We start from the raw sequence: 55873 nt of genomic DNA, 5'->3' as shown, positions 1-55873 counted from the left end.
GACGGTCTTGAGCCGCAGGAACATCAGGGCCCGTACGACTTCCCGCTCGACGCGCGGTCCCATGCCTGCGGCGTGCGAGCGGACGATGTTGCGCTGCAGCTGGGCGCGCAGTTCCTGGCTGATGTGCCGGGTCGCCAGGGCGCCGAAGCCGGTGCTGACGCCGTAGACCGGTTCCGGCTTGGCCGCCAGCGCGTCCACGATCTCGCGGGCGGCCGCGAGGGCGGCCACCGCCTCGGCCGAGAGCTCGACGCGGGCGCCGCCGCGCGCCACGGCGAGAACGTCGGACGCGGTGACACCCGTCGTCCCCACCACCACAGTGTGCATATCCATATTCAGGAGCGTACGCATTGAATGCGACGGTGTCACTAGTGGGGATCGGGGTTGACCCTTACCGAATCAGGGTGACCGGTTCATGGTCGGCGCCCGCGGAAGCGGCGACGTTCCGCCGGGGCCTCGGGCGACGGTTCGTCCGCAAGCCGTATCACCGGATCGTCCGGGCCCCCGCGCCCGGCGACGACCGGCCGGTCCGCGCGCATCGCCTTGGCCCGGTACTGTGCCGCGTCGGCCAGCCGGAACAGCCGGCGCGCCGAGCCCACCGGGCCGATGGGGTCCTCGGTGGAGGCGACTCCGCAGGCGACCCCGTCGCCCAGCTCCAACTCCGCGGCGCGGCGGCACAGTTCGTCCGCCGCCTTGACCACGTCGTCGGCCGGGACACCTACCGTGAGCAGACAGAACTCGTCGCCGCCGAGCCGCGCCGCGAGCGCCCCCGGCAGCATCGCCCCGCACAGCGACAGGACGGAACCGAAGCGTTCGAGGAGCCGGTCGCCGACGGCGTGCCCCTGGGTGTCGTTGACGCGCTTGAGTCCGTTGAGGTCGCACACGACGAGGCTGACCACGACGCCCTCCCTGCGATGCCGGTCGATGGCCTCGTCGAGGCGCGCGTCGACGGCGCGGCGGTTGGCGAGCCCGGTCAGGGCGTCGGTGTACGCCAGCCGCTGGGCCTCCTCCAGACGCTCGGTCTGCGCGATCCCGGCGGCGACCACGGCAGCCAGGACGGTGGCGAAGTCGGCGTCGGCCCGGCCGAAGACGGGGGCGCCGGCCGGGCGCGCGACATACAGCTCGCCCCAGGCCCGCCCGTGCAGCACGACCGGGGCGACGACGCAGCAGCCCCGGCCGCGGCGGCGCAGGGCGGCGACGCGCTGATGGAAGTAGCCGGGTCGGCCCTCGGTGGGACCCTCGGCGTTCTCGACCCAGGCGTTGGCACCACCGCCGCCCGCCCAGCGCTCGTGCAGGAACTCGGTGATCTCCGGGAACTGGTGCACCGGATAGGCCTCGTCGTCCGGGAACTCCGCCTCGTCCGGCGCCCGCTCCCCCACGTTCACGAGGACCCTGAGCCGCCCCAGCTCCCGCTCCCACACCGACAGCGCGGCGAAGCTGCCGTCCAGCGCCCGGCACGCACCGAACGCTGCGGCCCGCCAGGACTCGGGAGGAGTGTGCGCCGCCGCCATCCCCTGCGCCAGCGCCACGACGTCCGCGAGCCGGTTGTCCTCACCCATCACTCCAGGTTAGGGACGTTCCGACCGAAACGGGGCATTGGTACGGCGAACAGGTGGACCAGCCGCAGCACCGAGCACTTCACTCGCCCGGCCACTCGGGCTTCCGCTTCTCGTTGAACGCCGCCACGCCCTCCGCCCGGTCCCCCGAGAACGCCACCGAGCGCCACGCCGCGTCCTCGACCTCCAGCCCGGCCCGCAGATCGAGCCCGTGCCCCAGCCGCAGCGCCCGCTTGGCCGCGCGCAGCCCGACCGGCGAGTTGGCGGCGATCCGGGCGGCCAGCGCAAGGGCCTCCGTACGGTCGCCGCCCTCCTCCACGACATGGTCCACCAGCCCCAGCTCTCGCGCCTCGGCCGCCTCCACCCGCCGCGCCGAGAAGATCAGCTCGGCCGCCCGCGCCGCGCCGACCCGCCGCGGCAGCAGCTGCGTGCCGCCGCCGCCCGGAATCACGCCGACGGACACCTCGGGCAGCCCGACGACGGCCGTACGGTCGGCCACGATCAGATCGCAGGACAGCGCCAGCTCGAACCCGCCGCCGAGCGCGTAGCCGTGCACGGCGGCGATCGTCGGCATCGGCAGCTCCAGCACGCCGGTGTAGGCACCCCGGGCAACCGGGCGCTGGCGCACCAGCTCCGCGTCACTGAACGAGTTCCGCTCCTTGAGGTCGGCGCCCACGCAGAACGCCCGTTCGTGCGAAGAGGTCAGCACCACCACGCGCGCGTCCCGGTCGGCGGCGAGTGCGGCGCAGGCGCTGCCGATGGACCGGGCCATCTCGCTGGAGACGGCGTTCATGGCCTTGGGCCGGTCCAGCACGAGCTCCGCGACGTGACCGTGCCGGCGCACCAGCACGAACTCCCCGAACCGCTCCTCGCTCATGACACCCTCCGGTTAACGCAGGTTAACTCTGTCTCCCCGATCATCGCAGCCGAGCCCTGCCGGGGAAAGTGCCACCCTGAATTCCCCGTTCGAGTGACATTTCGCCCGACTCCCATCCGATCGCACACGAGAACGCATAACGTGCGCTCCGCCATGACGCATTCGGGGGGCGCGGCGAAGCGGGATCCGGGGAGGGATCGCGATGACGAACAGGCGTACGGGGTCGGGTGGCGCTGCAGGCGGGAGCGCGGGCGCGTCACGCAAGGATGCGCCGGGGAAGCAGGATGCGCCGGTGAAGCCATCGTCCACCGGTGCCCCCTCGGGCGCCTCACGCGCGGAGACGCGCGCGGGTGCGGCGACCGCGTCCGGCACAACGGGCACGAACCCACGCCCCGGCGCACCGCGCACGACGCCGAACAACAACCCCGCAAGCAAGAACGCAGCCGGCCTGAACGCGCTCGCAGGCACAAACCCACGCCCCGGCGCACCGCGCACGACGTCCGACAAGAACCCGGCGGCCGAGAACCCCGTGGCCAAGAGCGCGGCCGGCAAGGGCGCGCCTGCGCCAGAATCCACCGCCCGAACCCGCACGGCACGTGCGGCAGCGAAGCCCCCGAAGGAACCCACCACCGGCACCGGCGCGCGTACGACCGCGTCCCGTCCCGGTGCTCGCCCCGTCGCGCCCCCCAAGACAGCCGAGCCTCCGGAGGCACCCGGGGCCGGAGCGCCGGCGCGGCGCGGGCGGCACCGTAAGCCCCGGCGCAGGACGGTTCTGCTCGCCGCTGGAGGCCTCGCGCTGGCCGCCGGGGTGCTCAGCCTCGTCCGTGTGGCGCCCGAGTCCGGGGTCGGCGCTCCGGGCACCGCCGAGGCGGAGCCCCGGCTGGATGCGGGCGGCGCGAGCGACCGGTCGACCCACACGAACGCCACCGCGGGCACCGTACCGACGGCCCCGCCCACGACGACTTCCGTGATGGGCAGCGCGAGCGCCACCCCGACGACCCCCGGCGCGACGAGCACCCGGCCGCTCGCGTCACCGACGCCAACGCCCACCGGGTCGCACTCAGCGGCCGTACCGCAGACATCCACCGTCCCGACGGCGACCGGCGCCGCCGGGCCGCCGCCGGCCACCGCGTCCTCCGCGCCGCAGCCGACCCCGACGCCGAGCCAGAGTTCCGGCGCCCCGGCACCGAACGACCCCGACGGCTTGTGCGTGCCGCTCATCGGGCTGTGCGTGGACCTGGACCTCTAGGCCGAGAACCAGCAGGCCGAGAACCCGTGACGGCCGGCGTCAGGCGTCAGGGCTCGCTGTCGCGTCGGGTGAGCAGCCACGGTTCGACGACACCGAGGCCACGGACCGGGCGCTGCCACATCGGCTGGAGCGCGAAGCGGTACGTCGGCGGTTCCTCGCCCTCCTTCTCCGCGGCGGCCTCCGCCTCGGCCGCCTCCGCCTCCGAGGCGGGCGCCTCACCGGAGCGGATGAGTTCCTCGGCGAAGGCGCTGTCGACCAGCACCGAGTCACGCGGCGCTATCGACGTCAACCGGGAGGCGAGGTTCACCGTCGTACCGAACACGTCGCCCATCCGGGTCGTCACCGTGCCGAAGGCCATGCCGACACGCAGCTCGGGCATCGTCTCGTCGTGCGCCATCGTCTCGATGAGGCGCAGGGCGATCTCGGCGGCCGTACCGGCGTCGTCGGCGGCGTAGAGCACCTCGTCGCCCAGGGTCTTGATGAGCCGGCCGCCGCGGGCGGCCACCAGGTCGGCGGCGGTCGTCTCGAAGGCCTCGACGAGTTCGCCGAGTTCCTCCTCCTCCATACGGCGGGTCAGCCGGGTGAAGCCGACGAGGTCGGCGAACGCGACCGCGAGCCGCCGGTCCACCATCTCCTCGTCGTCACCGGTCTGGACGACCCGGCCGGTCGCGGCAGCGAGCTGGCGCCGCCAGACGTAGACGAGGAACTCCTCCAGCTCGGGCAGCAGCAGCTCGACGAGGGGGTACGTCACCTCGGTGCGCGTCATACCCGGCTCGGGGGGCTCGGTCAGCCCCTCCAGGAAGGAATCGATCTGCCATTCAGCCAACCGGGCGGTCGTCTGTCCCGTGGACCGGGCCACCTGCACCGCCATGGCCTCGCTCAACAGCCCCGCCTCGACCAGACCGGCCAGGCGCCGCAGTGCCAGTACGTCGGCCTCCGTGAGGGCCTTGGCCTGGCCTATGTCGGCGAAACCCATCGCCCGCCAGAAGCGGGACGCCAGTTCCATGGATACGCCGGCGCTGCGGGCGGCCTGAAACGGGGTGTAGCGCCGCTCCGCGCCCAGGATGAGGGTTTCCAGGCGCAGCGTGAGCGGGTCTTCGCCTGAGTCGGCGGCGTGTGGATCCTCTCGCTCGAGCGCGTCCGAGGGAGGAGGGTCCACCCGGCCGTCCGCGCCCGCGCCGGAGCCCGTGTCGTCGACGGTCACGCCTGCTGCCCTTCCGATCTGCCGCGGTCACGTATCGACCGGCCTCAACTCTACGGCAGGTGTGCGCCAGCTCACTCCGTCAGGTTCGGCCGGGGGTTTCGCCTCCGGCACCGGTCCAGACCACGCGGTGCTGGTATGACCGCTCACTGGGGGCTGCCGCCCCCCAGACCCCTGCATCGGCCTGAACGGCCTCGTCCTCAAGCTCCCCCAGAGGGGGTGCCCCCAGATGGGCTGAGTCTGCTCACGCCAGTCGCAGGTGGACGATGTCTCCTGCGCCTACCGGCTCCTGCACCCCCGCCTCCGTGGCGATCACCAGCCTCCCGTCGCCGTCGACAGCAACCGCCTCGCCGGTGATCGACCGATCGCCCGGCAGTTCCGCCCGCACGACACGCCCCAACGTCGCGCAGCCAGCCGCGTACGTCTCCTGGAGGCCGCTCACGGCCGGGTCGCCGTCGGCCGAGCGCCAGCGGCCGTACCACTCCTCCAGGGAGCGCAGCACCGCCCTCAGCAGGGTGTCCCGGTCCGTGCTCACCGCTCCGGCCAGGGCCAGCGAACCCGCCTGCGGGACCGGCAGTTCGTCGGCGCGGAGCGTGACGTTGATGCCGACGCCGACCACGACCCCGTCGTCCCCGGCCCGCTCCGCGAGGATCCCGCCGGCCTTGCGCTCCTCGTCACCCACGGTCACCAGGAGGTCGTTGGGCCACTTGAGTGCCGTATCGACGCCTGCCGCACGGGACAGCCCCGTCGCCACGGCCACGCCGGTGAGCAGCGGCAGCCAGCCCCAGCGGGCCACCGGGACATCCGCGGGCCGCAGCAGCACCGAGAAGAACAGGCCGGAGCGCGGGGGCGCCGTCCACTGACGGTCCAGGCGCCCTCGCCCCGCCGTCTGCCCCTCGGCCACCAGCACCGCGCCCTCGGCCGCCTTGCCCTGCGCGACCCGGGCCACCAGGTCGCTGTTCGTGGAGCCCGTGCGCGGCACCACCTCCACCTCGGACCAGAGTCCACCCTCCCGGACCAGCCCCCGCCGCAGCGCGGCGGCGTTGAGAGGCGGACGGTCCAGGTCGGACCACCGGTTGCTGTTCGCGTCTGAGGCATCTCGCGGCGTCATGCAAGCCACCCTAGGTGTGTGAAACGCCGCACTGCCGATTGATGGGCACCCCACTACTCTACGGATGAGTAACAGTCCCCCCTTTTGAGCAGGCAGGGAGCCGCATCCCGATGTCCGAGCCGGAAGAGCGTCACGAGATCGACATTCATACGACCGCTGGGAAGCTCGCGGATCTCCAGCGCCGTATCCAGGAGGCGACGCACGCCGGCTCCGCACGCGCCGTCGAAAAGCAGCACGCCAAGGGCAAACTGACGGCCCGTGAGCGGATCGAACTCCTGCTGGACGAGGGCTCCTTCGTCGAGCTCGACGAGTTCGCCCGGCACCGCTCCACCAACTTCGGCCTGGAAAAGAACCGGCCGTACGGGGACGGCGTCGTCACCGGCTACGGCACCGTCGACGGCCGCCCCGTCGCCGTGTTCTCCCAGGACTTCACCGTCTTCGGCGGCGCCCTCGGCGAGGTCTACGGCCAGAAGATCGTCAAGGTCATGGACTTCGCCCTGAAGACCGGCTGCCCGGTCATCGGCATCAACGACTCCGGCGGCGCCCGCATCCAGGAGGGCGTGGCCTCGCTGGGCGCGTACGGCGAGATCTTCCGCCGCAACACCCACGCCTCCGGCGTCATCCCCCAGATCAGCCTGGTCGTCGGCCCCTGCGCGGGCGGCGCGGTCTACTCCCCCGCCATCACCGACTTCACCGTGATGGTCGACCAGACCTCGCACATGTTCATCACCGGACCCGACGTCATCAAGACCGTCACCGGCGAGGACGTCGGCTTCGAGGAACTCGGCGGCGCCCGCACCCACAACTCCGTCTCCGGCGTCGCCCACCACATGGCCGGCGACGAGAAGGACGCCATCGAGTTCGTCAAGCAGTTGCTGTCGTACCTGCCGTCCAACAACCTCTCCGAGCCCCCGGTCTTCGCCGAGGAGGCGGACCTGGCCGTCACCGCCGAGGACCTGGAGCTGGACACCCTCGTCCCGGACAGCGCCAACCAGCCGTACGACATCCGCACGGTGATCGAACACGTCCTGGACGACGCCGAGTTCTTCGAGACCCAGGCCCTGTTCGCGCCGAACATCGTCACCGGCTACGGCCGGGTCGAGGGCCACCCCGTCGGGATTGTCGCCAACCAGCCCATGCAGTTCGCCGGCTGCCTCGACATCAAGGCGTCCGAGAAGGCCTCGCGCTTCGTGCGCACCTGCGACGCCTTCAACATCCCCGTCATCACCTTCGTCGACGTCCCCGGCTTCCTGCCCGGCGTCGACCAGGAACACGACGGCATCATCCGCCGCGGCGCCAAGCTGATCTACGCCTACGCCGAGGCCACCGTTCCGCTCATCACCGTCATCACCCGAAAGGCCTTCGGTGGGGCGTACGACGTCATGGGTTCCAAGCACCTCGGCGCCGACCTCAACCTCGCCTGGCCGACCGCCCAGATCGCCGTCATGGGCGCCCAGGGCGCGGTCAACATCCTGCACCGCCGCACCATCGCCGAGGCGGACAGCGTCGAGGCCACCCGCGCACAGCTGATCCAGGAGTACGAGGACACCCTCCTCAACCCCTACATCGCGGCGGAGCGCGGCTACATCGACTCGGTGATCATGCCGTCCGACACCCGCCACCACATCGTCCGCGGCCTGCGTCAGCTGCGCACCAAGCGGGAATCCCTGCCTCCGAAGAAGCACGGCAACATCCCCCTCTAGGCCCCAGGAGCCTTCCCATGAAGATCAAGGTCGTACGGGGCAACCCGACCAAGGAGGAGCTGGCCGCCGCCCTGGCGGTGGTCCGCGCCCGCGCCGCGGCGGCAGCGACACTGCCCCCCGGCGCGCCCGGCGCACGCGACGCCTGGTCCGACCCGTCCCGAATCGCCTCGGCCCACCTGCCCAAGCCGGGCCCGGCGTCCTGGACCCGCACGTATTGGCCCAGCTGAGCAGCACCGGCACCAATTTGAGTACGCCTACTCAGGCGCCCTGTCCGGCCAAGCCTCACGCTGGTGGGATGTTGTGGTCCGACCCCGAGAACGAGCCGCCGAAGGAACTGCGCGACATGCAGGACATGTTGCGGCGGCTCGGTCTCCTCATGGCCCTGGCCATGGTCCTGGCCATGATCGTGATCGGCCTGAGGTGAGGACCGCACGCCGGCATGGCTAACCTGACCGCATGACTGCAAAGCCGCGCAGACGCCTCGTCCTAGCCTCCCAGTCCCCCGCCCGGCTGGCGCTGCTCCGGCAGGCCGGCCTGGATCCCGAGGTGATCGTCAGCGGTTTCGACGAGGACGCCGTCACCGCCCCCACCCCCGCCGAGCTGGCACTCGCGCTGGCCGAGGCGAAGGCCTCCGTCGTGGCGGCGCGGCCGGAGGTGCAGGGCGCGCTGGTGATCGGCTGCGACTCGGTGCTCGAGCTGGACGGCGAGGCGCTGGGCAAGCCCGCTGACGCGGAGGAGGCCACCGCCCGCTGGAAGTCGATGCGCGGGCGGGCGGGGACCCTCCAGACGGGGCACTGCATCTGGGACACGGCGAACAAGCGGTACGTGTCCGCAACGGCGTCCACGGTCGTACGGTTCGGTGAGCCGACGGACGAGGAGATCGCCGCGTACGTCGCCTCCGGGGAACCTCTCTATGTCGCCGGGGCGTTCACCCTCGACGGCCGCTCGGCCCCGTTCATCGAGGGCATCGACGGCGACCACGGCAACGTGATCGGCATCAGCCTGCCCCTCGTGCGCAAACTGCTGGCCGAACTGGGCGTCGGCATCACGGAGTTGTGGACACCGGCTGGCGGGTGACGAGGGCAGGGACGCCGTCCTCCGGCTCCTCGGGCCCGCCCTCGGCGCGTCCCGCCCCGGCCGCCACCCGCGACTCCTCGCCCGCCTCCTCGGGAGTGCCCTTGGCCTCCGGCGCGCCACCGCCCTCGGCGCCGCCGGGTGCGGCCTGTGCGGTGCCGTCCTGGCCGTCGTACGTCATGAGGAGCAGCATGACCAGCGCCAGTACGACGACCATGAACACGAACTGGGGCCAGCCGAGCAGCCCCCAGGCGAACGCGCCGAGGAGGCCGTGCACCACGGCGGCGCTGATCAGCAGGATGCGGCCGAAGCCCGCGGGGGCCCGGTCCCGGATCGCGACGAACAGCGCGACGAGCCCGCACAGGGCGAAGTAGAGCCCGAAGACCACTCCGCCGATCTTCGAGGACGTGGACATCATGTCCGGGTCGAGGCCGGCCAGCGACATGTCCTGCCGGTCGACCACCACCCCCAGGAACCAGTTGATCGCCGCTATCCCCAATGCTTCGGCGAACAGGACGACCGCCACGATCCACGCCACCGGTCTGCGCACCACCGGTCCCACCCACTTTCGACCTCAGCCCGAGCAAGGCTGCTGTTACCTGAAGTACGTTCGAGACCTCACGAACGCTACTAACGGGTAAACCGGGGGACAAGGGTTCTGCCGCCACCAGTAAATCGTTGGGCCATTCGTAGGGACTCAACAAAGAAACGAAGTGGGGCGCAGCACCCTCTCACAGAGACCTTGACCACACGGCCGGGCTAGGGTTTTCCGGAGGAGTCCTGCGTACCGAGGTGCGACAAGGGCTTTCGCGGGTCGAGCGAGCCTCGAATCACGCTCCGTGTGGGCAAGCTCACCATTGGGGACGGGTCGAAGTGCCGTGTCGGCAGTCCCTAAACTCGGCTTGTTTCAAGGAGGGAGCCTCAATCGTGCGCAAGGTGCTCATCGCCAACCGTGGCGAAATCGCTGTCCGCGTGGCCCGGGCATGCCGGGATGCCGGGATCGCGAGCGTTGCCGTGTATGCGGAACCGGACCGGGACGCTCTGCACGTCCGGGCGGCGGATGAGGCGTTCGCCCTGGGCGGTGACACCCCGGCCACCAGCTACCTGGACATCGACAAGGTCCTGAACGCCGCGCGGGAGTCCGGCGCGGACGCCATCCATCCCGGCTACGGATTCCTGTCCGAGAACGCCGACTTCGCGCAGGCGGTCCTGGACGCGGGCCTGATCTGGATCGGCCCGCCCCCGCAGGCCATCCGCGACCTGGGTGACAAGGTGGCCGCGCGGCACATCGCGCAGCGCGCGGGCGCCCCGCTCGTGGCCGGTACGCCGGACCCGGTGTCCGGCGCCGACGAGGTCGTGGCGTTCGCCGAGCAGCACGGGCTGCCGATCGCCATCAAGGCCGCCTTCGGCGGCGGCGGGCGTGGCCTGAAGGTCGCCCGCACCCTCGACGAGGTCCCCGAGCTGTACGAGTCGGCGGTCCGCGAGGCCGTGGCCGCCTTCGGCCGCGGCGAGTGCTTCGTCGAGCGCTACCTCGACAAGCCCCGGCACGTGGAGACCCAGTGCCTGGCCGACAGCCACGGCAACGTGGTCGTCGTGTCGACGCGTGACTGCTCGCTCCAGCGCCGTCACCAGAAGCTGGTGGAGGAGGCCCCCGCGCCGTTCCTCTCCACCGAGCAGCTCGACCAGCTGTACAGCTCTTCGAAGGCCATCCTCAAGGAGGCCGGCTACGTCGGCGCCGGCACCGTCGAGTTCCTGGTCGGGGCGGACGGCACGATCTCCTTCCTGGAGGTCAACACCCGCCTGCAGGTCGAGCACCCGGTCACCGAGGAGATCGCCGGCATCGACCTGGTCCGCGAGATGTTCCGCATCGCCGACGGCGAGGAACTCGGCTACGGCGACCCGGTGCTGCGCGGCCACTCCTTCGAGTTCCGCATCAACGGCGAGGACCCCGGCCGCGGCTTCCTGCCCGCACCCGGTACGGTCACCCGCTTCGACGGACCCTCCGGCCCCGGTGTCCGCCTCGACGCCGGTGTGGAGTCCGGCAGCGTGATCGGCCCGGCGTGGGACTCGCTGCTCGCCAAGCTGATCGTCACCGGCCGCACCCGTAAGGAGGCCCTCCAGCGGGCCGCGCGTGCGCTGGGCGAGTTCCAGGTCGAGGGCATGGCCACGGCCATCCCGTTCCACCGCGCGGTGGTCAAGGACCCGGCGTTCGCGCCCGAACTGACCGGCTCCACCGAGCCGTTCACGATCCACACCCGCTGGATCGAGACCGAGTTCGTCAACGACATCAAGCCGTTCACCGCCCCCGCCGACGCCGAGATGGACGAGGACGCGGGCCGTGAGACGGTCGTCGTCGAGGTCGGCGGCAAGCGCCTGGAGGTCTCCCTCCCCGCCTCCCTCGGCATGACCCTGGCCCGCACCGGCCTCGCGGCCGGCGCCAAGCCCAAGCGCCGCGCGGCCAAGAAGTCGGGCCCCGTCGCCTCCGGCGACACCCTCGCCTCCCCGATGCAGGGCACGATCGTCAAGGTCGCAGTCGAGGAGGGCCAGGAGGTCAAGGAGGGCGACTTGGTCGTCGTCCTGGAGGCCATGAAGATGGAACAGCCCCTCAACGCCCACAAGGCCGGCACCATCAAGGGCCTGAGCGCAGAGGTCGGCGCGTCGCTCACGTCGGGCGCGGTGATCTGCGAGATCAAGGACTGACCCGCACACCAGTCTTCGGGGCGCTCAGGCGCCCCGAAGGGGGGTTTGGGGGCGCAGCCCCCAAAGGGGGGCGGGGCTGTGTCGATATGCGGCTCCGCCGCGTGGGCGCGAGCAACCACAACGCAGCCGCAGCCAAAACGCACCCCTACGGCGAATAGGCACCGCCAACTCGCAAGAGCATTACCGTCGACGCATATCAGCAACGCGCCGCTCGCCTGAACCCTGCTCACCAACAACCGCGGCTGCCCGCAGAGCGCCTGGCACCTCCCGGCGCGGAGCGCGCGGTCCCGGCAACGGAGCGCGCCGCGCCGGGACATGATCACCCCCCGGGTTTCCCGACGCCCCGGCGACGGCGATCTGCACCCCCTGATCCGCCAGCGCCTGCAACTCCGTGCCCGCACGGTCGTCGTGCGCCGGCGGCTCATCGGTGACGAGCCGGGTGATCACGTCCGTGGGCACCGTCTGGAACATCGTGTCCGTGCCCAGCTTGGAGTGGTCGGCGAGGACGACGACCTCCGCGGCGGCCTGCACCAGCGCCCGGTCGACGGACGCCGAGAGCATGTTGGACGTGGACAGCCCACGCTCCGCGGTCAGACCGCTGCCCGACAGGAACGCCTTGGAGACGCGCAGGCCCTGCAGGGACTGCTCCGCTCCCGAGCCGACCAGGGCGTAGTTGGAGCCGCGCAGGGTGCCGCCGGTCATCACGACCTCGACGCGGTTGGCGTGGGCCAGCGCCTGGGCCACCAGCAGGGAGTTGGTGACGACGGTCAGACCGGGCACCCGGGCGAGCCGGCGGGCCAGCTCCTGGGTGGTGGTCCCCGCCCCGACCACAATGGCCTCGCCCTCTTCGACGAGCCCGGCGGCGAGATCGGCGATGGCCGTCTTCTCGGCGGTCGCGAGATGTGACTTCTGCGGAAAGCCGGATTCCCGCGTGAACCCGCCCGGCAATACCGCACCGCCGTGCCGGCGGTCGAGGAGTCCTTCTGCCTCCAGTGCGCGCACGTCCCGCCGCACGGTCACTTCGGAGGTCTGGACGACGCGGGCGAGCTCACGGAGCGACACGGCCCCATTCGCTCGCACCATTTCGAGGATCAATTGACGACGTTCTGCAGCGAACACGAAACTGACAGTAACCCCAACGACCGTCTGCTTTCAGCAGTTTGCGCCGAATAACAGAAGTTGTTCGCATGGCAGGACGCGAGGTGGTATAGGGCCTATCCGTCCCGCCTATGCCGCACGCATGCTCGACAACTCCCCGTGACCAGCGGGGAGTCGGAGCCGGACGTCAGAACTCGCCGGTCGCCTTGCGGGTGTGCAGCTGTCGGGCCACCTCGGCGATCGACCCCGAAAGGGAGGGGTACACGGTGAAGGCGTTCGCGATCTGTTCGACAGTCAGATTGTTGTCGACGGCGATCGAGATGGGGTGGATCAGTTCCGAGGCGCGGGGCGCGACGACCACACCACCGACGACTATCCCGGTGCCCGGCCGGCAGAAGATCTTGACGAAGCCGTCGCGGATGCCCTGCATCTTGGCGCGCGGGTTGCGCAGGAGGGGGAGCTTCACGGCCCGGGCCTCGATCTTGCCCGCGTCGATGTCGGCCTGGGTGTAGCCGACGGTGGCGATCTCGGGGTCGGTGAAGACGTTGGAGGAGACCGTCTTGAGGTCGAGCGGGGTCACCGCGTCGCCGAGGAAGTGGTAGATGGCGATACGTCCCTGCATCGCGGCGACCGAGGCGAGGGCGAAGACGCCGGTCACGTCACCGGCGGCGTACACGCCCGGCGCGGTGGTCCTTGACACCTTGTCGGTCCAGATGTGCCCGGACTCGCGGACCCTGACGCCCGCCTCCTCCAGGCCGAGACCCGCGCTGTTGGGGATGGCGCCGACGGCCATGAGGCAGTGCGAGCCGGTGATCACACGGCCGTCGGCGAGGGTGACCTCGACCTTGTCGCCGACGCGCTTGACGGAGGCGGCGCGGGAGCGGGCCATGACGTTCATGCCGCGGCGGCGGAAGACGTCCTCCAGGACGGCGGCGGCGTCGGGGTCCTCGCCCGGCAGCACGCGGTCACGGGAGGAGACGAGGGTGACCTTGGAGCCGAGGGCCTGGTAGGCGCCGGCGAACTCGGCGCCCGTGACACCGGAACCGACCACGATGAGCTCCTCGGGGAGCTCGTCGAGGTCGTAGACCTGCGTCCAGTTGAGGATGCGCTCGCCGTCGGGCTGGGCGTCGGGCAGCTCGCGTGGGTGACCGCCGGTGGCGATCAGCACCGCGTCGGCGACCAGGGTCTCCTCGGTGCCGTCGGCGGCGGTGACGACGACCTTGCGGGAGCCGTCCAGTGCCTGCATGCCCTCGAGCCGGCCACGGCCGCGCAGGACGCGGGCGCCGGCCCGGGTGACGGAGGCGGTGATGTCGTGCGACTGGGCGAGCGCGAGGCGCTTCACACGGCGGTTGACCTTGCCGAGGTCCACGCCGACGACCCGCGCGGGCGTGTCGATGTGCGGAGTGTCGTCGGCCACGATGATGCCCAGCTCCTCGTAGGAGGAGTCGAAGGTGGTCATCACCTCGGCCGTGGCGATGAGGGTCTTCGACGGCACGCAGTCGGTCAGCACCGACGCGCCGCCGAGGCCGTCGCAGTCGACGACGGTCACCTCCGCGCCGAGCTGCGCGGCGACCAGCGCCGCTTCGTATCCGCCGGGTCCGCCACCGATGATCACGATCCGAGTCACGTACCCCATTGTCCCGCACGCTTCAAGGTGCTACTGCCCGGGGGCGTGACTGGTGTGCTTTCCGTTATCTGTGGAAGCGGTGGGGTGGATGGGGGATGCGGAAGTAGTTCCCGGGGCGCGGGGGGCCGGAGTTTCCGCTGACGTACTCTCGAGCCATGTCGCTCTACGCCGCGTACGCCGGCAATCTCGACGCGCAGCTGATGTCGCGCCGCGCCCCGTACTCGCCGTTGCGCGCAACGGGCTGGCTGAACGGGTGGCGGCTGACCTTCGGCGGCGAGCAATTGGGCTGGGAGGGCGCGCTGGCGACGATCGTCGAGGAGCCGGGGTGCCAGGTCTTCGTCGGGCTGTACGACGTCGCGCCCCCGGACGAGGAGTCCCTGGACCGGTGGGAGGGCGTCGGACTCGGCATCTACCGGCGCGTCCGGGTGCGGGTGCACACGCTGGACGGGGAGGAGTCGACGTGGGTGTACGTGCTGAACGGGTACGAGGGCGGTCTGCCCTCAGCACGCTATCTGGGGGAGATCGCGGACGCCGTCGAGTCGGCGGGGGCGCCACACGACTATGTGATGGAGCTGCGTAAGCGGCCCTGTTGAGGTGTTTGCCGCCTTGTGTGGTTTTTGCGGGAGCCTCGAGAGGCCGGCGCGCGGCCGTTTCGGGACACCCTTTGCTGGAAACGAGAGGACAACGATCGCCATCCCGTGACCTCCATCATCTACGCGCGTAGGCCAGGACCGGATAGTCTCATCGCCGTGAACGCATCTCTTCTTCCGGGCGACATCCAGGGCGATCCCTATGCCGCCGCCGACGCCGCCGCCGAGCGCCTGCGCGAGCTCACGGGCGCCGAGACCCATGACGTCGCCCTCGTGATGGGCTCCGGCTGGGCTCCGGCCGTCGATGCCCTGGGCGCTCCCGACGCCGAGTTCCAGGTCACGGCGCTGCCCGGCTTCCCGCCGCCGGCCGTCGAGGGACACGGCGGCAAGGTCCGCTCGTACGCCATCGGTGACAAGCGTGCGCTGGTCTTCCTGGGCCGTACGCACTATTACGAGGGCCGGGGCGTCTCCGCGGTGGCCCACGGCGTACGGACCGCGGTGGCCGCCGGCTGCAAGACCGTGGTGCTGACCAACGGGTGCGGGGGGCTGCGCGAGGGCATGCGGCCGGGGCAGCCGGTGCTGATCAGCGACCACATCAACCTCACGGCGACCTCGCCGATCGTCGGGGCGAACTTCGTCGACCTGACCGATCTGTACTCGCCTCGGCTGCGGGCGCTGTGCAAGGAGATCGACTCCTCGCTGGAGGAGGGTGTGTACGCCCAGTTCCCCGGGCCGCACTACGAGACGCCGGCCGAGATCCGGATGGCCCGGGTGATCGGGGCGGACCTGGTGGGCATGTCGACGGTGCTCGAAGCCATCGCTGCGCGGGAGGCTGGGGCGGAGGTGCTCGGGATCTCGCTGGTGACGAACCTTGCGGCGGGGATGACGGGGGAACCGCTGAACCATGAGGAGGTTCTGCAGGCGGGGCGGGATTCTGCTGCTCGGATGGGGGCGTTGTTGGAACGGTTGCTGCGCAGGCTGTAGCCGGGGCTTTGCCCACCCGCCCGCCCGACTCGGTGGGCTGGAAAGCTCCCGCACCCCCGGGGCTCCGCCCCGGGCCCCGGCGGGGACTGCGTCCCCTGCGCCCCTCGCGGGGCTCCGCCCCGGCACCCCCGCCCCGCACCCGACACCGCACCCCCGCCCGGTCTCCACCTCCCAGCCCACCGAGTCGGGTGGGTGGGCGGAGCAAGCAACCAATACCGAGAGGTTGACCCCACGTGCATGCCGATCTCATCGCACGGGCCAAGGCCTGGCTCGCCGAGGACCCCGACGCCGATACCCGGGACGAACTCGCGAAGTTGATCGACGCGGGGGACGTCACGGAGCTCGCCGACCGTTTCAGTGGCACGTTGCAGTTCGGTACCGCGGGGCTGCGGGGTGAGCTGGGTGCCGGGCCCATGCGGATGAACCGGGCCGTCGTCATCCGGGCCGCCGCCGGACTCGCCGCTTACCTCAAGAAGCAGGGACAGGGCGACGGGCTCGTCGTCGTCGGGTACGACGCCCGGTACAAGTCCGCCGACTTCGCCCGTGACACCGCCGCCGTGATGACCGGCGCCGGGCTGCGTGCGGCCGTTCTCCCCCGGCCGCTGCCCACCCCCGTCCTCGCCTACGCCATCCGGCACCTCGGCGCCGTCGCCGGTGTGGAGGTCACCGCCAGCCACAACCCGCCCCGCGACAACGGCTACAAGGTCTACCTCGGCGACGGTTCACAGATCGTGCCGCCCGCCGACGCCGAGATCGCCGCCGAGATCGATGCCGTCCGCTCCCTCAACGACGTTCCGCGACCCGATCGCGGGTGGGACGTCCTCGACGACTCCGCGCTCGACGCCTATCTCGGTCGTACCGACTCCGTACTCGCCACCGGCTCCCCCCGTACCGCCCGCACCGTCTACACGGCCATGCACGGCGTCGGGAAGGACGTTCTGCTCGCCGCCTTCGCGCGAGCCGGCTTCCCGGAGCCCGTGGTGGTCGCCGAACAGGCCGAGCCCGACCCGGACTTCCCGACCGTCGCCTTCCCCAACCCGGAAGAGCCCGGCGCCATGGACCTCGCGTTCGCCAGGGCCCGCGAGACCGACCCCGACCTCGTCATCGCCAACGACCCCGACGCCGACCGCTGCGCCGTCGCCGTCAAGGACGGGAACGACTGGCGCATGCTGCGCGGCGACGAAGTCGGTTCGCTCCTCGCCGCCCATCTCGTGCGGCGCGGTGTCACCGGGACCTTCGCCGAGTCCATCGTGTCCTCCTCCCTGCTCGGGCGGATCGCCGACGCGGCCGGGCTGCCGTACGAGGAGACCCTCACCGGCTTCAAGTGGATCGCCCGCGTGGACGGACTGCGGTACGGGTACGAAGAGGCCCTCGGCTACTGCGTCGACCCGGACGGAGTGCGGGACAAGGACGGCATCACCGCCGCCCTGCTCATCACCGAACTCGCCTCCGAGCTCAAGGAGCAGGGCCGCAGCCTCCTCGACCTGCTCGACGACCTCGCCGTCGAGCACGGGCTGCATGCCACCGACCAGCTCGCCGTGCGGGTGGAGGACCTGTCGGTCATCTCCGACGCCATGCGGCGCCTGCGCGATCAGCCGCCGAGCGCACTGGGCGGTCTGGCCGTCGTCCGGGCCGACGACCTGAGCAAGGGCAGCGAGAAGCTGCCGCCCACCGACGGACTGCGCTACACACTCGACGGCGCCCGCGTCGTCGTCCGGCCCAGCGGCACCGAGCCCAAGCTGAAGTGCTACCTGGAGGTGGTCGTGCCGGTCGCCGACCACGCCGAGCTGCCGGGTGCCCGGACCCGGGCCGCCGAACTGCTCGACGCCGTCAAGCGGGATCTGGCCTCGGCCGCCGGTATCTGAGGCACGAGTTCGCTCCCTTTGGAGTGCACCGAAAACCAAGGGCACTCCAAAGGGTGATTTCGCGGCTACGGCTGACGCACCCGCCGCGCCGCGCCGCCCGTGTCCGGGACACGGTGATCCAGTACCGCCCGCCGAGTACTGGAGCCGCCGCCGTGCACTCGACCGCCCCCGACACCGCCCCCCGCGGGCACATCCCGGGCACCCGGCGACCTCTCACCCCCACCACCGCCATACCGCCATGCGTGCTGGGCAGCCTGCGGCGCGCGGCTCCCGCTCTGGGCGCCTTTCTCGCCGTACACCTGTGCACCCTGCTGTTCCTGGCCGTGTGGGCGCACCGGCGCCACCACGGTGTCTGGCCGATGCTGGCGACGCAGTGGGACGCCGACTGGTATCTCGGGATCGCCGACCACGGGTACACGCGGCGGCTCGGCAGTGCGTACGACTCGAACAACCTCGCCTTCTTCCCGCTCTACCCGGTGCTGGTGAAGGCGGTCGCCGTCGTCACGCCGGGCAGCCGGGCCAGTACCGGGCTGGGGCTCGCCGTACTCGCCTCCTTCTTCGCCGCCTGGGGTGTGTTCGCGGTGGGCGACCGGCTGCACGGGCGGCGGGTCGGGCTGCTGCTCACCGTGCTGTGGGGCGCGTTGCCGGTCGGGCTCGTGCAGTGGATGGGGTACACCGAGTCGCTGTTCACGGCCTTCGCCGCCTGGACGCTGTACGCGGTGCTCGACGGGCGGTGGGGCTGGGCCGGTGCCGGTGCGTGTCTCGCCGGGCTGACCCGGCCGACGGGGGTCGCGGTGGCGGCGGCGGTCTCCGTCGCCGCGCTGCTCTCGCTGCGCCGCAGTTTCTCCTGGCAGGCCCTCGCCGGCGCCGCGCTCGCTCCGCTCGGCTGGTGCGGGTACGTCGGCTGGGTGGGCCTGCGTCTGGGCCGCTGGGACGGCTACTTCGCCGTACAGCGGCTGTGGCGCAACGACTTGGATGGCGGCTGGGAGACCCTGCGCCGGTTGCGGGAGCTGCTGGGGCATGATCACAAGCCCGAGCTGTTCCTGATCATGGTGACGCTGACGCTGCTCGTGTCCGCCGTGCTGTTCGCCGTGTCCGTGTGGGACCGGCAGCCCGTACCGCTGCTCGTGTTCACCGGTGTCCTGCTGGCGATCGTCGTGCTCAGCGGCGGCGTCTACTTCCCCCGCGCCCGCTTCCTGCTGCCCGGCTTCCCGCTCCTGCTGCCCGTGGCCCGGCATCTGTCCCATGGCTCCCGCCGACACAGCGCGCTGGTCCTGGCGGCGGCGGTGGCGGGCTCGGCATACTGCGGCGCGTACATGCTGCTGGTCTGGCCGAGCGCCCCCTGATTCACGGGGAGTTGGGGCGTCGCATGCTTCCCGGCTGCCTGCTGCGGCCTCCGCCGTCCCATGTTGGTGGGGAGTGCGGTCGGAGTCCTCTCCCCCCTTGGACTCTTCCGCCCCCACCAGGTGTCCCGAGCCCCCTTCGCCCGAAGACGGGATGCCGAGCAAGGGCCGGACACGGGGTTCGGCCCGCCCCCCAGGCATCTGAACCCCGTGTCCGGCCCCCTCGCAGGCGCCGCAGCTCAGCCCGTGGGCGTGGCGGCGGCCTCGGTCGTGCTCGTGCCTTCGGCGGCCGGGGTGGTGGTGTCGGTCGGGGTGGGCTCGGGCTCCGGCGTCAGTGCGGGGGTCGGGGTCGCCGTGTCCGTGGGTTGTTCCGGGGCCGCTGTGGTGGGCGGGGTGGTCGTCGGCTCCGGGGCCGGGGCGGTGTCCGACGGGGGCGTGAGAACGGGCTCGGGCGTGGTCTCGGTGGGGCTGGGGGTCGGGTCGGCTGCCGGGGCCGAGGAAGGGCTCGCCCCGTTGGACGCCACCAGCCGCCAGCCGAACCGGCCCGCCCCGTCGAGGTCGATCAGACATCTCATACCCGTCACGGCCACGGCAGGTCTTGCCGTGCCACCGGACTGCTCCATGTCCCCACCCCAGCCGCCCATGGAAGAGTAAAATGCGCAGGTCAGACACTGGGGCGGCAATAACAATCTACTGAGCCAGGCGTGACGGCCGACAGGGGAAAGTACCTGCCATGGGCACGCTTCACGGCAAAGTGTTCCCTAGGAAACCCCCAGGAAAGGCAAAGGGAAGCGCTCGCTACGCGGGAGTCGAGAACGTCGCCCGGTCGGCCGGAAGCGCTCCCACGGGCACGCGACCGTCCAGGGGCCGTCCCCCGGACGACGACGCCAGGCCAGTCGCAGACCACCCCGTCGGAATCAGCCGATCGCCAGCAGAATGGCCACGAGAACCGCCCCGGCCACCACCGGCGCCACGACCTCGTAGGCCCAGCGGACCGTGACCTCGCCCTGCGCCGACTTCTCGTGCTCCCGGCGGGCCAGGGTCTCGCGCAGGTCGTCCATCACCTTGTCGGTCTCGGCCCGGACCGGCCCGGTGTCACCGGCGTCGCGCGCCCCGCCGAACCCGCCGAAGCCCCCGAACCCACCGCCGCCGAACCCACCCGACCGGCGTCCACCGCGACCCGCGGCGGCGGCCCGCGCCGCAGCCGCCGCCCGGGCCTCCCGTTGCGCCGCCCTCTTACGGGCCCGCAGCGACACGGGCACCGCCCACATCTGGTACTTGGCGCCGGACTTGGTGACGACCTCGTTGGAGTAGGCGGAGCGCAGCGACACGATCTCGCCCCAGGGCAGCGTGATCACCCGGAACGGGTTGCGGACGCGCAGCCGGTCGTCGCCGGAGAAGACGGCCGGGCGCAGCGTGAAGGCGATCACGAGCGGCACGACGAGGATCAGCCCCGCCAGCGCCAGCCACGGCGTGCGCCCATGCCCCTTGACCAGCGCGTCGATGCCCAGCCACAGGATGATGGCGAGCAACAGCACGCCACCCACGAGCCCGGCGGGCGATCGATAGATCCGGTCCTTGGCGGCGGGCACCGGGGGCTGGGGCGCGGGTGACTGGTGGTCCGGGGTCGTCATGCTGCCGATTCTGCCCCATGCCCGCGACGCGCGGACGGGCCGCCCGGTGCCGCCGGGTCCGGTAAGGGTGGAGAGCCGTGCTCCCGGGATGGAGGGGAAGTCGCGGCTCTCGTTTCGGGTCAGGCGGTTCGGCCGAGGTGGGTGACCAGGATGTGGATCACCTCGTTGTCGATGACGTAGAGGACCCGGTAGTCGCCGACGTGCAGCCGGCGGAGGTCGGGTGAGCCGTACACGACCGACCCCACGGGGCGAGGATCATGCGCCAGCTCGTCGATGGCGTCCAGGACCACAGCTAAGCCACTCGGGTCTTCCTTCAGGAAGCGGGCGGCGACGTCGAGCGCGTGCGGCTCGAAGTAGATCTCGTAGGTCACTTCTGTTCGAGCCCCAGTCGCCTTCGTACTTCAGCCATAGGGATACCCGGGCCGAGCGTCCCCTCCGCCTTGCGCCGCTGATAGTCGGCCACCGCAAGGGCGTCTTCCAGATCTTCTATGACCTGCGGTGACACGAGGAGAGCGGCGACATGACCGTGGTCGGTGAGGGCGATGGTCTCGCGACTGTGGGCGGCCCGGCGGACAAGGTCGCCGAGCTGGGAACGGGCGGCACTGATAGCGATCCGAACCATGTGCAAATGATTCCACAAGTTCAATCTTGTGGTCAATTCACGGAGTCAGGGCGGAGCACTCCGCAACCCTCACCCGCATAACGATCCACCCTCCTCGGGGTGTACAGCCGCTACGCGCGTAGATATGCTCGCCTGGTGACCATGCCCACCACTGCACCCACAGCTCACGCTCTGACGGACGTCACCGCGTCCGACAGCACGCTGCGCCGCTTCCTCCACGGGCTGCCCGGCGTCGACACGGTCGGCCTGGAGGCGCGCGCCGCCTCGCTCGGCACCCGTTCCATCAAGACCACCGCGAAGGCGTACGCGATCGACCTCGCCATCTCGATGGTCGATCTGACGACGCTGGAAGGCGCGGACACCCCGGGCAAGGTCCGGGCCCTCGGCGCCAAGGCGGTCCACCCCGACCCCACGGACCGTACGACGCCCACCACCGCGGCCGTCTGCGTCTACCCGGACATGGTCGCCGTCGCCAAGGAGGCCGTCGCCGGCTCCGGCGTCAAGGTCGCCTCCGTCGCCACCGCCTTCCCGGCCGGCCGCGCCGCGCTCGACGTGAAGCTGGCCGACGTGCGCGAGGCCGTGGCCGCGGGCGCCGACGAGATCGACATGGTCATCGACCGCGGGGCGTTCCTCGCGGGCCACTACCTCAAGGTGTACGACGAGATCACCGCTGTGAAGGAGGCCTCCGGCGCCGCGCGTCTGAAGGTCATCTTCGAGACCGGCGAGCTGTCGACGTACGACAACATCCGACGGGCGAGCTGGCTCGGGATGCTGGCCGGGGCCGACTTCATCAAGACCTCCACCGGCAAGGTCGCCGTCAACGCGACCCCCGCCAACACGCTCCTCATGCTGGAGGCTGTGCGCGACTTCCGTGCGCAGACCGGCGTCCAGGTCGGCGTGAAGCCGGCCGGCGGCATCCGGACCAGCAAGGACGCGATCAAGTTCCTCGTCCTGGTCAACGAGACCGCGGGCGAGGACTGGCTGGACAACCACTGGTTCCGCTTCGGCGCCTCCTCGCTCCTGAACGACTTGCTGATGCAGCGTCAGAAGCTGGCCACCGGCCGCTACTCCGGCCCCGACTACGTGACGGTGGACTGATCATCATGGCTTCCGTATTCGAGTACGCACCGGCGCCCGAGTCCCGCTCGATCGCCGACATCGCCCCGTCCTACGGCCTGTTCATCGACGGCGAGTTCACCGAGGCGGCCGACGGCAAGGTCTTCAAGACGGTCTCCCCCAGCACGGAGGAAGTGCTGTCCGAGGTCGCCCAGGCCGGCGCCGAGGACGTCGACCGTGCCGTGAAGGCCGCCCGCAAGGCCTTCGAGAAGTGGTCGGCGCTGCCCGGCTCCGAGCGCGCCAAGTACCTGTTCCGCATCGCCCGCATCATCCAGGAGCGCAGCCGCGAGCTGGCCGTCCTGGAGACGCTGGACAACGGCAAGCCGATCAAGGAGACCCGCGACGCGGACCTCCCCCTGGTCGCCGCGCACTTCTTCTACTACGCGGGCTGGGCCGACAAGCTCGACCATGCCGGCTTCGGCGCGAACCCGCGTCCGCTGGGCGTCGCGGGCCAGGTCATCCCGTGGAACTTCCCGCTGCTGATGCTGGCGTGGAAGATCGCCCCGGCGCTGGCGACCGGCAACACGGTCGTCCTCAAGCCCGCCGAGACCACCCCCCTCTCCGCCCTGTTCTTCGCGGACATCTGCCGCCAGGCGGGCCTGCCCAAGGGTGTCGTCAACATCCTTCCCGGGTACGGCGACACGGGCGCCGCGCTCGTCGCGCACCCGGACGTGAACAAGGTCGCGTTCACGGGATCGACGGCGGTCGGCAAGGAGATCGCGCGCACGGTCGCGGGCACGCGAAAGAAGCTCACGCTCGAACTGGGCGGCAAGGGCGCCAACATCGTCTTCGACGACGCGCCGATCGACCAGGCCGTAGAGGGCATCGTCACCGGCATCTTCTTCAACCAGGGCCAGGTGTGCTGCGCGGGCAGCCGCCTGCTGGTGCAGGAGTCGATCCACGACGAGCTGCTCGACTCGCTCAAGCGCAGGCTCTCCACCCTCCGCCTGGGCGACCCGCTCGACAAGAACACGGACATCGGTGCGATCAACTCCGCCGAGCAGCTGGCCCGGATCACCGCGCTGACAGAGCAGGGCGAGGCGGAGGGCGCCGAGCGCTGGTCCCCGGCATGTGAACTCCCCTCCTCCGGCTACTGGTTCGCGCCGACCCTGTTCACGAACGTCACCCAGGCGCACACCATCGCCCGCGACGAGATCTTCGGCCCCGTGCTGTCGGTCCTGACCTTCCGCACGCCGGAGGAGGCGGTCGCGAAGGCCAACAACACGCAGTACGGCCTGTCCGCCGGCATCTGGACGGAGAAGGGCTCCCGCATCCTGGCGGTGGCGAGCAAGCTCCGCGCGGGCGTCGTCTGGTCCAACACGTTCAACAAGTTCGATCCGACCTCGCCGTTCGGCGGTTACAAGGAGTCGGGCTTCGGCCGCGAGGGCGGCCGCCACGGCCTGGAGGCGTACCTCGATGTCTGAGAAGTCCGAAAAGATCGAAGAGCGACTTTCCGTCTTCAAGACCTACAAGCTGTACGTGGGCGGCAAGTTCCCGCGTTCCGAGAGCGGCCGGGTGTACGAGGTGACGGACCCGAAGGACAAGTGGCTGGCGAACGCACCGCTCTCGTCCCGCAAGGACGCCCGTGACGCGGTCGTGGCCGCGCGCAAGGCGTTCGGCGCGTGGTCGGGTGCGACGGCGTACAACCGCGGTCAGATCCTGTACCGGATCGCGGAGATGCTGGAGGGCCGCAAGGACCAGTTCGTGCGCGAGGTCGCGGACGCCGAGTGCCTGTCGAAGTCGAAGGCGGCAGCCCAGGTCGACGCGGCGATCGACCGCTGGGTCTGGTACGCGGGCTGGACCGACAAGATCGCCCAGGTGGTCGGCGGCGGAAACCCGGTGGCCGGGCCATTCTTCAACCTCTCCTCCCCCGAACCGACGGGCGTGGTCGCGGTCCTGGCCCCCCAGGAGTCGTCGTTCCTGGGCCTGGTCTCGGTGCTGGCCCCGGTGATCGCGACGGGCAACACGGCGGTCGTCGTGGCCTCCGAGAAGTCCCCGCTCCCGGCTCTGTCCCTGGGCGAGGTACTGGCCACCTCCGACCTCCCCGGCGGTGTCGTCAACGTCCTCTCCGGCCGTACGGCGGAGATCGCGGCCCCCCTCGCCGCCCACCAGGACGTCAACGCGATCGACCTCGCGGGCGCCGACGAGGCACTGGCGAAGGAACTGGAGATCGCGGCGGCGGACAACCTGAAGCGAGTCCTCCGTCCACAGCCTGTGGACAACTGGTCGACAACTCCGGACACGACCCGCCTGACGGCATTCCTGGAAACAAAGACGGTCTGGCACCCGACGGGCTCCCTGGGCGCCTCCGGCTCGTCCTACTGACCCGACACAGCCCGAGAGCCGCGCTTCCCCTCCGTCCAGGGGAAGCGCGGCTCTCGTCGTACGTACGTCAGCCCAGCCCGCCCAGCGCCCCCGTCACCTGCCCCACCACCGGCACCGCCCCCAGCGACTGCGCCTGGGCCACCGGCCCCGTCAGGGCCTGGGAGGTCAGGGGCTGGAAGTCCGCCAGCTGGGTGCCCACGCCGTTGTCGAGGGGGTCGGCGCCCGCGCCTGCGAGGGGGTTGGGCTTGAGGGCCTGGATCGGGCCCGTGACGTAGTGCACCGAGCCCGTGAGGGCCTGCAGGCCCGCCTGTGGGTCGATGTCGCCGAGCGACGTGGGGCGCGAGGGCACGTCGACGACCGGGCTCGCGGACGCCGTCGTCGCGCCCGCGCCCAGGGCCGCCGCTGCGGTCGCGAGGGCGAACAGGGCGCGCTGCGCGGGGGAGTTGAGGGGGGACGCGTGTCGGGCCATGGCTGGTGCCACCTTCTGGTGCGCAGGGTAAGCGGATCGACACGAAGGGTAGTTGAGGTGTGATGCGCGCTCCAAAGCCGACCCGCGGGGTCGGCAACGGGCGCACGATGCGTCAAACTGGTGTTCCGTGAGCATTCATCCCCCGTCCCCCGCCCGTGTCGTGCTGCTGTGCGGCCCCTCGGGCTCGGGCAAGTCACTCGTCGCCGCCCGCTGCGGGCTGCCCGTCCTGCGCCTCGACGACTTCTACAAGGAGGGCGACGACCCGACGCTGCCGCTGGTGGCGGGGAGTTCGGACATCGACTGGGACCACCCGGAGTCATGGGACGCGGACGTCGCGGTCGAGGCCATCATCCGGCTGTGCGCCACGGGGTCGACGGCCGTGCCGGTGTACGACATCGCGCTGAGCGCCCGCACCGGCGACGAGGCGCTGCACATCGGGCGCACCCCGCTGTTCATCGCGGAGGGCATCTTCGCGGCCGAGATCGTACGGCGCTGTCACGAACTCGGGGTGCTGGCCGACGCGCTGTGCCTGAGCCGCGGTCCGGTCACCACCTTCCGGCGCCGCTTCCTGCGCGACCTGAAGGAGGGCCGCAAGTCGGTGCCGTTCCTGCTCCGTCGCGGCTGGCGGCTGATGCGCGCGGAACGGGCGATCGTCGCCCGCCAGGTGTCGCTGGGCGCCCACCCCTGCGACCGGGACGAGGCACTGGGCAGGCTGGCGGCCGCGGCGGCGGGCCGGCAGACGCCCGCACGGACACAGACGTCGGCGTAGGGGCCGTACACACAAGCTCGTGCACACGAAAACGGGACTGGACGGACCCCCCGGCCCTCCAGTCCCGCTTCCTCGCTCCACCCCGTGTCCCCCGTGGCGGAGCTCCCCCGTGGGTCCCCCCGGACCCCCGTTTCCCCCTACCTTCAGGCGACGAGCTCGCCGAAGGCGTCCTCCTCGTCACGGCCGAAGCTGAGGACCTCGTCGTCGCGCAGCCGGCGCAGCGAGCGCCAGATGCTGGACTTGACCGTGCCGACACTGATGCCGAGGATCTCCGCGATCTCCGGGTCCGTACGGCCCTCGTAGTAACGCAGGACCAGCATGGTCCGCTGGAGTTCGGGCAGCCGGGCCAGCGCCTGCCACAGGACCGCGCGCAACTCGGTGCCACGCATCGCGTCCGTGTCGCCGGGCGTCTCCGGCAGTTCCTCGGTCGGGTACTCGTTGAGCTTGCGGCGCCGCCAGGCGCTGATGTGCAGGTTCGTCATGGTGCGGCGGAGGTATCCGCCGACCGCCGCCTTGTCGCTGATCCGGTCCCACGCCTTGTACGTCGAGAACAGCGCGCTCTGCAGCAGGTCCTCGGCCTCGAAGCGGTCGCCGGTCAGGTGGTAGGCGGTGGCGTACAGGGAGGCGCGACGCTCCTGGACGTAGGCAGTGAACTCCGCCTCCGTCAGCGAGCGGTGCTCCCCCGCGTCCTCCCCGTACGCGCTTCCCCCGTGGGCCCCCGTGACCCCCGTGTTGCTTCCCCCCGTACGAGCGTCAACCACCGACATCAACGTGGTGTGCTGACGCCCGGCGCCGCGAGCGCACCCCCGCCCGCTCACAGCACCGGACTTCTCCGAAGAACTCCGGGTGGCGTCGTGCAGGCGCGTGATCACTGCGCTGGTGCTCATGCCGTGCAGCGTGTTCATCTCGCGCCCCCCGTCGTGGACTTCCAGTGTTCGGTTTGCTTCCTTGCCTGTGCCGAAAAGCTTGCCCGGGGACCTTCATGGCCGTGTCCGTCGACTGTCACAGACCTGTCACAGGGGTCGCTCGTACGTACGGCACGGCCCGGTCACAGACAAGAGCGCTACGTGTACGTAGACGTACAGGTGTCGAATCCCGCCCAGCCATGGGCCAGAATGAGCCCGTGCCTTCCCTGTTGCTGATCGAGGACGACGACGCCATCCGTACGGCCCTGGAGCTCTCACTGACGCGCCAGGGACACCGGGTTGCCACCGCTGCCACCGGCGAGGACGGTCTGAAGCTGCTGCGCGAGCAGCGGCCCGACCTGATCGTGCTGGATGTGATGCTGCCCGGTATCGACGGGTTCGAGGTGTGCCGGCGCATCCGGCGCACGGACCAGTTGCCGATCATTCTGCTGACCGCGCGCAGCGACGACATCGACGTGGTGGTCGGGCTGGAGTCCGGCGCCGACGACTATGTCGTCAAGCCCGTGCAGGGGCGGGTCCTCGACGCCCGGATCCGGGCGGTGCTGCGCCGTGGGGAGCGAGAGTCCAGCGACTCGGCGGCGTTCGGCAGCCTCGTCATCGACCGTTCCGCGATGACCGTGACGAAGAACGGCGAGGATCTCCAGCTCACCCCGACCGAGCTCCGGCTGCTGCTCGAGCTGAGCCGGCGGCCCGGACAGGCGCTGTCCCGGCAGCAGTTGCTGCGGCTGGTGTGGGAGCACGACTACCTGGGCGACTCTCGGCTCGTGGACGCCTGTGTCCAGCGACTGCGCGCGAAGGTGGAGGACGTGCCGTCGTCCCCGACCCTGATCCGTACCGTCCGTGGAGTCGGCTACCGCCTGGACGCTCCTCAGTGACGGACGCGCAAGGGGGGTTCCGCGGCTGGGCCGCGGGTCGCAAGGGAGCACTGTCAGGGCTGCGTTTCACGAGCCTGCGGCTGCGGCTGGTCGTGGTCTTCGGGCTGGTGGCGCTGACCGCCGCCGTGTCGGCGTCGGGCATCGCGTACTGGCTGAATCGGGAGGCCGTGCTCACCCGCACCCAGGAGGCGGTGCTGCGCGACTTCCGGCAGGAGATGCAGAACCGCGCGGGTGCGCTGCCGGTGCACCCCACCCAGGACGAACTGCAGCGCACGGCGGGCCAGATGGCCAACAGCAGCCAGCGCTTCACCGTGCTGCTGGTCGCCCAGGACGCGGACGGCAGGACGGTGTACGGCAACTCGGGCGGCCTGAACGGGTTCGAACTGGAGGACGTGCCGAAGACGCTGCGCGCCGCGGTGAACAAGCAACAGGACGTGACCGACGGCAACAACTCGGCGTACCACCTGTACTGGCAGCGGATCGTGGACCACGGCACCCCGTATCTGGTGGCCGGCACGAAGCTGATCGGCGGCGGTCCGACCGGTTACATGGTCAAGTCCCTGGAGCCGGAGGCGAAGGACCTCAACTCGCTGGCCTGGTCGCTCGGTATCGCCACGGGGCTCGCGCTGATCGGCTCGGCTCTGCTCGCGCAGGCCGCCGCGACGACCGTACTGAAGCCGGTGCACCGCCTCGGCGTCGCCGCCCGGCGTCTGGGCGAGGGCAGGCTGGACACACGCCTGAGGGTCTCCGGCACCGACGAACTCGCCGATCTCTCCCGGACGTTCAACAAGGCGGCCGAGGCGCTGGAGAAGCGGGTCGACGACATGGCCGCGCGCGACGAGGCGTCCCGGCGCTTCGTCGCGGACATGAGCCATGAACTCCGTACGCCGCTCACCGCCATCACCGCCGTGACGGAGGTGCTGGAGGAGGAGCTGGAGTCGGAGGCGGGCGGCATGGACCCGATGATCGAACCGGCCGTACGGCTGGTCGTCAGCGAGACCCGCCGCCTCAACGACCTGGTCGAGAACCTGATGGAGGTCACCCGCTTCGACGCGGGCACCGCCCGGCTGGTCCTGGACAACGTCGACATCGCCGACCAGATCACCGCCTGCATCGACGCGCGGGCCTGGCTCGACGCGGTGGAACTGGACGCCGAGCGCGGCATCCACGCCCGTCTCGACCCGCGCCGCCTGGACGTGATCCTGGCGAACCTCATCGGCAACGCCCTCAAGCACGGCGGCTCCCCGGTGCGGGTGTCGGTGCGACCGACGGACGACGAGCTGGTGATCCAGGTGCGCGACCACGGTCCCGGCATCCCCGAGGACGTCCTCCCCCACGTCTTCGACCGCTTCTACAAGGCCAGCGCCTCCCGCCCGCGTTCCGAGGGCAGCGGCCTCGGCCTGTCCATCGCCATGGAGAACGCCCACATCCACGGCGGCGGGATCACCGCCGCCAACTCCCCCGAGGGCGGGGCGGTGTTCACCCTGCGCCTGCCCAGGGACACCTCGGACCCGGCGGAGCCTTCGGAGGAGACCGACAACAAGCGCGGCGGGCACGACAGTTCGGGCGGTCCGAGGAATGAGGCGTCATGAAGAGGATCGAGGCGTCATGAACGCGAGACGCCTGCTGGCGCTGCCCCTGCTCGCCGTACTCCTCACCGGATGCGGGATCCGGGCCACCGAGGTGCCCACCGACTTCGGCGGGGCGCCCTCCCGGGTGCCCTGTTCGCTCGCCGAGCCGGATCTGTCGGCGCAGTCCTCGCGGGGCGTGCCGGTGCAGGTGTTCCTGCTGTGCCGTTCCTCTCTGGTGACCGTCGACCGGTCGGTGCGTGTGCCGGACGGCACGGCGGACGCGCGGCGGCGGGTGATAGTGGCCCAGGGCCTGCTGGACCAGCTCGCCCAGACGCCTTCGGAGAGCGAGAAGAACGCGGGCTACACGACGTACGTGCAGGGCGGCATGAGCGTGACCGGGCCTCGCCGCACGGATCCCGAGGACACGCTGCGGCTGAGTACCGCGCCGGACCAGCTGACCGCGTACGCGCTCGCCCAGATCGTCTGCACGTTCTCCGACTCGGCCGCGGCCGAGGGCGACGGCTCGGTGGTCCTGGGCGGTCCGGGCGACGACCGGCCGCGCCGCTACGAGTGCACCGACGACGTCCGTTCCCGCCCCGGGGCCGTCCGGCCGCCGTCGACCGTGGTGGCGGCCGAGTGATGTGTCGCATGCCTCACTCACGGGTACGTGCCGGATCCGGAACCGATCGTGCACGGCGGCGCGTCTAGGGGGGCGTGCAGCGTCAAGGCTCCATCGGCGGCAGCGCCGCGATCCGTATCCGTGTGACAGGAGGTGTCCTCCTCGTCGCGCATCTCGCGCTCGTCGCCTGGCTCATGCTGCGGCCCCTGGACGTCCCCTGGGTGACGCCCGCCAACCTGCGCCCCTTCGCCGGTATCCGGGCCGACCTGGCGCTGGGCTGGCCCCAGGCGGCGCGGCGGATCGGTGAGGGCCTGGCGCTGCTGGCACCACTGGGCGTACTGCTGCCGATGACGCACGGCAGGCTCACCGCGTCCCCGCTGGCCTCCCTGCTCCGTACGACCGCGGCGGCCGCCCTGATCTCCCTGGGCATAGCCCTGCTGCAGACCGGGGTACCGGGCCGGGTCGTGGACGTGGACTCGCTGCTCCTGAACACCGCTGGCGTGGCCCTGGCGCATCTGGCCGTCGTACCCCTGGGCCGCCACCGCCTCCGCCGCAGGGGTGAGCGCCGCCGCCGCACGGCAGCCCTCCAGGAGGAAGCACCTCAGGGCCGGACCCCGACGATTGCCAGGGTCGGAATAGCACCGTAGAGCGACGCTTTGTCCGCCCGGGTTCCGTAGCGTGAAGGGCAGATGGGCAGCCGACCGGCGGCCCACACCAACCAACAGCCAGGGCCCACCAACCCCCACTGGTCCCACGCGCCGGCCGCGAGGGAGCCGTAGGGGCGCGCCGGTGTCGAGAGGCCGACCGCGCGGAGGCCCGAAGGGTCGAGCACGATCGGTCTCTCGACACCGGCTGAGAGCGCCCCGAAGGCGAAGGAGCAAACAGAGATGCGCGACATTGTCCGCCCCACCCACGGCCGCATGATCGGCGGAGTCTGTGCAGCGCTGGCGCGGCGCTTCGGTACCTCCGCAACGACGATGCGGGTGATCTTCCTGGTCTCGTGCCTGCTGCCGGGCCCGCAGTTCCTGCTCTACATCGCGCTGTGGATCCTGTTCCCGTCCGAAGACAAGGCCCGTACGGCCTGGTGAGAGGTACGGATACGCCGGTGGGGCGCACCCCGGGAGGATGGGGTGCGCCCCACCGGCGCGGCGTGGGCTGCGGCTCAGCCGAGCGGGATGCCGTTCAGCGGCAGGCCGTGCGTGGGCAGACCCTGCAGCGGCAGTCCGCCGAGCAGTCCGGCGACCGGGGCGGTCGGTCCGTCGGCGAGCACCTTCTGGACGGCCGGCTGGGCGGCGGCGAGCCCGGAGCCGACCGCGCCGGTCCCCTGGGTGAGCGCATCGCCGGCGCCGGGAAGTGCCTGGGCCACGTTCTGCGCCGGGAGCGTCCGGGCGACGCCGAGCGCCTGGGTGGCGTCCGGAAGGGCCGGGGCCGCGTCGGCGGCGCCCGCGCCGGCGGCGGCGAAGGCGGCACCGAGGGCGGCGACACCGAGGGTCTTGGCAGCAGACTGCTTCATGGTGAATGCGTCCTTGAATGCGATGACGGGGATCAAACCGAACCGAGCGGTCCATGACCGTAAACACGGCAGACCGCCCGCCGCAAACATGAAAATGCGGACGGATTGTGAAGCCCGTCCGCATTCCGTGCGCCCGCCCCGCGCGCGCTCAGTCCTCTCGCTCGACAGAACCGCTGGTGGACGCGGCCTGCCGGAACAGCCATTCGGATTTCAGTTCGGCGTATCCGGGCTTGACGACGTCATTGATCATGGCCAGTCGTTCATCGAAAGGAATGAACGCTGATTTCATCGCATTGACGGAGAACCACTGGAGGTCGTCGAGCGTGTAACCGAATGCTTCGACGAGATGCTCGAATTCCCGGCTCATGCTGGTGTGCGACATCAAACGGTTGTCCGTGTTCACGGTGGCCCGGAAGTGCAGTCGGCGCAGCAGCCCGATGGGGTGCTCGGTGTACGAGGCGGCGGCCCCGGTCTGGAGGTTGGAGCTGGGGCACAGCTCGAGCGGGATGCGCTTGTCCCGTACGTACGAGGCGAGGCGGCCGAGCTTGACCGAGCCGTCCTCGTGGACCTGGATGTCGTCGATGATGCGCACCCCGTGCCCGAGCCGGTCGGCGCCGCACCACTGCAGGGCCTGCCAGATGGAGGGCAGTCCGAAGGCCTCGCCGGCGTGGATGGTGAAGTGGTTGTTCTCGCGCTTGAGGTACTCGAACGCGTCCAGGTGCCGGGTGGGCGGGTAACCGGCCTCGGCGCCGGCGATGTCGAAGCCGACGACGCCCAGGTCTCGGTACCGGTTGGCGAGTTCGGCGATCTCCAGGGCGCGGGCGGCGTGCCGCATGGCGGTGAGCAGGGCGCCGACGCGGATGCGGTGGCCGTTCTCGCGGGCCAGCCGCTCCCCCTGCCGGAAGCCCTCGTTGACGGCCTCGACGACCTCTTCGAGGCTGAGCCCGGCTTCGAGGTGCTGTTCGGGGGCGTAGCGCACCTCGGCGTAGACGACACCGTCCTCGGCGAGGTCCTCGGCGCACTCGCGGGCGACCCTGATGAGCGCGTCGCGGGTCTGCATGACACCGACGGTGTGCGTGAAGGTCTCCAGGTACCGCTCCAGGGAGCCGGAGTCGGCGGCCTCGCGGAACCAGACGCCGAGCTTGTCGGGGTCGGTCTCGGGGAGGTCGGAGTAGCCGGTCTCCCGGGCGAGTTCGACGACGGTGCCGGGGCGCAGGCCGCCGTCGAGGTGATCGTGCAACAGAACCTTGGGGGCCCGGCGGATCTGGTCCGGCGTCGGGACGTGCCCGATCGGTGCAGTCTGGCTCGTCATTTCCGCACTCTACCTCCTACGCGCGTAGATTACGCCTCGCACGCAGGTGTCGATACGGAATGGTGACCGCACTGACGGGTCGAGTACACCGCTACTTCTGACACTGTTCTGTCATGGCACAGCAAGCGACGCCGATGCGAACGGCCCGATTGGGCAGGCCGGTCGGGCAGGAGCCGACGGCGGTGAGCGGAGTGGTGCTGCTCCTGCCCGCGGGTCAGGAGGTGTCCGCCCGCAGGCCGTCCCCCGTATGGGCGACGGCCTCCGTACGCGCGCTCGGCCGGAGCCTGGCCCGCGCGGGACGCGGCGAGGGGCTGGCCACGCACGCCGTCCACTACCGCTACCGCGGCTGGAACGGCAGTGAGGCACATCTCGCCGGGGACGCGGTCTGGGCGGTCGAGGATGTCCTGCGGCGCTACGGCGACGTGCCCGTGTGCCTGGTCGGGCACGACATGGGCGGCCGTGCGGCGCTGCGGGCCGGCGGTCACGACGCGGTCAACTCCGTGGTGGCGATCGCCCCTTGGCTGCCGGAGGACGACATGGCGGCCCCGCCCGAGCCGGTACGGCAGCTCGTCGGACGTCGGGTCCTGATCGTGCACGGCACGAACGACGAACGAACCGACCCCGAGCTGTCCTTCCGGCTGGCGGCGCGGGCGAAGAAGGCGAACCGGAACGTGTGCCGCTTCGAGGTCCACACGGACGGCCACGGGCTGCACCAGTACCGCGACGAAGTCCTCGCGCTCACCGCGGACTTCGTGATGGGAGCCCTGTTCGGCCACCACCTGTCCCGCCCGCTGGAGGATGCCCTCGCCGCACCGCCGCCGCTGGGCCTGCGCATGCCACTGGCGGCGGGGTTCGGGCGGTCGCTGCGGGGCGGAGTCGGCTAGCCGAGCGGGTAGCGGGGTGCCTCGTGAGCCAGCAGGTTTCCGCGCCTCGACAGCAGGAACTTCTTGAATTCGGCGACAGGGGCGGTGTCCGGGTGGCCGTCCAGCCAGGCCACGCCGATCTCTCGTACCGCCCTGGGGGCCGTGACCGTCAGTTCCACCACTCCCGGGCGGGGTACGGTCGGCGGGGGCAGGAGTGCCACGCCCAGGCCTGCCGCGACCAGGCCGCGCAGGGTCTCCGTCTCCTCCCCCTCGAAGGCCACCCGGGGCCGGAAGCCCGCCTCCTTGCAGAGGTCGTCGGTGATGCGGCGCATGCCGTAGCCGGGTTCCAGGGTGACGAACGTGTCGTCGGCCGCCTCGGCGAGGCGGATGCGGCGGCGGCCGGCGAGGCGGTGGTCGGCGGGGACGACCAGGCGGAGTTTCTGCTCGTCCAGGCGCCGGGCCACGAGGTCGGGCGCGTCCGGGATCGGTGAGATCAGGCACAGGTCCAGCTCCCCCGCCCGCAGCCCTTCGAGCATCGCCTCGCCGTAGTTCTGGACGAGGCTGAAGCGGACCCGCGGATGGTCGGCGCGGAAGGCGTGGAGGAGGCCGGGGACCGTCTCGGCGCCCATGGTGTGCAGGAAGCCGAAGGCCACCTTGCCGGTCGCGGGGTCCGCGTCGGCGCGTACTTCCTCGGCGGCGCGTTCGATCTCGGCGAGGGCGCGTTCCACGGAGGTGAGAAAGGTGCGGCCCGCGGGGGTCAGGGAGACGGTGCGGCCGCGGCGCGCGAAGAGGTCGACGCCCAGGTCCTGTTCGAGGCGGACCATGGCCCGGGACAGCGTCGACTGCGGCACCTGGAGCTCCTGGGCGGCCCTGGTGACGTGCTCGGTGCGGGCGACCCCGGCGAAGTGGGCGAGCCGGGGTGCGAGGAGCGCGACGATGTCGTCCCGCATGTCTTTTGTGTCACTGGACGGTGACAGTCGAGCCTGTGACCTCTGCTGATGCGCCATGGGAACGATTATGGCGATTCCATGCATTGGACGCATGAGTGCGGGCTGTTTAGGTTCGAAGCATGCCTGCCAGTACCGGGGCGTCCACCACCGTGGGCGCCGTGCCGTCCCCTTCTTCTTCCTCCGACACCCGGCTGACCCCGGGCGGCCCCGGCTATCGCCGGATGAGCTTCGCCCTCTTCCTCGCCGGTGTCGCCACCTTCGCGCTCCTCTACTCCACGCAGGCCCTGCTGCCGCTGATCTCCGGTGAGTTCGGGGTGGCCGCGAGCGCGGCGAGCTGGACGGTGGCGGCCGCGACAGGCGGTCTGGCGCTGTTCGTGCTGCCGATGAGCGCCCTGTCCGAGCGTTTCGGTCGCCGTACGGTGATGACGGCTTCGCTGGCGGTCGCGGTGACCGTCGGTCTGCTGGTCCCCTTCGCGCCGTCGATCGGCACCCTGGTGGCGCTGCGGGCCGTACAGGGCGCGGCCCTGGCCGGGCTTCCGGCGTCGGCGACGACGTATCTGGCCGAGGAGGTCAGACCGCGGGCGCTGGTCACGGCGATCGGTCTGTTCGTCGCGGGCAACAGCGTGGGCGGGATGAGCGGCCGGATCGTCACCGGCTGGGTGGCGCAGGAGTGGGGCTGGCGGGTCGCGGTGGGCGTGATCGGCGTGATCTCGGTGGCCTGCGCGGTGGCGTTCCGGATGCTGCTGCCTGCCCCGAAGCACTTCACACCCGGTTCCCTGCGTCCGCGCGTCCTGGCGCGCACGGTCCGCGACCATCTCGCGAACCCGCTGCTGCGGCGCCTGTACGCGATCGGCGCGCTGTTCATGACGGTGTTCGGCGGCGTGTACACGGTGATCGGCTACCGGCTGACCGAGGCGCCGTTCTCGCTCCCGCAGGGCATCATCGGCTCGATCTTCCTGGTGTACCTGGTCGGTACGGTGTCCGCGTCGACTGCGGGCCGGCTCGTCGGCCGGCTGGGCCGCCGGGGCGCGCTGTACCTGGCCGGGGGTACGACGGCGACAGGTCTGCTGCTCTCCCTGGCCACGTCGCTCCCTCTGGTCCTGCTGGGCCTGGTGCTGATCACCGCGGGCTTCTTCGCGGGGCACGCGGTGGCGTCCTCGGCCGTCAGCAAGACGGCGACCCAGGGGCGGGCGCAGGCGGCGGCGCTGTACCAATCGGCGTACTACATCGGCTCCAGCGCGGGCAGCACGGTCGGTGCGATGGCCTTCCACGCGGGTGGCTGGGCCGGCACGGTCGGGGTGGGCCTGCTCGCTGTCATCGGCGTCGTGACGATCACGGTGTTCGGCTCGCGCGCGGCCCGGCTCGCCGCGGGCGCGGATCCGGTGCCCGCCCACTGAGCTCGGCCCCTCGGCACCCCCTGCCCGGCATCGGCAGGGGGTTTCGTGTCGTACGGGCATCCGATCATGTCCGTACAGCAACCCGCCTGATCTGGGCTTTTGTTGACTCCGGGGGCCATTGTCAGTGGGCTGCGATAGCTTCCGAAGTGCTGGGCGCGACGGAGCGCGACAGGAACGGCCACAGGGGTGGACGATGGGCGACAGCACGGCTACGACGACGGACCTCGACAGCGCGCTGGAGAAGCACCGGGTCGAGCTGACCGGTTACTGCTACCGCATGCTCGGCTCCTCCTTCGAGGCCGAGGACGCGGTGCAGGACACCCTGGTCCGCGCCTGGCGGAGCTACGACAAGTTCGAGGGCCGCTCCAGCCTCCGCTCCTGGCTGTACCGGATCGCGACGAACGTCTGCCTGGACATGCTGTCGGCGGGCAACAAGCGGGCGCGCCCGGTGGACCTCACGGATTCGACCCCCCTGGCCCAAGCCGCCCTCTCCCCCCGCCCGGACAACACCTGGCTGGAGCCGATGCCGGACGCCCGGGTGCTGCCCACGGTCGACGACCCGGCGGAGGCCGCCGTCGCCAAGGAGTCGGTCCGGCTCGCCTTCATGGCCGCTTTGCAGCAACTGCCGCCCAAGCAGCGGGCGGTGCTGATCCTGCGGGAGGTGCTGGCCTGGCGGGCGAGCGAGGTCGCCGAGCTGCTCGGCACCACGGTCCCGTCGGTCAACAGCGCCCTGCAGAGGGCGCGGGCGACGCTCGCCGAGCGGGACGACAAGGGCGCGGCCGCGGCGGTGTCGGATCCCCTGGACGAGGAGCAGCAGAAGCTCCTGGAGCGCTATGTGAAGGCGTTCGAGGGATACGACATGACGGCGCTCACGGCGCTGCTGCACGAGGACGCCATCATGACGATGCCGCCGTTCGACCTGTGGCTCACCGGGCACGCCGACATCACGGGGTTCGTCACCACGCTGGGCGCGTCCTGCGAGGGCTCGCGTCTGCTGCCCGTGCGGGTCAACGGTCTGCCGGGCTTCGCGCAGTACAAGCCGGACCCGGAGGCGGGCGGGTTCACGCCGTGGGCGATCCAGGTCCTGGAGATCTCAGACGGACGGCTGACCGGGTTCCACTTCTTCCTCGACACGAAGCGCTGGTTCCCGCTCTTCGATCTGCCCCTCCATCTCGAACCGGAGGCCGACGAGGTCGAGGAGGGCGTGTAGCGCGGGATCCGGCTCCCGCAGCCGGATCCGCCCCCCGGCCCGCCGGGCGGCCAGCTCCAGCCGCGCGAGCAGATCGATGTGCCCGATCCCGGGGGGCCCGAGCCCACCCACATCGCAGACGACGACCCCGCCCCCGGTGCCACCGAGGAGCGCCCGCACCTCGTCGACCAGCCCTGCCACCTCGTCCCGGGTGACAGGGCCGGCGAGCACGAGCACGGCGGGTGTCTTGTCGTCCACGTGCTGTAGACCCCGAAGGCCGATGGAATTCATCGGCCTCCGCCGCTCACGAACTCAGGCGATCCGCTCCAGCACCACCGGCGTCGCCGAGAACTCGGTGCCGGCCGGTGCGATGTCGTACGAGCCCTCCACGGCCTCCAGTGCGTATGCGAAGCGTTCCGGGGTGTCCGTGTGGAGGGTCAGGAGGGGCTGGCCCTCGCGGACCTCGTCGCCCGGCTTGGCGTGGAGTTCGACGCCCGCCGCCGCCTGGACCGGGTCCTCCTTGCGGGCGCGGCCCGCGCCGAGGCGCCAGGCCGCGATGCCGATGTCGTAGGCGTCGAGGCGGGTGAGGACACCCGCCGACGGAGCCTTGATGACGTGCTGTTCCTTCGACGTGGGCAGCGCGGCGTCCGGGTCGCCGCCCTGTGCCGCGATCATCCGGCGCCATACGTCCATGGCGGAGCCGTCGGCCAGGGCCTTCGCGGGGTCGGCGTCCTTGATGCCCGCCGCGTCCAGCATCTCGTGGGCCAGGGCGAGGGTGAGCTCGACGACGTCCGCGGGGCCGCCGCCCGCCAGGACCTCCAGGGACTCGCGGACCTCGAGCGCGTTGCCCGCCGTCAGGCCCAGCGGGGTCGACATGTCGGTCAAGAGCGCGACCGTCTTCACGCCGTGGTCCGTGCCCAGGCCCACCATCGTGGACGCCAGTTCCCGCGCGTCCTCGATCGTCTTCATGAAGGCGCCCGTGCCGACCTTCACGTCCAGGACCAGCGAGCCGGTGCCCTCGGCGATCTTCTTCGACATGATCGACGAGGCGATCAACGGGATCGCCTCGACCGTGCCGGTCACGTCGCGCAGGGCGTACAGCTTCTTGTCGGCGGGGGCCAGGCCGTCGCCCGCGGCGCAGATCACCGCGCCGACACCGTCCAGTACGGACAGCATCTCCTCGTTGGACAGCAGCGCGCGCCAGCCGGGGATCGACTCCAGTTTGTCCAGCGTGCCGCCCGTGTGACCCAGGCCCCGGCCCGACAGCTGGGGCACGGCGGCCCCGCACGCCGCGACCAGCGGGGCCAGCGGCAGCGTGATCTTGTCGCCGACGCCGCCCGTGGAGTGCTTGTCCGCCGTCGGACGGGACAGCGACGAGAAGTCCATGCGCTCGCCCGACGCGATCATCGCCGCCGTCCAGCGGGCGATCTCACGGCGGTTCATGCCGTTGAGCAGGACGGCCATGGCGAGCGCGGACATCTGCTCGTCGGCGACCACACCGCGCGTGTAAGCGTCGATGACCCAGTCGATCTGCTCGTCGCTCAGCTCACCGCGGTCCCGCTTGGTGCGGATGACGGAGATGGCGTCCATGGCCATGGGGTGCGTTCCTTCCGGGGGGTGCGAAACCCGCGGCCCCTCCGGTGACCGTCGATGAGATCGACTCGGAGGGGCCGCAGGGGAGTTACTTGGAGAGGTGGTCGGGCCCGAAGGCCTGGGGCAGCATCTCCGCCAGTGGCAGGACGCCCGCCGGGGTGTCCAGGAGCAGGCCGGGCCCGCCGAACTCGTACAGCAGCTGCCGGCAGCGGCCGCACGGCACGAGCAGCTCACCCGTGCCGTCCACACACGTGAAGTGCGTGAGCCGGCCGCCCCCTGTGCGCCGCAGCTCGGACACCAGCCCGCACTCGGCGCACAGGCCGAGCCCGTACGAGGCGTTCTCGACGTTGCAGCCGGAGACGGTGCGCCCGTCGTCGACGAGGGCCGCCGCGCCGACCGGGAACCCCGAGTACGGCGCGTACGCGTGGGACATGGCGTCCCGGGCCTCGGCCCGCAGCGCCTCCCAGTCGACCTCGGCGGGCCCGGTCACTTGCCCTGTCCCTTCCGGTACGGCAGACCGTCCGCCTTGGGCATCCGCAGGGACTGCGCGGACAGCGACAGGACGAGCAGGGTGACGATGTACGGGGTGGCCGTCACGAGCTGGCGCGGAACCTCGTTCGTGGAGACGTACCAGACGAACATCAGGGCCGAGATCGCCAGCGTGACCAGGGCGGGGACGTACCTCTTGCGCCAGGCGAGGTATGCCGCGCCGAACACCAGCAGGATCGCGAGCAGCAGGATCAGCGCGTGGACGTTCACGGTGCCGCCGCGCAGGTTGAGACTGTCGGTGTAGCCGAACAGGCCCGCGCCGAGCGCGAGTCCGCCCGGCATCCAGTTGCCGAAGATCATCGCGGCGAGACCGATGTAGCCACGACCGGCGGTCTGGCCGTCGAGGTACACGTTCGAGGCGACGATCGACAGGAAGGCACCGCCGAGGCCGGCGAAGCCGCCCGAGATGATCACCGCGATGTACTTGTACTTGTAGACGTTGACGCCGAGGGACTCGGCCGCCACCGGGTTCTCACCGCAGGAGCGCAGCCTGAGGCCGAAGGCCGTGCGCCACAGCACCCACCAGGTGGCCGGGACGAGCGCGACCGCGATGACGGTCAGCGGCGACAGGTCGGTCACCAGACCGCCGAGCAGGCCGGCGATGTCCGAGACCAGGAACCAGTGCTTCTGGTTGAGGGTGTCCAGCCAGCCGGACAGGCCCGGAATGTCGAAGCTGCCCAGCGAGTCGATCGGCGGGGACTGCTTGGCCGAGCCCTGCGGGGCGTCGGCGAAGGTGAACTTCGACAGATAGCGCGTGGTGCCGAGCGCCAGGATGTTGAGGGCCACACCGGAGACGATGTGGTTGACGTTGAAGGTCACGGTGGCGATGGCGTGCAGGACGGCGCCCAGGGCACCGCCGATGATGCCGAACGCCACGCCGGCCCACGGGCCCCACTGGTAGCCCGCCCAGGCGCCGAACCAGGTGCCGAGGATCATCATGCCCTCGAGGCCGATGTTGACGACGCCGGAGCGCTCGGACCACAGGCCGCCGAGGCCCGCGAGGCCGATCGGCACGGCGAGGCGCAGTGCGGTGGACATCTGGCCGGTCGAGGTGATGCCGTCCGCGCCGGTGATGAGGCGGACGATCGAGGTGAGCACCAGCACGCCCGCGATGATCAGCAGGAGCACCGGGAGCGACATACGGCGGCTGCCCTTGCCGGGCTGCTGCGCCTTCGGCTTCGCGACGGTCGCGGTGGTCATCAGGCCGCCACCTCCTTCTTGGTGTTCTGGGCGGCGGCCGCGGCCAGTTCGGCGCCGACCTGGCGCTGCTGGCGGCGCAGACCCCACTGGCGTACGGCCTCGTACGAGATGACGACCGCGAAGACGATCAGGCCCTGCATGATCGTGGCGATCTCCTTCTCGTACGCCACCGGGGTCGCGTAGTCGAGGGCGGGCGAGGCCTTCTCCAGGAAGGCCCACAGCAGGGCGGCGAGTGCGATGCCGCCGGGGTTGTTGCGGCCGAGCAGGGCGATGCCGATGGCGGTGAAGCCGACGCCCGTGGGGAAGCTCAGGCTGTAGGTGTGGGTGTCGCCGAGCAGCAGCGGCAGACCGGCCAGGCCCGCGACTCCGCCGGAGATCAGCATGGAGATCAGCACCATGCGCTTGGCGCTGACGCCGGAGGCCGCGGCGGCGGACTCGGAGGCGCCGGTGGCGCGCAGGTCGAAGCCGAAGCGGGTGCGGTTGAGGACGACCCAGTAGGCGATGCCGAGCAGGATCGCGAGGAAGACCAGGCCGTAGATCTCACCGACGTCGGAGCCCAGGTTGATGCCGGGGAACCAGCCGGACTCCTTCATGATGCCGGTCGTCATGTTGTTGCCGACCTGCACGCCCCACACGTTGGAGAGGGTGACGTAGCCGATGAGGGCGGTCGCGATGGAGTTCAGCATGATCGTCGCGACGACCTCGCTGACACCCCGGGTGACCTTCAGGACACCCGCGATACCGGCCCAGAAGGCGCCGGTGAAGACGGCGACCAGCAGGAGCAGCGGGATCTGCAGGAAGCCCGGGAGCGCCACGTTGGCGCCGACCACGGCGGTCATCACCACGGCGAGCCGGTACTGGCCGTCGACGCCGATGTTGAACAGGTTCATCCGGAAGCCGAGGGCGACCGCGATGGCGGCGATGTAGTACATCGACGCCTGGTTGATGATCAGTACCTGGATGTCGGAGTAGGGCAGCTGCTCCAGCATCAGGCTGTACGGCTCGATCGGGTTCTTGCCCGACGCGATCAGTACGACCGAGGTCAGCACGATCGCCAGGACGAGCGCGATGACCGGGCCGGCCACCGCGAGGAGCACCCGCTCCTTGTCGAACTTCTTCATCGGGCCTCGTCCTCCGGACCGGCGGCTTCCTCAGGGGTTTCCACATGCTCAAGGTGACCGGACGCGGCACCGGTCATGGCCGAGCCGAGCTCCTCCGGGGTGACGGTGGCCGGGTCGGCGTCGGCGACCAGACGGCCGTCGTAGATCACCCGCAGGGTGTCCGACAGGCCGATCAGCTCGTCCAGGTCGGCGGAGATCAGCAGCACGGCCAGGCCCGCGCGGCGGGCCTCGCGGATGCGGTCCCAGATCTGCGCCTGGGCGCCGACGTCCACGCCGCGGGTGGGGTGGGCGGCGATCAGGAACTTCGGGTCATGGCTCATCTCGCGGCCGACGATCAGCTTCTGCTGGTTGCCGCCGGAGAGGGAGGCCGCGGTGACGTCGATGCCGGGCGTGCGGACGTCGTACTCCTCGACGATCCGGCGGGTGTCGGCCTGGGCGCCCTTGGGGTCGAGCCAGAAGCCCTTGGCGTTGGGCTTCTCGGTGACGTGACCGAGGATGCGGTTCTCCCAGAGGGGGGCCTCCAGGAGCAGGCCCTGGCGGTGGCGGTCCTCGGGGATGTAGCCGACGCCCTGCTCGCGGCGCTTGCGGGTGGGCCAGGGGGTGATGTCCTCGCCGAGGAACCGGATCGTGCCGGAGTCGGCGTTCTTGGTGCCGATCAGCGCGTCGATGAGCTCGGTCTGGCCGTTGCCCTCCACGCCGGCGATGCCCATGACCTCGCCGGCGTGGATGGTGAAGGTGACGTCGTCGAGGACGCGCTTGGCGTCGCCGGGGGTGGCGGCCTCGGTGAGGACGTCGCCGCCCGCAGCGGCGCCGGCCGCGCCGGGCGTCGCGGTCTCGGCGAGCGCGCCGACCTCTCCCAGAGATGCGCCGCCGCGGGCGAAGACGGTGAGGCCGCGGACCTCGATCACGGCCCGGTCGGTGACCGTGGACTCGGCGGTCTCGGGGGTGGGCAGCTCGCTGCCGACCATCATCTCGGCGAGCTGACGCGAGGTGGTCTCGGCGGGTATGGCCGTACCGACCGTCGTCCCCCGCCGTATGACGGTGATCTCGTCCGCCACGGACAGCACCTCACCCAGCTTGTGCGAGATGAAGATGACGGACAGGCCCTCGGACGTGAGCTCGCGCAGGTTGTCGAAGAGCGCGTCGACCTCCTGCGGGACCAGAACGGCGGTCGGCTCGTCGAGGATCAGGATCCTGGCGCCGCGGTAGAGGACCTTGAGGATCTCTACGCGCTGCCGGTCGGCGACGCCGAGGTTCTCGACGAGCGTGTCCGGGCGTACGCCGAGCCCGTACCGGTCGGAGATCTCCTTGATCTTCTTCCGGGCGCCGCCACCGATGCCGTGCAGCTTCTCGCTGCCCAGCACGACGTTCTCGAGGACGGTCAGGTTGTCGGCCAGCATGAAGTGCTGGTGGACCATGCCGATGCCGCGGGAGATGGCGTCGGCGGGGCTGCCGAAGCTCACCTGCGCGCCGTCGACCGCGATGGTGCCCTCGTCAGGCTTCTGCATGCCGTAGAGGATCTTCATCAGGGTCGACTTGCCCGCACCGTTCTCGCCGACGAGGGCGTGGACGGTTCCTTTCCGGACAGTCAGGTGGATGTCGTGGTTGGCCACGACACCCGGGAATCGTTTGGTGATCCCCGCCAGCTCGACCGCGACTGTCGACTCTGCGGTGAGCGGAGGGCTGCTGGACGCGTCGATGGCGCACACTCCTCGGAAAAGGGGCCGCTCTACACGCGTAGCACCCCTGCTTTAAATAGTGCCCGGACCTGATCGATCTCTTTCAGCTCTCGATCCGTTCCGAGCATTCTGCCGCGCGGACGGGGCGCAGGCGGCCCCGGCGCCGAATTCGCGTCGTCCGCCCGCAGGGCGGGCCGGTCGGGGTCTGGTGCGTGCGATCGCAAGGCGCCGGATGGTCCTCGTAGCGGAACTACTAGGGCCATCCGGCAACGCCGCGAGCGCGCGTGCCAGGCGTCGACCGGCGGGCGCGAGTTCGGCGCCGGGGCCGATCCTTCCTACGCCCCGTCACGTGGCCGTAACGGTGTCATTACGGCGCACTTTTGGCCATGCCTGGGGCAGGCCCATGACGCTCCGGTCAGGAGGTCTTGACCTGGATGGTGCCGTTCTTGATGCCTTCCTCGGCCTTCTTGAGCGCGGCCTGGAGGTCGGCGTTGTTCTTGAAGGTCGGGTTGGACTCGGAGATGCCCACACCGCCCGAGTTGAGGTCGCCGCGGATCTCGCCGGACAGCGGCTTCTTGTCCTTGAGGACGGACTTGGCGAGGTCGTACACCGCGCCCTCGACGTTCTTGAGGGCCGAGGTCAGGATGGAGTCCTTGTACTTCGCCAGCGCGGACTGCGCGTACTGGTCGGAGTCGACACCGATCGCCCACACCTTGTGCTCGGCGGCGGCCTGGATCACACCCTGGCCGGACAGGCCGGCCGCGTGGTAGACGACGTCCGCGCCGGCCTCGATCTGCCCGTTGGCCGCGTCCTTGCCCTTGTCGGGGCTGGAGAAGCCACCCTCCTGGGGGGTCTGGGTCAGGTACTGCTTCTCGATCTTGATCTTCGGGTTGACCGACTGCGCACCCTGGATGTAGCCCGCCTCGAACTTGTGGATCAGCGGGATGTCCACGCCACCGATGAACCCGATGTGGTTCTTCTTGGTGGTCTTGGCGGCCGCGACACCGGCCAGGTACGAGGACTGCTCCTCGTGGAACACCATGTCGGCGACGTTCTTCGCCTGGATGGTGTTGTCGTCGATGATGCCGAAGGTGATCTTCGGGTACTTGGCGGCGACCTCCTTGACCGCCGGCGCGTACACGAAGCCGACGCCGATGATCGGGTTGTGGCCCGTCTTGGCGAGCTGCTCGAGCCGCTGCACCTTGTCGGCGTCCGTCTCGCCGTCCTGCGGCTCGATGTCCTGGCCGCTGACGCCGAAGTCCTTCTCGGCCTTCTGGAAACCGGCGTAGGCGGCATCGTTGAAGGACTGGTCGCCCTTGCCGCCGATGTCGTACGCCAGGCCGATGCCCTTGGACTTGCCGCTGTCGGAGGAGGAAGAGGTGGACGAGCTGCCACAGGCGGAAACAGTGACGGCAAGGGCTGCGGTTGCAACGCCTGCAACCGCTATACGGGACACCCGGCGCATGGAACGAGACTCCTTCGTGCAAGCGCCCATACCAGGCGCTGGTTCCGCCGCAGCGTAACGCGCGTAGACCGGACGGAAAACCCCTTCTGTCCGGTCCGTTACCGAGCTGTGGCCACACTCACGCCCCAGGCTACGGACAGCTGAACGCCCCTTGCGCGAGGCAAGGGGCGTCCAGGCTGCGACGATGCGCGTGCGGCCGTACGACCGCGGTCAGACCGTGCGGATCACTCGGTGTTGACGGTGATCTTGCCGGAGATGATGTCCTCCTTGGCCTTGTCGACCGCGGAGACGACGTCGGTCATCGCCTTGTACTTCGGGTTGGTGTCGGCGAAGCCCACGCCGCCCGACTTGAGGTCGCCGCGCACCTCACCGTTGAGCGGCTTGCCCTCGACGACGGACTTCGTGAGGTCGTAGACCGCGCCGCCCACGTTCTTCAGGGCCGAGCCGAGGATGGAGTCCTTGTACTTGGCCAGCGCCGACTGCGCGTACTGGTCGGAGTCGACACCGATCGCCCACACCTTGTGCTCGGCGGCGGCCTGGATCACACCCTGGCCGGACAGACCGGCCGCCTGGTAGACGACGTCCGCGCCGGCCTCGATCTGCCCGTTGGCCGCGTCCTTGCCCTTGTCGGGGCTGGAGAAGCCACCCTCCGCGGGGGTCTGGGTCAGGTACTGCGACTCGATCTTGATCTTCGGGTTCACGGACTTGGCGCCCTGGTCGAACCCGGCCTCGAACTTGTGGATCAGCGGGATGTCCACGCCACCGATGAACCCGATGTGGTTCTTCTTGGTGGCCTTCGCCGCCGCGACACCGGCCAGGTACGAGGACTGCTCCTCGTGGAACACCATGTCGGCGACGTTCTTCGCCTGGATGGTGTTGTCGTCGATGATGCCGAAGGTGATCTTCGGGTACTTGGCGGCGACCTCCTTGACCGCCGGCGCGTACGCGAAGCCGACGCCGATGATCGGGTTGTAGCCGGACTTGGCGAGCTGCTCGAGCCGCTGCACCTTGTCGGCGTCGGACTCGCCGTCCTGCGGCTCGACGTCCCGCCCGCCGATCTTGAACTCGGTCTGGGCCTTCTGGAAGCCGGCGAAGGCGGCGTCGTTGAAGGACTGGTCGCCCTTGCCGCCGATGTCGTACGCCAGGCCGATGCCCTTGCCCGAGTACTTGCCGGATTCGTCGGTCGAACCCTTGGACTCCGAGCTGGACTTGCCGCACCCGGCGGCCGCGAGGGCGATGACCGCGACGGTCACCGCAGCTTGGGAGAACCTCGTCCTCCGAAAGTTCAGACGCACAGCAAGCACCCCTTCATCCCCACGGCACCGTCACCGGCCCGCTTCCCCATGTGCCGCCTCTGGTGGCGATTCGGCGCACAGTAACGCGCGTAGAAGGGGAGGGGAACGGGGTTTCTCCGTGCCGTTATCGATTCGTGCCGCCCGCGCGTTACAACCGGCCGCCCCGGGTTACACACGGGTGACACAAGCGGACGAAGGAGCGCCAACCGGCGCCCCTCCCCCAGCACCTCTAACGCTCGGCGTCGAGCAACACAGCCGCGGTGAACAACTCCACGCCCACGGCGATGGCGGACTCGTCGGCGTCGAAGTCCCCTTGATGCAGATCCCGCACCATCCGCTCACCCGGCGCCCGCACGCCGAGCCGGGCCATGGCCCCCGGCACATGCTCGAGATACCAGGAGAAGTCCTCACCCCCGAGGCTCTGCTCCGTCCCCTCCACGGCCTCGACTCCCCGCCGGGCGACCATGGCGTCCCGCAGCAGCTCGGTCATCGCCGGATCATTGACGACGGGCGGCACGCCGCGCACGTAGTTGATCTGCGACTTGGCCCGATGCAGCGTCGCGACCTCGTCGATCGCGGCGTGCACCACGTCCGGAGCGGTCCGCCAGGTCTCCAGATCCAGACACCGCACGGTTCCCGACAGCTCGGCGTGCTGCGGAATCACGTTCGGCGCGTGCCCCGACTCGATCCGCCCCCAGGTGACGGCGAGCCCACTGCGACTGTCGACGCGCCGAGCCAGGACCGCCGACACATCGGTGACGACACGAGCGACAGCGGTCACCAGGTCCGTCGTCAGATGAGGCCGGGCCGTATGCCCGCCGGGGCCGTCCAGCGAGACCTCCAGCCGGTCGCACGCGCTGGTGATGGCGCCCACCCGCAGTCCGATCTTCCCGGCGTCGACCTTCGGATCGCAGTGCACGGCGATGATCTTCCCCACCCCGTCGAGCGCCCCGCACTCGATGACGTCGGCGGCACCGCCGGGCAGCACCTCCTCGGCGGGCTGGAACAGCAACCGCACGGGCCGCGGCAGCCGCCCCTCCCGGTGCAGCTCGGCGAGCACGAGGCCGGCCCCCAGCACCACAGCCGTATGCACGTCGTGCCCGCACGCATGGGCCCGGTCCGGCACGGTCGACCGGTACGCGCACTCGGTCTTCGTGTCGGGGATGGGCAGCGCGTCGATGTCGGCCCGCAGGGCGAACAGGGACCCCTCGGCCGTGCTCCCCTCCTCCGCACCGATGTCACAGACGAGCCCGGTTCCGAGGTCGAGGACGCGGGGTTCGAGCCCGGCCTTCTCGAGCCGCGCCTTGATGGCGGCGGTCGTACGGAACTCCTGGTTGCCGAGCTCCGGGTGCATGTGCAAGTCGCGGCGGAACGCCACGAGTTCGGCGTGCAGCGCCTCGCTGAGCACGCCGGGGAGCACGGCTTTCCCGGGCAGATCGGCCTCGGACTCTCGGGACATCAATTGGTTCACCCTCTGAAGGGTAGGACGCCGGTACGGTCAACTGCCTGGCGATCAACAAAACTTCAGTCCGTTAGGGGAAGAAAAACTGACCGTCGGGCGCATAGCTATCAACTGAGATGGGTACACTCGCCCGACTTCCGACCGAGTCGATCACGGAAACCCCCGAAGCGCCACCCACGCGCACCCGGGCACCCATCCCCCAACGGATACCACGCCCGGCCCAAGCCCCACTGGAGCCGTCCACCCACCGAAACCCGGCGTCCTTCGGTAACGTCCGCCGGTGTGACCCACGCGCCTTTGGACTTCCTCCGCGCCACCAGCACGTCCTACGACGCCATAGCCAAGGACTACACGGCCCTCCACCCCGACGGTCTGGCCCACCACCCCCTCGACCGCAACCTGATCACCGTCTTCGCCGAGCTGGTCAGGGCCAACTCCGACGCCCCCGTCGCCGACCTCGGCAGCGGCCCCGGTCACGTCGCCGCCCGGCTGCACGCGCTCGGTGTCCCCGTGTTCGGGATCGACGTCTCCCCCGGCATGGTCGCCCTCGCCCGCGAGGCGCACCCCGCGCTCCGCTTCCACGTGGGGTCGATGACGTCCCTGGACCTCCCGGACGAGAGCCTGGGCGGGATCCTCGCGCTGTACTCCACGATCCACGTCCCGGACGACCACCTGCCGACGGCGTTCGCGGAGTTCCATCGCACGCTCGTCCCCGGCGGCCATGTCCTGCTGGCCTTCCAGTCGGGCAGCGAGGACGGCCACCGGCGGCTCACCGAGCGCTTCGGCCACGAGATCGACCTCGACCTCTACTGGCGCACCCCGGAAACGCTCGAGGCCCGCCTCACAGAGGCGGGCCTCGAACCCCGTACCCGGATCCTGCGCGAGCCCCACGGCGAGGAGACGCTCCCCCGCGCCTTCGTCTACGCCCACAAGCCCGCACACGAACCGGTGCGCCCGTCCTAACCCAGGCCCACCGCAGCCAGCCGAGTGACGTCCCGGGCCGTCCCCGTGACCCCCGACAGGAAGCCCTGTGCCCGGGGCGAGGCGTTCTCCGTGAGCCACCCGGGGTCGATGTCGCACACCGCGACCCGGACCCCCGTGCCGGCCAACGCGAGCGGCAGCGTGTGCACGACAGTCGAGGGGAAGCTCAGCACCGTACGCCCGATGGGGCCCCGCCGCGCGATCAGCTCGAGCGGCAGGTCGGGCCGTACGATCTCCAGTCCGGTCTGGGTCGCGAGCCGGTGGAGTTTCTCCGTGCTCTCGCGGCGGTGGGCGAAGTAACGCGTCGCCCCGTGGGCCTTGGCCAGGGTCTGGACGGCTTCCAGATACCGGTCGCCGTCCACCACCCCGGTCTCGACCAGGGACGTGCCCACCATGTCCGCGCCCTTGGTGATGCGGGGCGGGCCGAAGCGGGCGCGGGTCCACCCGAAGTCGTTGGCCGTGACCGTGACTCCGGGCGGGGTCTCCTCCATCGGCATGGAGGAGAACACCTCCACCCGGCGGCCGCCCTTGGGGGTGAGCCGGCGCCGGGCCGAGGAGGAGACGGGCGCGAACAGCAGGTCGCGCGCGCCGGGGCGGCCGCCCTTGCGGTGCCAGCGCACGAGGCGCTCACCGCGGGCGAGCTGGGCGACGAACTCCATCGTCGCCGTGCCGTCGTCGACGACCACCAGATCCTTGGCCCGGGTGATCGTCAGCAGCAGTTGCACGTAGCGCGAGAACGGGTCGCCCATGACGATCCGGTCCGCGCGCCGCAGTGCGCCGGCGAGTGAGCCGATGGTGTGGAAGGGCGCGGTCGTACCGCCCCGCGCCTCCTCCCAGCGGACCTGGTGCCCCTCGTCCCGGGCCAGGTCGGCCATGCGGCGCAGCTGGCCCCGGGTCATGGGGTCGGTGGGTGACAGGACGACGACCAGGAGTTCCGCCGCACCCCCCGGCAGCGCGCGCAGGTGCGCCCACTCCAGGACGTTCAGCAGCTGGACCGGGCTCTCCACGAAGGCGAGCGTGCGGGGGGTGGGGCCGGTATTACCGGCGCGGCGGCTCATCGACGTACGACCGTCCCGTCGTCGTAAGGCGTTCAGGATGCTGAGGTCGTTCAGACCGTGACGGGCTCGCCGGCCGCGGCCGCGATCTCCGCCTCGGCGACGACACCGGCGACGCGGCGCAGCTTCTTCATCGGGCCGAGCTCGGAGTCGTAGACCTTCTTGACGCCGTCACCGAGGGAGGCCTCGATGGTGCGGATGTCGCGGACGAGGCGCACGAGGCCCTGCGGCTCGACGGAGGCGGCCTGGTCGGAGCCCCACATCGCGCGGTCGAGGGTGATGTGACGCTCGACGAAGGTCGCACCGAGCGCGACCGCGGCGAGGGTGGTCTGCAGGCCGGTCTCGTGGCCGGAGTAGCCGATCGGGACGTTCGGGTACTCCTGCTGCAGGGTGTTGATGACGCGCAGGTTGAGCTCCTCGGCCTTGGCCGGGTAGGTCGACGTGGCGTGGCAGAGCAGGATGTTGTCCGAGCCGAGGACCTCGACCGCGTGGCGGATCTGCTTCGGGGTCGACATGCCGGTGGAGAGGATGATCGTGCGGCCGGTGGCGCGCAGGGCCTTCAGCAGCTCGTCGTCCGTGAGGGAGGCGGAGGCGACCTTGTGGGCCGGGACGTCGAACTTCTCCAGGAAGGCGACGGCCTCGGTGTCCCACGGGGACGCGAACCAGGAGATGCCCTTGTCCTTGCAGTACGCGTCGATCTGGCCGTACTCGTCCTCACCGAACTCCACGCGGTGGCGGTAGTCGATGTAGGTCATCCGGCCCCAGGGGGTGTCGCGCTCGATGTCCCACTGGTCGCGCGGGGTGCAGATCTCCGGGGTGCGCTTCTGGAACTTGACGGCGTCGCAGCCGGCCTCGACGGCCACGTCGATCAGCTTGAAGGCGTTCTCGAGCTCACCGTTGTGGTTGATGCCGATCTCGCCGCAGACGTAGACGGGCTGGCCGGGGCCGGCGGTACGCGAACCGAACTGGCGCAGGCGGGAGTTGGTGCTCATGGCAGAAGATGTCCTTACTTGGTGAGGGAATCGAGAGAGGGGCCGAGGATCCAGCTGGCGATCTCTCGGATCGCGCCGTCGCCGCCAGGGACGGTGGTGACCGCGCGTGCGGCGCCGCGCACGACGTCGTGGGCGCTCGCGACCGCCACGGGCCAGCCGACGAGGGCGAAGCACGGGAGGTCATTGACGTCGTTGCCGACGTAGAGCACGCGCTCGGGCGCGATGCCCTGCTCCTCGCACCACTGCTTCAGTGCGAGGTCCTTGCGGTCGATGCCGTGCAGGACCGGGATCTTGAGCTTCCGGGCCCGGGCGGCGACGACCGGATTCTGTTCCGAGGACAGGATGAGCATCGCGAGGCCGCTCCTGCGGAGGGCGGCGATGCCGAGTCCGTCCCCGCGATGCACGGAGACGAACTCCTTTCCATCGGCGTCGATCAGTACCCGGTCGTCCGTCTGGGTGCCGTCGAAGTCGAGGACGACCGCGTCGATGTCGGCGGCGGTCGGGAGGGCGCCGGGCCTGTCCGCGTCGAACAGCGGGGCCAGGGCGCGGGAGCGGGCGAGGTCGTGCGGGTCGTCGACCTCCAGCACGCGCGCGGGGTCCGTGCGGACGAGTTCCGTACGGCCGAAGAAGCGGTGCTGGTGCTTGCGGAAGCCGACCGCGTCCATCGCGTAGGCGGCGCCGGTCTCCAGCAGGTCCTGGGGGCGGTCCTGTCGGCGCGGGCGGAACGACTTGTCGTGGTTGACGCCGTAACCGCCCTCGGTGACCGTCGAGTTGGCGACGGCGACCGCTCCGCCGACGGCGGCCTGGGCCTGGGTGTCGACGACCGCCGGGTCGTCGCCGGCGTCGCGCCAGATGAATCCGTGGAAGGGCGCCACGGTCACCGCGGTGTCGGCGCCGTTCTCGACGACGGCCGCGGCGACCCCGTCCACGTCCTCGCGGACTAGGAACGGGCTGGTGCACTGCACGAGCAGCACGACGTCCACGGCCGAGCCGTGCAGGGCCTCGTGGGCGTCCATGGCGTGCAGGACGGCGGCCTCGGAGGTGGCGGTGTCGCCGGCGATGGCGGCGGGCCGCAGCACGACCTCGGCGCCGGCCTGGCGGGCGGCGGCGGCGATGGCCTGGTCGTCGGTGGACACGACGACGTCGGTCACCAGGCGGGAGGCCCGGCACTCACGCACGGCGCGGGCCACCAGGGGCACGCCGCCGACGGGGGCGAGGTTCTTCGCGGGCACACCCTTGGAGCCGCCGCGGGCCGGGATCACCGCGAGGACGCGGCGCACCTCGGCGCCGTGACCCGCTTCGGGGTGGGACATGGGCTCTTCTCCTTGAGGCGACTGACGCGCCTGACGCGGAATCCGGTCGCTCACAGCTCTCCCATTCGGCGGATCACGGGGGCCACCCGCTGGACGCCGTGGCGGTAGGCGCCGCGGGCGGCGCGGCGCACAATCTGGCGCACGGGTCCCGGCGCCTTGTCGGGGGCGGGCGCCCCGGGCAGCGGGGAGCCGTCGGGACCGAGGTGGTGGCGGGCGAGGATCCCCGGCAGATAGCCGGGCGCGGTCTCGGTCGTGTAGTAGGGGTTCAGGGGCGGCAGGCCACCGGGGCGGCCGAGCAGCTTGGTGATCCGCTCGCGCGCCGCGTCGAACGACGAGCCGTAGGAACCGTCGGCGGCGACGCCCTGCCGGGCGACCCACTGCTCGTCGGGCACGGGGCGGTGTCCGGCGTCGAGCTGGTCCCAGGAGGCGAGGCAGCCGGATCCGACGAAGTGGTGGTTGCCGAGCGCCTCGCGGATGCCGAGGTCGCTGAGGACGACCGTCGGAATACGGCGGTGCAGGGCTTCCAGCGCGGCCGTCGAACTGACGGTGACGAGCAGGTCGGTGCGGTCGAGGACCTCGCCCATGTGCCCGTACACCAGGCTGAAGTTGGCGGGCAGGTCCTTGCCCTGCGCCAGCTTCTGATAGGGCAGTTCCTCGATGTGGGTGGTGTGTTCGCCCGGCCGGGAGCGCAGCTTGAGCAGCACCTCGCGCTCGGGGTGCTTGCGCGCGTGCTCGATCAGCCGGTTGAGCAGGTACGTACGGTCCTTGCGGCTCTCCGGCACGGAGGGCTGGGCGGCGAACACGACGGTGTACGGCTCGTGTTCGCCGGCGTAGGGCGTGCCGCCGAGGAACGGCAGCGCGACCTCGGTGACCGACGAGGCGTCGGCGCCCACTCCTTCGTACACGGCGCGGAAACGCTCCGCGTCCTGGCGGGAGTTGGCGAGGACGAGGTCGGCTCCGTGCCGCAGCAGGAGTCCGTCGGCGAGCTTCTCGTAGACGACGCCGACATAGCCGGTGACGACGACGGGACGCGGGCCGGTGCCCCAGGCGTTCCGGAACCCGTGCAGCATCGCCTGGACGCCGCCGCCGACCAGCGCAAGGACGAGAATGTCGTACGACTCCTCGGTCATGGCGCGCAGGAACTCGACGCCGGTCACTTCGCGGAGGGAGTCGGCGCGGACGCCGATCTCCCGCAGCTGGCGAGCGGTGGGGGTGGCACGACCCCGCAGGAGGTAGCCGTCGAGACGGATGTCCGAAGCGGCGGAGTCGTCCGAGGCTATGCGGCTCGCGGTGAGCGCGCCCCACTTCCACCGGGTGTCGGAATCCGCGAGGACGGCGATCCTGAGGGACTTCGTTGCACTGGCTGACACGTCGAAGACGCTAGGAAGGTATTCCTAGGATCTGCCCAACCCAAACACAACAAACGGTTAACAGCACATCTCCGAATGGCGAATCAGCCCGGGATAAGGCCGGAAAATCGCCTGGTTCACAGGTTCGCCACGCGTCGTTCACCTGGTATCAAGCAGACAGTCAAGACTAATGACGGGCGCCCCCCTAACGTCCAGTACGTGGTCAAGCTCTCCGTCATCGTGCCGTTCTACAACGTGCAGCAATACGCCCCGGACACCCTGAGGAGCCTGCGCGCGAACGCGCGTGAGGACTTCGAATTCATTCTCGTCGACGACTGCTCGAGCGACGGGACACCTGAGATTCTGGCGCGCGCCGAGCGCGAGCTGCCAGGCGCAGTCAATGTCAGACATGTGAAGAACGGGGGACTGGCCACCGCGCGCAACACCGGCATCGACCGCGCGCGCGGTGAGTACGTGACGTTCCTGGACGGCGACGACTGGCTCGCCCCCGGTTACTACCCCCAGCTGGTCGCCGCCATCGAGGGTCTGGGCTGCGACTTCCTGCGCACCGACCATGTGCAGACCACGGCGCGGGCGCGGACCGTCCACCGTGTGCCGCACGGCCGACGGAACGTGGTGATGAACCCGCGGGAGGCGATCCTGCCCACCGACCGGACCACTTCGGTCGACTACGCCTACGCCTGGGCGGGCGTCTATCACCGCCGGCTGATGGACAAGGGCCTGCTGCACTTCACCGACGGGCTGCGCACGGCCGAGGACCGGCCGTGGATCTGGAAGCTGCACCGGGAGGCGGATTCCTTCGCCGCGGTGAATCTGCTCGGAGTCTTCTATCGGCGTGGCGTCGCCTCGTCACTCACCCAGATCGGTGACGTGCGACAGCTCGATTTCATCCGTGCGTTCGACCAGGTCATCGAGGAAACCGCGCAGGACCCGGAGGCGGACACCCTCCTGCCGAAGGCCGTCCGCACCTACTGCGCAATCATTTCCCATCATCTGGGATCCATCGAAAGGTTCGAGCCCGCGGTGGCGAAGAAGCTGAAATCAATGAGTGCCGCGGCACTGCGGCGCATGCCGCAGGGCGTGCTGGACGACGCCCTGGACTCCATGGACCTCCAGCGCGCCACGAAGCTGCGCCGGCTGCGCCGCCGTCCGGCCGCCTCGGGGGTCGCCGCGTGACGACCCAGATCTTCCAGGCGTCGACGCTGTATGGCGCGGCCACGCTCGCCGCCGCCCTGGACTCGGGCTGCTTCGGTCCCGCCGACCGCCGCATCCTGCTGGTCTCCAACAACGCCGCGACGCCCGAGACGACCCCGGGCCTGGACGAGATGCCGGGCTTCGAGCGGCTGCGCGACCGCTTCGACGACGTGCTCTCGTACAACGAGACGATCTTCCCCTTCCACCCCGGGGGCTGGGCGCCGCGGCTGGAGGACCTTCCGCTCTGGGAGCGGTATCTGCGCCTCGCCTGGAAGCTCGGGGACGACGACGTCGAGTTCGCGGTCGAGTCGATCCAGGTCAACCCGTCGCTCAGCCTTACGCAGATGTTCACCGGCGCGCCGGTCACCGTGTACGCGGACGGCCTGATGAGCTACGGCCCGACCCGCAACAAGATCGACCCGCTGGTCGGCACCCGCGTGGACCGGCTGCTCCACCTCGACCTGGTGCCGGGCCTGAAGCCGCTGCTGCTCACCGAGTTCGGCGTGCCGGCGGAGATCGTGCCGACCCCGGCGTTCACCAAGGTGCTGGCCGAACTCGTCTCCAGCGGTGACGACCTGCCCGACATCGAGGAACCCGCGCTGCTGCTGGGCCAGTACCTCTCCGCGCTCGGTATCCTCAGCGCCGCCCAGGAGGAGGACCTCCACGTCCGCATGCTGAAGGGCGCCCTCGCACTCGGCCACACCCGGATCGTGTTCAAGCCGCACCCGACCGCGCCGGCCCGCTTCACCCGCACGCTGGAGCAGGAGGCCGAGAAGCTCGGTGCCGAGCTGACCGTCCTGGACACCCCGGTCCTCGCCGAGGTGCTGTACCAGCGGATGCGTCCCGCGCTGGTCGTCGGCTGCTTCTCCACGGCCCTGCTCACCGCGTCGGCGCTGTACGGCCTGCCGACCGCCCGCGTGGGCACGGACACGCTGCTCGACCGGCTGTCCCCCTTCGAGAACAGCAACCGTGTCCCGATCACCGTCGTGGACGCACTGCTGCCCGAGCTGTCGGACCGCGCCGCGGTCACCGAGCAGCGCCGGGGCATGGACGTCGACGCGCTCGGCCCGCTGGTGCGGGCGGTGGGTTTTGCGATGCAGCCGAAGATCCTCCCGCAGCTGCGGGAGGAGACCGAGGCCTATCTCACCAAGAACCTGAACGAGAAGACCCTGCGCTACTTCAAGCGCAAGCGTCTGACGTCCCTGGCGCTGCCGGGCGGGGTGCCGTCCCAGCTGTCGTTCCTGCCGCGCAACGCGACGGTCCGCCGTATGGCCCGCAAGGCGCGCAATCTGCGCCGGGTCGTACGTCGCTGAACTCACCCCCCTTCGCATCCGACACCGCTTCCCGGGCGCGGGGGGGGGGGGGGGGGGGGCCCCCCCCCCCCCCCGCGGGGGCCCCGCCCCGGGACTGTGGGTTACGGGCCGGTTTTGGGGGGGGTGCCTGGAAACCCCCGCCCGGGGGGGGGGGGCGCGGGGCCCC

Annotated in this window: 55 protein-coding genes (1 of these 55 cut by a window edge); 25 read left to right on the top strand and 30 right to left on the bottom strand. The window is 70.7% G+C overall.

From position 1 onward, the window contains the following. The 3 genes from hutH to ACFYXB_RS02585 form a co-directional block, all read right to left on the bottom strand. Positions 1-324, bottom strand: the 5' end (the start) of a protein-coding gene (gene hutH, locus ACFYXB_RS02595) for a histidine ammonia-lyase (protein ID WP_389577434.1). 1215 nt of this gene lie to the left of the window's left edge; 324 of the gene's 1539 nt are visible here — the first part of the coding sequence; its start codon is at positions 322-324; the stop codon falls past the left edge of the window. An 86-nt stretch (positions 325-410) separates the two neighbouring features. Further along, complete coding sequence (locus tag ACFYXB_RS02590; protein ID WP_389576972.1) at positions 411-1556, bottom strand: diguanylate cyclase domain-containing protein; 1146 nt, start codon at positions 1554-1556, stop codon at positions 411-413. A 79-nt stretch (positions 1557-1635) separates the two neighbouring features. After that, entirely contained in the window at positions 1636-2430 is a 795-nt protein-coding gene (locus tag ACFYXB_RS02585) for an enoyl-CoA hydratase/isomerase family protein (RefSeq protein ID WP_389576970.1), read from the bottom strand. Positions 2431-2722: 292 nt separating this feature from the next. Between ACFYXB_RS02585 and ACFYXB_RS02580 the strand changes: the two genes are divergently transcribed. Further along, positions 2723-3679: a hypothetical protein gene (locus ACFYXB_RS02580; RefSeq protein ID WP_389576968.1), complete on the top strand. Its 957-nt coding sequence runs from the start codon at positions 2723-2725 to the stop codon at positions 3677-3679. Positions 3680-3725: 46 nt separating this feature from the next. Here ACFYXB_RS02580 and ACFYXB_RS02575 read toward each other — a convergent pair whose 3' ends face one another. Together ACFYXB_RS02575 and ACFYXB_RS02570 are read right to left on the bottom strand one after the other, a co-directional pair. Next, the gene (locus ACFYXB_RS02575; protein WP_351351868.1) at positions 3726-4883 is read right to left on the bottom strand and encodes an adenylate/guanylate cyclase domain-containing protein; all 1158 of its coding nucleotides are present in this window, start codon (positions 4881-4883) and stop codon (positions 3726-3728) included. 241 nt (positions 4884-5124) lie between these two features. Further along, positions 5125-5991 (bottom strand): biotin--[acetyl-CoA-carboxylase] ligase, encoded by an 867-nt coding sequence (locus ACFYXB_RS02570; protein WP_389576966.1) that lies wholly within the window; start codon positions 5989-5991, stop codon positions 5125-5127. A gap of 110 nt (positions 5992-6101) precedes the next feature. On the opposite strand from ACFYXB_RS02570, the gene ACFYXB_RS02565 reads away from it, so the two are divergent. The 4 genes from ACFYXB_RS02565 to ACFYXB_RS02550 all read left to right on the top strand — a co-directional run bounded on the left by ACFYXB_RS02565 (position 6102) and on the right by ACFYXB_RS02550 (position 8771). Next, positions 6102-7694: an acyl-CoA carboxylase subunit beta gene (locus ACFYXB_RS02565; protein WP_389576964.1), complete on the top strand. Its 1593-nt coding sequence runs from the start codon at positions 6102-6104 to the stop codon at positions 7692-7694. 17 nt (positions 7695-7711) lie between these two features. Beyond that, positions 7712-7921: an acyl-CoA carboxylase epsilon subunit gene (locus ACFYXB_RS02560; protein WP_351351859.1), complete on the top strand. Its 210-nt coding sequence runs from the start codon at positions 7712-7714 to the stop codon at positions 7919-7921. 68 nt (positions 7922-7989) lie between these two features. Beyond that, on the top strand, positions 7990-8118 hold the full coding sequence (gene mmpB, locus ACFYXB_RS02555; protein ID WP_351351856.1) for a morphogenic membrane protein MmpB: 129 nt from the start codon (positions 7990-7992) through the stop codon (positions 8116-8118). A gap of 32 nt (positions 8119-8150) precedes the next feature. Beyond that, positions 8151-8771 (top strand): Maf family protein, encoded by a 621-nt coding sequence (locus ACFYXB_RS02550; RefSeq protein ID WP_389576962.1) that lies wholly within the window; start codon positions 8151-8153, stop codon positions 8769-8771. Here ACFYXB_RS02550 and ACFYXB_RS02545 read toward each other — a convergent pair. Further along, the gene (locus ACFYXB_RS02545) at positions 8740-9321 is read right to left on the bottom strand and encodes a hypothetical protein (RefSeq protein WP_389576961.1); all 582 of its coding nucleotides are present in this window, start codon (positions 9319-9321) and stop codon (positions 8740-8742) included. The two genes, ACFYXB_RS02550 and ACFYXB_RS02545, sit on opposite strands and share 32 nt — an antisense overlap. A 374-nt stretch (positions 9322-9695) precedes the next feature. Here ACFYXB_RS02545 and ACFYXB_RS02540 point away from each other — a divergent pair, with 374 nt between their 5' ends. Next, positions 9696-11468 (top strand): acetyl/propionyl/methylcrotonyl-CoA carboxylase subunit alpha, encoded by a 1773-nt coding sequence (locus ACFYXB_RS02540; RefSeq protein ID WP_389576959.1) that lies wholly within the window; start codon positions 9696-9698, stop codon positions 11466-11468. Positions 11469-11648: 180 nt separating this feature from the next. On the opposite strand, the gene ACFYXB_RS02535 is transcribed toward ACFYXB_RS02540, so the two are convergent. Continuing rightward, positions 11649-12563: a DeoR/GlpR family DNA-binding transcription regulator gene (locus ACFYXB_RS02535; protein WP_351351934.1), complete on the bottom strand. Its 915-nt coding sequence runs from the start codon at positions 12561-12563 to the stop codon at positions 11649-11651. 190 nt (positions 12564-12753) lie between these two features. Continuing rightward, a complete protein-coding gene (locus tag ACFYXB_RS02530; protein ID WP_389576957.1) occupies positions 12754-14202 on the bottom strand; it encodes an NAD(P)H-quinone dehydrogenase in 1449 nt (482 codons plus the stop codon). 146 nt (positions 14203-14348) lie between these two features. Here ACFYXB_RS02530 and ACFYXB_RS02525 point away from each other — a divergent pair, with 146 nt between their 5' ends. From ACFYXB_RS02525 to ACFYXB_RS02510, 4 genes are all read left to right on the top strand, one after another. Beyond that, a complete protein-coding gene (locus tag ACFYXB_RS02525) occupies positions 14349-14786 on the top strand; it encodes a gamma-glutamylcyclotransferase (protein ID WP_389576955.1) in 438 nt (145 codons plus the stop codon). Between the two features lie 156 nt (positions 14787-14942). After that, positions 14943-15767: a purine-nucleoside phosphorylase gene (locus ACFYXB_RS02520; protein ID WP_389576953.1), complete on the top strand. Its 825-nt coding sequence runs from the start codon at positions 14943-14945 to the stop codon at positions 15765-15767. A gap of 233 nt (positions 15768-16000) precedes the next feature. After that, positions 16001-17632, top strand: coding sequence for a phospho-sugar mutase (locus tag ACFYXB_RS02515; protein WP_389576951.1), 1632 nt, complete (start codon positions 16001-16003; stop codon positions 17630-17632). A gap of 152 nt (positions 17633-17784) precedes the next feature. Further along, positions 17785-18978, top strand: a complete 1194-nt coding sequence (locus ACFYXB_RS02510) for a hypothetical protein (protein WP_389576949.1) — start codon at positions 17785-17787, stop codon at positions 18976-18978. Between the two features lie 236 nt (positions 18979-19214). On the opposite strand, the gene ACFYXB_RS02505 is transcribed toward ACFYXB_RS02510, so the two are convergent. The 4 genes from ACFYXB_RS02505 to ACFYXB_RS02490 form a co-directional block, all read right to left on the bottom strand. Next, positions 19215-19598, bottom strand: a complete 384-nt coding sequence (locus tag ACFYXB_RS02505) for a hypothetical protein (RefSeq protein ID WP_389576947.1) — start codon at positions 19596-19598, stop codon at positions 19215-19217. A 294-nt stretch (positions 19599-19892) separates the two neighbouring features. Further along, complete coding sequence (locus ACFYXB_RS02500) at positions 19893-20609, bottom strand: PH domain-containing protein (RefSeq protein WP_389576945.1); 717 nt, start codon at positions 20607-20609, stop codon at positions 19893-19895. A 119-nt stretch (positions 20610-20728) separates the two neighbouring features. Beyond that, positions 20729-20980 carry a type II toxin-antitoxin system RelE/ParE family toxin gene (locus ACFYXB_RS02495; protein ID WP_389576943.1) on the bottom strand — a complete coding sequence of 84 codons (252 nt, stop codon included), beginning with the start codon at positions 20978-20980 and terminating at the stop codon, positions 20729-20731. Then, a complete protein-coding gene (locus tag ACFYXB_RS02490; protein ID WP_389576941.1) occupies positions 20977-21231 on the bottom strand; it encodes a type II toxin-antitoxin system Phd/YefM family antitoxin in 255 nt (84 codons plus the stop codon). Before ACFYXB_RS02490 ends, ACFYXB_RS02495 begins: the two co-directional genes overlap by 4 nt. A gap of 141 nt (positions 21232-21372) precedes the next feature. On the opposite strand from ACFYXB_RS02490, the gene deoC reads away from it, so the two are divergent. From deoC to ACFYXB_RS02475, 3 genes are read left to right on the top strand one after another with little or no spacing between them, the layout of a single operon-like run. Continuing rightward, entirely contained in the window at positions 21373-22329 is a 957-nt protein-coding gene (gene deoC, locus ACFYXB_RS02485; protein ID WP_389577432.1) for a deoxyribose-phosphate aldolase, read from the top strand. A gap of 5 nt (positions 22330-22334) precedes the next feature. Next, positions 22335-23771 (top strand): aldehyde dehydrogenase family protein, encoded by a 1437-nt coding sequence (locus ACFYXB_RS02480; protein ID WP_388498729.1) that lies wholly within the window; start codon positions 22335-22337, stop codon positions 23769-23771. Continuing rightward, positions 23764-24672, top strand: coding sequence for an aldehyde dehydrogenase family protein (locus tag ACFYXB_RS02475; RefSeq protein ID WP_389576939.1), 909 nt, complete (start codon positions 23764-23766; stop codon positions 24670-24672). Before ACFYXB_RS02480 ends, ACFYXB_RS02475 begins: the two co-directional genes overlap by 8 nt. A gap of 67 nt (positions 24673-24739) precedes the next feature. Here the strand turns inward: ACFYXB_RS02475 and ACFYXB_RS02470 are convergent, their stop codons facing one another. After that, a complete protein-coding gene (locus ACFYXB_RS02470) occupies positions 24740-25141 on the bottom strand; it encodes a hypothetical protein (RefSeq protein WP_389576937.1) in 402 nt (133 codons plus the stop codon). A 127-nt stretch (positions 25142-25268) separates the two neighbouring features. On the opposite strand from ACFYXB_RS02470, the gene ACFYXB_RS02465 reads away from it, so the two are divergent. Beyond that, positions 25269-25910, top strand: a complete 642-nt coding sequence (locus ACFYXB_RS02465; protein ID WP_389576935.1) for a uridine kinase — start codon at positions 25269-25271, stop codon at positions 25908-25910. A 143-nt stretch (positions 25911-26053) separates the two neighbouring features. Here ACFYXB_RS02465 and ACFYXB_RS02460 read toward each other — a convergent pair whose 3' ends face one another. Further along, positions 26054-26815: a SigE family RNA polymerase sigma factor gene (locus ACFYXB_RS02460; protein WP_389576933.1), complete on the bottom strand. Its 762-nt coding sequence runs from the start codon at positions 26813-26815 to the stop codon at positions 26054-26056. 218 nt (positions 26816-27033) lie between these two features. Here ACFYXB_RS02460 and afsQ1 point away from each other — a divergent pair, with 218 nt between their 5' ends. From afsQ1 to ACFYXB_RS02435, 5 genes are all read left to right on the top strand, one after another. Further along, entirely contained in the window at positions 27034-27711 is a 678-nt protein-coding gene (afsQ1, locus tag ACFYXB_RS02455; RefSeq protein ID WP_351351775.1) for a two-component system response regulator AfsQ1, read from the top strand. Further along, positions 27708-29303, top strand: a complete 1596-nt coding sequence (locus ACFYXB_RS02450; protein ID WP_389576931.1) for an ATP-binding protein — start codon at positions 27708-27710, stop codon at positions 29301-29303. The genes afsQ1 and ACFYXB_RS02450 overlap by 4 nt, the downstream gene beginning before the upstream one ends. A gap of 16 nt (positions 29304-29319) precedes the next feature. Continuing rightward, on the top strand, positions 29320-29922 hold the full coding sequence (locus ACFYXB_RS02445; protein WP_389576929.1) for a hypothetical protein: 603 nt from the start codon (positions 29320-29322) through the stop codon (positions 29920-29922). Positions 29923-29996: 74 nt separating this feature from the next. Continuing rightward, a complete protein-coding gene (locus ACFYXB_RS02440; RefSeq protein WP_351351766.1) occupies positions 29997-30548 on the top strand; it encodes a VanZ family protein in 552 nt (183 codons plus the stop codon). A 240-nt stretch (positions 30549-30788) separates the two neighbouring features. Then, entirely contained in the window at positions 30789-30989 is a 201-nt protein-coding gene (locus tag ACFYXB_RS02435) for a PspC domain-containing protein (protein WP_351351763.1), read from the top strand. 74 nt (positions 30990-31063) lie between these two features. Here ACFYXB_RS02435 and ACFYXB_RS02430 read toward each other — a convergent pair whose 3' ends face one another. Beyond that, positions 31064-31414 carry an ATP-binding protein gene (locus ACFYXB_RS02430; protein ID WP_389576927.1) on the bottom strand — a complete coding sequence of 117 codons (351 nt, stop codon included), beginning with the start codon at positions 31412-31414 and terminating at the stop codon, positions 31064-31066. A gap of 148 nt (positions 31415-31562) precedes the next feature. Continuing rightward, a complete protein-coding gene (locus ACFYXB_RS02425; RefSeq protein ID WP_351351757.1) occupies positions 31563-32726 on the bottom strand; it encodes an adenosine deaminase in 1164 nt (387 codons plus the stop codon). Positions 32727-32839: 113 nt separating this feature from the next. On the opposite strand from ACFYXB_RS02425, the gene ACFYXB_RS02420 reads away from it, so the two are divergent. After that, a complete protein-coding gene (locus ACFYXB_RS02420) occupies positions 32840-33610 on the top strand; it encodes an alpha/beta hydrolase family protein (protein WP_389576925.1) in 771 nt (256 codons plus the stop codon). Here the strand turns inward: ACFYXB_RS02420 and ACFYXB_RS02415 are convergent. Beyond that, positions 33607-34596: a LysR substrate-binding domain-containing protein gene (locus ACFYXB_RS02415; RefSeq protein ID WP_388498747.1), complete on the bottom strand. Its 990-nt coding sequence runs from the start codon at positions 34594-34596 to the stop codon at positions 33607-33609. The genes ACFYXB_RS02420 and ACFYXB_RS02415 overlap by 4 nt on opposite strands. Positions 34597-34658: 62 nt before the next feature. Here ACFYXB_RS02415 and ACFYXB_RS02410 point away from each other — a divergent pair, with 62 nt between their 5' ends. Both ACFYXB_RS02410 and ACFYXB_RS02405 read left to right on the top strand, forming a co-directional pair. After that, positions 34659-35936 carry an MFS transporter gene (locus ACFYXB_RS02410; RefSeq protein WP_389576923.1) on the top strand — a complete coding sequence of 426 codons (1278 nt, stop codon included), beginning with the start codon at positions 34659-34661 and terminating at the stop codon, positions 35934-35936. A gap of 193 nt (positions 35937-36129) precedes the next feature. Beyond that, positions 36130-37146: a sigma-70 family RNA polymerase sigma factor gene (locus ACFYXB_RS02405; protein WP_388498752.1), complete on the top strand. Its 1017-nt coding sequence runs from the start codon at positions 36130-36132 to the stop codon at positions 37144-37146. On the opposite strand, the gene ACFYXB_RS02400 is transcribed toward ACFYXB_RS02405, so the two are convergent. From ACFYXB_RS02400 to ACFYXB_RS02360, 9 genes are all read right to left on the bottom strand, one after another. Then, a complete protein-coding gene (locus tag ACFYXB_RS02400) occupies positions 37030-37416 on the bottom strand; it encodes an STAS domain-containing protein (RefSeq protein WP_351346398.1) in 387 nt (128 codons plus the stop codon). The two genes, ACFYXB_RS02405 and ACFYXB_RS02400, sit on opposite strands and share 117 nt — an antisense overlap. 21 nt (positions 37417-37437) lie before the next feature. Then, a complete protein-coding gene (locus ACFYXB_RS02395) occupies positions 37438-38715 on the bottom strand; it encodes a thymidine phosphorylase (protein ID WP_389577430.1) in 1278 nt (425 codons plus the stop codon). A 91-nt stretch (positions 38716-38806) separates the two neighbouring features. Then, positions 38807-39208: a cytidine deaminase gene (locus tag ACFYXB_RS02390; protein WP_389576921.1), complete on the bottom strand. Its 402-nt coding sequence runs from the start codon at positions 39206-39208 to the stop codon at positions 38807-38809. Further along, the gene (locus ACFYXB_RS02385; RefSeq protein ID WP_389576919.1) at positions 39205-40467 is read right to left on the bottom strand and encodes an ABC transporter permease; all 1263 of its coding nucleotides are present in this window, start codon (positions 40465-40467) and stop codon (positions 39205-39207) included. Before ACFYXB_RS02385 ends, ACFYXB_RS02390 begins: the two co-directional genes overlap by 4 nt. Continuing rightward, complete coding sequence (locus tag ACFYXB_RS02380; RefSeq protein ID WP_351346393.1) at positions 40467-41588, bottom strand: ABC transporter permease; 1122 nt, start codon at positions 41586-41588, stop codon at positions 40467-40469. The genes ACFYXB_RS02385 and ACFYXB_RS02380 overlap by 1 nt, the downstream gene beginning before the upstream one ends. Next, the gene (locus ACFYXB_RS02375) at positions 41585-43288 is read right to left on the bottom strand and encodes an ABC transporter ATP-binding protein (RefSeq protein WP_389577428.1); all 1704 of its coding nucleotides are present in this window, start codon (positions 43286-43288) and stop codon (positions 41585-41587) included. The genes ACFYXB_RS02380 and ACFYXB_RS02375 overlap by 4 nt, the downstream gene beginning before the upstream one ends. Before the next feature lie 394 nt (positions 43289-43682). Continuing rightward, positions 43683-44732: a BMP family protein gene (locus tag ACFYXB_RS02370; RefSeq protein WP_389576917.1), complete on the bottom strand. Its 1050-nt coding sequence runs from the start codon at positions 44730-44732 to the stop codon at positions 43683-43685. Between the two features lie 224 nt (positions 44733-44956). Then, a complete protein-coding gene (locus ACFYXB_RS02365) occupies positions 44957-45985 on the bottom strand; it encodes a BMP family protein (RefSeq protein ID WP_389576915.1) in 1029 nt (342 codons plus the stop codon). Positions 45986-46256: 271 nt separating this feature from the next. Next, positions 46257-47486, bottom strand: a complete 1230-nt coding sequence (locus tag ACFYXB_RS02360; RefSeq protein ID WP_351346387.1) for a M20 family metallopeptidase — start codon at positions 47484-47486, stop codon at positions 46257-46259. 285 nt (positions 47487-47771) lie between these two features. On the opposite strand from ACFYXB_RS02360, the gene ACFYXB_RS02355 reads away from it, so the two are divergent. Further along, a complete protein-coding gene (locus ACFYXB_RS02355) occupies positions 47772-48452 on the top strand; it encodes a class I SAM-dependent DNA methyltransferase (protein WP_389576913.1) in 681 nt (226 codons plus the stop codon). Here ACFYXB_RS02355 and ACFYXB_RS02350 read toward each other — a convergent pair. Genes ACFYXB_RS02350 through ACFYXB_RS02335 form a run of 4 tightly spaced genes read right to left on the bottom strand, consistent with a single transcriptional unit; the run spans position 48449 to position 53200 of the window. Continuing rightward, entirely contained in the window at positions 48449-49528 is a 1080-nt protein-coding gene (locus ACFYXB_RS02350) for a hypothetical protein (RefSeq protein ID WP_389576912.1), read from the bottom strand. The two genes, ACFYXB_RS02355 and ACFYXB_RS02350, sit on opposite strands and share 4 nt — an antisense overlap. 50 nt (positions 49529-49578) lie before the next feature. Continuing rightward, positions 49579-50517 (bottom strand): N-acetylneuraminate synthase family protein, encoded by a 939-nt coding sequence (locus ACFYXB_RS02345; protein WP_351346381.1) that lies wholly within the window; start codon positions 50515-50517, stop codon positions 49579-49581. A gap of 14 nt (positions 50518-50531) precedes the next feature. Next, positions 50532-51830 (bottom strand): cytidylyltransferase domain-containing protein, encoded by a 1299-nt coding sequence (locus ACFYXB_RS02340; RefSeq protein ID WP_389576910.1) that lies wholly within the window; start codon positions 51828-51830, stop codon positions 50532-50534. Between the two features lie 50 nt (positions 51831-51880). Then, on the bottom strand, positions 51881-53200 hold the full coding sequence (locus ACFYXB_RS02335) for a DUF6716 putative glycosyltransferase (protein WP_389576908.1): 1320 nt from the start codon (positions 53198-53200) through the stop codon (positions 51881-51883). 198 nt (positions 53201-53398) lie between these two features. Here ACFYXB_RS02335 and ACFYXB_RS02330 point away from each other — a divergent pair, with 198 nt between their 5' ends. Next, positions 53399-54376, top strand: coding sequence for a glycosyltransferase family 2 protein (locus ACFYXB_RS02330; protein ID WP_389576906.1), 978 nt, complete (start codon positions 53399-53401; stop codon positions 54374-54376). Continuing rightward, a complete protein-coding gene (locus tag ACFYXB_RS02325) occupies positions 54373-55707 on the top strand; it encodes a polysialyltransferase family glycosyltransferase (RefSeq protein WP_389576905.1) in 1335 nt (444 codons plus the stop codon). Before ACFYXB_RS02330 ends, ACFYXB_RS02325 begins: the two co-directional genes overlap by 4 nt. Positions 55708-55873: the final 166 nt, after the last annotated feature.

Origin of the sequence: Streptomyces sp. NPDC002619 (assembly GCF_042889305.1) — a bacterium.
Taxonomy (GTDB): Bacteria; Actinomycetota; Actinomycetes; order Streptomycetales; family Streptomycetaceae; genus Streptomyces.
This window is presented reverse-complemented; position numbering and strand designations above follow the sequence as displayed.

Bases quoted from the DNA above. Each gene is read 5' to 3' on its own strand.
- ACFYXB_RS02460 (WP_389576933.1), bottom strand. From the start codon at position 26,815: ATGAACACGCTGCACGGCATGAGCACCAGCGCAGTGATCACGCGCCTG.
- ACFYXB_RS02505 (WP_389576947.1), bottom strand. From the start codon at position 19,598: ATGGAGCAGTCCGGTGGCACGGCAAGACCTGCCGTGGCCGTGACGGGT.
- ACFYXB_RS02395 (WP_389577430.1), bottom strand. From the start codon at position 38,715: ATGGACGCCATCTCCGTCATCCGCACCAAGCGGGACCGCGGTGAGCTG.
- ACFYXB_RS02475 (WP_389576939.1), top strand. From the start codon at position 23,764: ATGTCTGAGAAGTCCGAAAAGATCGAAGAGCGACTTTCCGTCTTCAAG.
- ACFYXB_RS02560 (WP_351351859.1), top strand. From the start codon at position 7,712: ATGAAGATCAAGGTCGTACGGGGCAACCCGACCAAGGAGGAGCTGGCC.
- ACFYXB_RS02385 (WP_389576919.1), bottom strand. From the start codon at position 40,467: ATGACCACCGCGACCGTCGCGAAGCCGAAGGCGCAGCAGCCCGGCAAG.
- ACFYXB_RS02525 (WP_389576955.1), top strand. From the start codon at position 14,349: ATGTCGCTCTACGCCGCGTACGCCGGCAATCTCGACGCGCAGCTGATG.
- ACFYXB_RS02585 (WP_389576970.1), bottom strand. From the start codon at position 2,430: ATGAGCGAGGAGCGGTTCGGGGAGTTCGTGCTGGTGCGCCGGCACGGT.
- ACFYXB_RS02340 (WP_389576910.1), bottom strand. From the start codon at position 51,830: ATGTCCCACCCCGAAGCGGGTCACGGCGCCGAGGTGCGCCGCGTCCTC.
- ACFYXB_RS02350 (WP_389576912.1), bottom strand. From the start codon at position 49,528: ATGAGCCGCCGCGCCGGTAATACCGGCCCCACCCCCCGCACGCTCGCC.
- ACFYXB_RS02445 (WP_389576929.1), top strand. From the start codon at position 29,320: ATGAACGCGAGACGCCTGCTGGCGCTGCCCCTGCTCGCCGTACTCCTC.
- ACFYXB_RS02470 (WP_389576937.1), bottom strand. From the start codon at position 25,141: ATGGCCCGACACGCGTCCCCCCTCAACTCCCCCGCGCAGCGCGCCCTG.
- ACFYXB_RS02435 (WP_351351763.1), top strand. From the start codon at position 30,789: ATGCGCGACATTGTCCGCCCCACCCACGGCCGCATGATCGGCGGAGTC.
- ACFYXB_RS02570 (WP_389576966.1), bottom strand. From the start codon at position 5,991: ATGACGCCGCGAGATGCCTCAGACGCGAACAGCAACCGGTGGTCCGAC.
- ACFYXB_RS02420 (WP_389576925.1), top strand. From the start codon at position 32,840: ATGGCACAGCAAGCGACGCCGATGCGAACGGCCCGATTGGGCAGGCCG.
- mmpB (WP_351351856.1), top strand. From the start codon at position 7,990: ATGTTGTGGTCCGACCCCGAGAACGAGCCGCCGAAGGAACTGCGCGAC.
- ACFYXB_RS02550 (WP_389576962.1), top strand. From the start codon at position 8,151: ATGACTGCAAAGCCGCGCAGACGCCTCGTCCTAGCCTCCCAGTCCCCC.
- ACFYXB_RS02590 (WP_389576972.1), bottom strand. From the start codon at position 1,556: ATGGGTGAGGACAACCGGCTCGCGGACGTCGTGGCGCTGGCGCAGGGG.
- ACFYXB_RS02415 (WP_388498747.1), bottom strand. From the start codon at position 34,596: ATGGCGCATCAGCAGAGGTCACAGGCTCGACTGTCACCGTCCAGTGAC.
- ACFYXB_RS02565 (WP_389576964.1), top strand. From the start codon at position 6,102: ATGTCCGAGCCGGAAGAGCGTCACGAGATCGACATTCATACGACCGCT.
- ACFYXB_RS02430 (WP_389576927.1), bottom strand. From the start codon at position 31,414: ATGAAGCAGTCTGCTGCCAAGACCCTCGGTGTCGCCGCCCTCGGTGCC.
- deoC (WP_389577432.1), top strand. From the start codon at position 21,373: ATGCCCACCACTGCACCCACAGCTCACGCTCTGACGGACGTCACCGCG.
- ACFYXB_RS02410 (WP_389576923.1), top strand. From the start codon at position 34,659: ATGCCTGCCAGTACCGGGGCGTCCACCACCGTGGGCGCCGTGCCGTCC.
- ACFYXB_RS02405 (WP_388498752.1), top strand. From the start codon at position 36,130: ATGGGCGACAGCACGGCTACGACGACGGACCTCGACAGCGCGCTGGAG.
- ACFYXB_RS02490 (WP_389576941.1), bottom strand. From the start codon at position 21,231: ATGGTTCGGATCGCTATCAGTGCCGCCCGTTCCCAGCTCGGCGACCTT.
- ACFYXB_RS02345 (WP_351346381.1), bottom strand. From the start codon at position 50,517: ATGAGCACCAACTCCCGCCTGCGCCAGTTCGGTTCGCGTACCGCCGGC.
- ACFYXB_RS02370 (WP_389576917.1), bottom strand. From the start codon at position 44,732: ATGCGCCGGGTGTCCCGTATAGCGGTTGCAGGCGTTGCAACCGCAGCC.
- ACFYXB_RS02380 (WP_351346393.1), bottom strand. From the start codon at position 41,588: ATGAAGAAGTTCGACAAGGAGCGGGTGCTCCTCGCGGTGGCCGGCCCG.
- ACFYXB_RS02425 (WP_351351757.1), bottom strand. From the start codon at position 32,726: ATGACGAGCCAGACTGCACCGATCGGGCACGTCCCGACGCCGGACCAG.
- ACFYXB_RS02360 (WP_351346387.1), bottom strand. From the start codon at position 47,486: ATGTCCCGAGAGTCCGAGGCCGATCTGCCCGGGAAAGCCGTGCTCCCC.
- ACFYXB_RS02480 (WP_388498729.1), top strand. From the start codon at position 22,335: ATGGCTTCCGTATTCGAGTACGCACCGGCGCCCGAGTCCCGCTCGATC.
- ACFYXB_RS02530 (WP_389576957.1), bottom strand. From the start codon at position 14,202: ATGGGGTACGTGACTCGGATCGTGATCATCGGTGGCGGACCCGGCGGA.
- ACFYXB_RS02500 (WP_389576945.1), bottom strand. From the start codon at position 20,609: ATGACGACCCCGGACCACCAGTCACCCGCGCCCCAGCCCCCGGTGCCC.
- ACFYXB_RS02400 (WP_351346398.1), bottom strand. From the start codon at position 37,416: ATGAATTCCATCGGCCTTCGGGGTCTACAGCACGTGGACGACAAGACA.